Annotated in this window: 55 protein-coding genes (2 of these 55 running past the window's edge); 37 read left to right on the forward strand and 18 right to left on the reverse strand. The window is 52.8% G+C overall.

Going from position 1 to position 57,671, the window contains the following annotated elements; all coding sequences use genetic code 11:
- Both FRY98_RS12365 and FRY98_RS12370 read right to left on the reverse strand, forming a co-directional pair.
- Positions 1–96, reverse strand: partial view of a (Fe-S)-binding protein gene (locus FRY98_RS12365; RefSeq protein ID WP_148452124.1) — the start only. It extends 1,251 nt beyond the left edge of the window; the window shows 96 of its 1,347 coding nt (coding positions 1–96); it begins with the start codon at positions 94–96; its stop codon lies beyond the left edge, outside the window.
- A complete protein-coding gene (locus tag FRY98_RS12370; RefSeq protein WP_148452127.1) occupies positions 93–1,505 on the reverse strand; it encodes an FAD-binding oxidoreductase in 1,413 nt (470 codons plus the stop codon). The genes FRY98_RS12365 and FRY98_RS12370 overlap by 4 nt, the downstream gene beginning before the upstream one ends.
- 144 nt (positions 1,506–1,649) lie before the next feature.
- Here FRY98_RS12370 and FRY98_RS12375 point away from each other — a divergent pair, with 144 nt between their 5' ends.
- Together FRY98_RS12375 and FRY98_RS12380 are read left to right on the forward strand one after the other, a co-directional pair.
- Complete coding sequence (locus tag FRY98_RS12375) at positions 1,650–2,339, forward strand: FadR/GntR family transcriptional regulator (protein ID WP_148452129.1); 690 nt, start codon at positions 1,650–1,652, stop codon at positions 2,337–2,339.
- A 135-nt stretch (positions 2,340–2,474) separates the two neighbouring features.
- Positions 2,475–3,488, forward strand: a complete 1,014-nt coding sequence (locus FRY98_RS12380; RefSeq protein ID WP_148452131.1) for a phosphotransferase — start codon at positions 2,475–2,477, stop codon at positions 3,486–3,488.
- Positions 3,489–3,502: 14 nt separating this feature from the next.
- Here FRY98_RS12380 and FRY98_RS12385 read toward each other — a convergent pair whose 3' ends face one another.
- Positions 3,503–4,405, reverse strand: coding sequence for a M23 family metallopeptidase (locus FRY98_RS12385; protein WP_249043389.1), 903 nt, complete (start codon positions 4,403–4,405; stop codon positions 3,503–3,505).
- A gap of 142 nt (positions 4,406–4,547) precedes the next feature.
- Here FRY98_RS12385 and FRY98_RS12390 point away from each other — a divergent pair, with 142 nt between their 5' ends.
- From FRY98_RS12390 to FRY98_RS12420, 7 genes are all read left to right on the forward strand, one after another.
- On the forward strand, positions 4,548–5,138 hold the full coding sequence (locus FRY98_RS12390) for an RNA polymerase sigma factor (protein ID WP_148452133.1): 591 nt from the start codon (positions 4,548–4,550) through the stop codon (positions 5,136–5,138).
- On the forward strand, positions 5,104–6,285 hold the full coding sequence (locus tag FRY98_RS12395) for a DUF4179 domain-containing protein (RefSeq protein ID WP_148452135.1): 1,182 nt from the start codon (positions 5,104–5,106) through the stop codon (positions 6,283–6,285). Before FRY98_RS12390 ends, FRY98_RS12395 begins: the two co-directional genes overlap by 35 nt.
- A gap of 36 nt (positions 6,286–6,321) precedes the next feature.
- On the forward strand, positions 6,322–7,344 hold the full coding sequence (locus FRY98_RS12400; protein ID WP_225038353.1) for a DUF5643 domain-containing protein: 1,023 nt from the start codon (positions 6,322–6,324) through the stop codon (positions 7,342–7,344).
- 178 nt (positions 7,345–7,522) lie between these two features.
- Positions 7,523–8,071: a hypothetical protein gene (locus FRY98_RS12405; protein WP_148452137.1), complete on the forward strand. Its 549-nt coding sequence runs from the start codon at positions 7,523–7,525 to the stop codon at positions 8,069–8,071.
- A gap of 299 nt (positions 8,072–8,370) precedes the next feature.
- Positions 8,371–9,474, forward strand: a complete 1,104-nt coding sequence (locus tag FRY98_RS12410; protein WP_148452139.1) for a GIY-YIG nuclease family protein — start codon at positions 8,371–8,373, stop codon at positions 9,472–9,474.
- On the forward strand, positions 9,471–9,965 hold the full coding sequence (locus FRY98_RS12415) for a hypothetical protein (RefSeq protein ID WP_148452141.1): 495 nt from the start codon (positions 9,471–9,473) through the stop codon (positions 9,963–9,965). The genes FRY98_RS12410 and FRY98_RS12415 overlap by 4 nt, the downstream gene beginning before the upstream one ends.
- A gap of 18 nt (positions 9,966–9,983) precedes the next feature.
- A complete protein-coding gene (locus FRY98_RS12420) occupies positions 9,984–10,664 on the forward strand; it encodes an MOSC domain-containing protein (RefSeq protein WP_148452143.1) in 681 nt (226 codons plus the stop codon).
- 69 nt (positions 10,665–10,733) lie between these two features.
- Here FRY98_RS12420 and FRY98_RS12425 read toward each other — a convergent pair whose 3' ends face one another.
- Positions 10,734–11,663, reverse strand: a complete 930-nt coding sequence (locus tag FRY98_RS12425; RefSeq protein WP_148452145.1) for a serine hydrolase domain-containing protein — start codon at positions 11,661–11,663, stop codon at positions 10,734–10,736.
- Between the two features lie 184 nt (positions 11,664–11,847).
- Here FRY98_RS12425 and FRY98_RS12430 point away from each other — a divergent pair, with 184 nt between their 5' ends.
- From FRY98_RS12430 to FRY98_RS12460, 8 genes are all read left to right on the forward strand, one after another.
- The gene (locus tag FRY98_RS12430) at positions 11,848–12,651 is read left to right on the forward strand and encodes a CPBP family intramembrane glutamic endopeptidase (protein ID WP_148452147.1); all 804 of its coding nucleotides are present in this window, start codon (positions 11,848–11,850) and stop codon (positions 12,649–12,651) included.
- Between the two features lie 45 nt (positions 12,652–12,696).
- Entirely contained in the window at positions 12,697–15,015 is a 2,319-nt protein-coding gene (locus FRY98_RS12435; RefSeq protein WP_148452149.1) for a sensor histidine kinase, read from the forward strand.
- Positions 14,999–15,622 (forward strand): response regulator transcription factor, encoded by a 624-nt coding sequence (locus FRY98_RS12440; RefSeq protein WP_148452151.1) that lies wholly within the window; start codon positions 14,999–15,001, stop codon positions 15,620–15,622. Before FRY98_RS12435 ends, FRY98_RS12440 begins: the two co-directional genes overlap by 17 nt.
- A gap of 133 nt (positions 15,623–15,755) precedes the next feature.
- Positions 15,756–16,313: a polymer-forming cytoskeletal protein gene (locus FRY98_RS12445; RefSeq protein WP_148452153.1), complete on the forward strand. Its 558-nt coding sequence runs from the start codon at positions 15,756–15,758 to the stop codon at positions 16,311–16,313.
- A gap of 158 nt (positions 16,314–16,471) precedes the next feature.
- The gene (locus FRY98_RS12450) at positions 16,472–16,741 is read left to right on the forward strand and encodes a transcriptional regulator SplA domain-containing protein (protein WP_412066983.1); all 270 of its coding nucleotides are present in this window, start codon (positions 16,472–16,474) and stop codon (positions 16,739–16,741) included.
- Positions 16,738–17,766: a spore photoproduct lyase gene (gene splB, locus FRY98_RS12455; protein WP_148452157.1), complete on the forward strand. Its 1,029-nt coding sequence runs from the start codon at positions 16,738–16,740 to the stop codon at positions 17,764–17,766. The genes FRY98_RS12450 and splB overlap by 4 nt, the downstream gene beginning before the upstream one ends.
- A gap of 87 nt (positions 17,767–17,853) precedes the next feature.
- A complete protein-coding gene (locus FRY98_RS28435; RefSeq protein WP_170287079.1) occupies positions 17,854–18,030 on the forward strand; it encodes a hypothetical protein in 177 nt (58 codons plus the stop codon).
- A 109-nt stretch (positions 18,031–18,139) separates the two neighbouring features.
- Positions 18,140–19,372, forward strand: coding sequence for an MFS transporter (locus FRY98_RS12460; RefSeq protein ID WP_148452159.1), 1,233 nt, complete (start codon positions 18,140–18,142; stop codon positions 19,370–19,372).
- A 92-nt stretch (positions 19,373–19,464) separates the two neighbouring features.
- Here the strand turns inward: FRY98_RS12460 and FRY98_RS12465 are convergent, their stop codons facing one another.
- Positions 19,465–19,767, reverse strand: a complete 303-nt coding sequence (locus FRY98_RS12465; RefSeq protein ID WP_148452161.1) for a putative quinol monooxygenase — start codon at positions 19,765–19,767, stop codon at positions 19,465–19,467.
- Between the two features lie 109 nt (positions 19,768–19,876).
- Here FRY98_RS12465 and FRY98_RS12470 point away from each other — a divergent pair, with 109 nt between their 5' ends.
- Complete coding sequence (locus FRY98_RS12470; protein WP_148452163.1) at positions 19,877–20,191, forward strand: thioredoxin family protein; 315 nt, start codon at positions 19,877–19,879, stop codon at positions 20,189–20,191.
- An 872-nt stretch (positions 20,192–21,063) separates the two neighbouring features.
- Positions 21,064–23,190, forward strand: coding sequence for a MalT transcriptional regulator family protein (locus FRY98_RS12480; protein ID WP_148452165.1), 2,127 nt, complete (start codon positions 21,064–21,066; stop codon positions 23,188–23,190).
- An 18-nt stretch (positions 23,191–23,208) separates the two neighbouring features.
- On the opposite strand, the gene FRY98_RS12485 is transcribed toward FRY98_RS12480, so the two are convergent.
- Positions 23,209–23,388: a hypothetical protein gene (locus FRY98_RS12485; protein WP_148452167.1), complete on the reverse strand. Its 180-nt coding sequence runs from the start codon at positions 23,386–23,388 to the stop codon at positions 23,209–23,211.
- A gap of 180 nt (positions 23,389–23,568) precedes the next feature.
- Here FRY98_RS12485 and FRY98_RS12490 point away from each other — a divergent pair, with 180 nt between their 5' ends.
- Positions 23,569–24,018: a DMP19 family protein gene (locus tag FRY98_RS12490; protein WP_148452169.1), complete on the forward strand. Its 450-nt coding sequence runs from the start codon at positions 23,569–23,571 to the stop codon at positions 24,016–24,018.
- 365 nt (positions 24,019–24,383) lie between these two features.
- Here FRY98_RS12490 and FRY98_RS12495 read toward each other — a convergent pair whose 3' ends face one another.
- The 4 genes from FRY98_RS12495 to FRY98_RS12510 form a co-directional block, all read right to left on the reverse strand.
- On the reverse strand, positions 24,384–26,309 hold the full coding sequence (locus tag FRY98_RS12495; RefSeq protein ID WP_148452171.1) for a sucrose-specific PTS transporter subunit IIBC: 1,926 nt from the start codon (positions 26,307–26,309) through the stop codon (positions 24,384–24,386).
- Positions 26,302–27,288, reverse strand: coding sequence for a carbohydrate kinase family protein (locus FRY98_RS12500; RefSeq protein WP_148452173.1), 987 nt, complete (start codon positions 27,286–27,288; stop codon positions 26,302–26,304). Before FRY98_RS12500 ends, FRY98_RS12495 begins: the two co-directional genes overlap by 8 nt.
- Positions 27,289–27,316: 28 nt before the next feature.
- Entirely contained in the window at positions 27,317–28,792 is a 1,476-nt protein-coding gene (locus FRY98_RS12505) for a glycoside hydrolase family 32 protein (protein WP_249043390.1), read from the reverse strand.
- A gap of 156 nt (positions 28,793–28,948) precedes the next feature.
- Positions 28,949–29,932 (reverse strand): LacI family DNA-binding transcriptional regulator, encoded by a 984-nt coding sequence (locus FRY98_RS12510; RefSeq protein ID WP_148452175.1) that lies wholly within the window; start codon positions 29,930–29,932, stop codon positions 28,949–28,951.
- 179 nt (positions 29,933–30,111) lie between these two features.
- Between FRY98_RS12510 and FRY98_RS12515 the strand changes: the two genes are divergently transcribed.
- From FRY98_RS12515 to ybaK, 3 genes are all read left to right on the forward strand, one after another.
- Positions 30,112–30,936, forward strand: coding sequence for a MerR family transcriptional regulator (locus FRY98_RS12515; protein WP_148452177.1), 825 nt, complete (start codon positions 30,112–30,114; stop codon positions 30,934–30,936).
- Positions 30,937–30,964: 28 nt separating this feature from the next.
- The gene (locus tag FRY98_RS12520) at positions 30,965–31,981 is read left to right on the forward strand and encodes a serine hydrolase domain-containing protein (RefSeq protein WP_148452179.1); all 1,017 of its coding nucleotides are present in this window, start codon (positions 30,965–30,967) and stop codon (positions 31,979–31,981) included.
- Positions 31,982–32,672: 691 nt separating this feature from the next.
- A complete protein-coding gene (gene ybaK, locus FRY98_RS12525) occupies positions 32,673–33,170 on the forward strand; it encodes a Cys-tRNA(Pro) deacylase (RefSeq protein WP_148452181.1) in 498 nt (165 codons plus the stop codon).
- Between the two features lie 360 nt (positions 33,171–33,530).
- On the opposite strand, the gene FRY98_RS12530 is transcribed toward ybaK, so the two are convergent.
- A complete protein-coding gene (locus FRY98_RS12530) occupies positions 33,531–33,842 on the reverse strand; it encodes a YbjQ family protein (RefSeq protein ID WP_148452183.1) in 312 nt (103 codons plus the stop codon).
- A 262-nt stretch (positions 33,843–34,104) separates the two neighbouring features.
- Here FRY98_RS12530 and sstT point away from each other — a divergent pair, with 262 nt between their 5' ends.
- Positions 34,105–35,334 carry a serine/threonine transporter SstT gene (gene sstT / locus FRY98_RS12535; protein ID WP_148452185.1) on the forward strand — a complete coding sequence of 410 codons (1,230 nt, stop codon included), beginning with the start codon at positions 34,105–34,107 and terminating at the stop codon, positions 35,332–35,334.
- Between the two features lie 86 nt (positions 35,335–35,420).
- Here the strand turns inward: sstT and FRY98_RS12540 are convergent, their stop codons facing one another.
- Together FRY98_RS12540 and FRY98_RS12545 are read right to left on the reverse strand one after the other, a co-directional pair.
- A complete protein-coding gene (locus FRY98_RS12540; RefSeq protein WP_148452187.1) occupies positions 35,421–36,152 on the reverse strand; it encodes a type II toxin-antitoxin system prevent-host-death family antitoxin in 732 nt (243 codons plus the stop codon).
- Positions 36,153–36,222: 70 nt separating this feature from the next.
- Positions 36,223–37,173 carry a ketopantoate reductase family protein gene (locus FRY98_RS12545; RefSeq protein WP_148452189.1) on the reverse strand — a complete coding sequence of 317 codons (951 nt, stop codon included), beginning with the start codon at positions 37,171–37,173 and terminating at the stop codon, positions 36,223–36,225.
- A 173-nt stretch (positions 37,174–37,346) separates the two neighbouring features.
- On the opposite strand from FRY98_RS12545, the gene FRY98_RS12550 reads away from it, so the two are divergent.
- Both FRY98_RS12550 and FRY98_RS12555 read left to right on the forward strand, forming a co-directional pair.
- A complete protein-coding gene (locus tag FRY98_RS12550) occupies positions 37,347–37,922 on the forward strand; it encodes a TetR/AcrR family transcriptional regulator (RefSeq protein ID WP_148452192.1) in 576 nt (191 codons plus the stop codon).
- Positions 37,923–38,345: 423 nt separating this feature from the next.
- Entirely contained in the window at positions 38,346–39,332 is a 987-nt protein-coding gene (locus FRY98_RS12555; protein ID WP_148452193.1) for a patatin-like phospholipase family protein, read from the forward strand.
- Positions 39,333–39,474: 142 nt separating this feature from the next.
- Here the strand turns inward: FRY98_RS12555 and FRY98_RS12560 are convergent, their stop codons facing one another.
- A complete protein-coding gene (locus tag FRY98_RS12560) occupies positions 39,475–39,795 on the reverse strand; it encodes a cupin domain-containing protein (RefSeq protein WP_148452195.1) in 321 nt (106 codons plus the stop codon).
- A 49-nt stretch (positions 39,796–39,844) separates the two neighbouring features.
- Positions 39,845–42,430 carry a heparinase II/III domain-containing protein gene (locus FRY98_RS12565; protein ID WP_148452197.1) on the reverse strand — a complete coding sequence of 862 codons (2,586 nt, stop codon included), beginning with the start codon at positions 42,428–42,430 and terminating at the stop codon, positions 39,845–39,847.
- Between the two features lie 221 nt (positions 42,431–42,651).
- On the opposite strand from FRY98_RS12565, the gene FRY98_RS12570 reads away from it, so the two are divergent.
- From FRY98_RS12570 to FRY98_RS12600, 7 genes are all read left to right on the forward strand, one after another.
- Positions 42,652–43,548: a carbohydrate ABC transporter permease gene (locus FRY98_RS12570; RefSeq protein WP_148452199.1), complete on the forward strand. Its 897-nt coding sequence runs from the start codon at positions 42,652–42,654 to the stop codon at positions 43,546–43,548.
- A gap of 18 nt (positions 43,549–43,566) precedes the next feature.
- Entirely contained in the window at positions 43,567–44,448 is an 882-nt protein-coding gene (locus tag FRY98_RS12575) for a carbohydrate ABC transporter permease (protein WP_148452201.1), read from the forward strand.
- Positions 44,449–44,510: 62 nt separating this feature from the next.
- Positions 44,511–46,280, forward strand: a complete 1,770-nt coding sequence (locus FRY98_RS12580; protein ID WP_170287080.1) for a sensor histidine kinase — start codon at positions 44,511–44,513, stop codon at positions 46,278–46,280.
- Positions 46,259–47,884 (forward strand): response regulator transcription factor, encoded by a 1,626-nt coding sequence (locus FRY98_RS12585; RefSeq protein WP_148452205.1) that lies wholly within the window; start codon positions 46,259–46,261, stop codon positions 47,882–47,884. Before FRY98_RS12580 ends, FRY98_RS12585 begins: the two co-directional genes overlap by 22 nt.
- Positions 47,885–48,979: 1,095 nt before the next feature.
- Complete coding sequence (locus FRY98_RS12590) at positions 48,980–50,374, forward strand: ABC transporter substrate-binding protein (protein ID WP_148452207.1); 1,395 nt, start codon at positions 48,980–48,982, stop codon at positions 50,372–50,374.
- Positions 50,375–50,493: 119 nt separating this feature from the next.
- The gene (locus FRY98_RS12595) at positions 50,494–50,715 is read left to right on the forward strand and encodes a hypothetical protein (protein WP_148452209.1); all 222 of its coding nucleotides are present in this window, start codon (positions 50,494–50,496) and stop codon (positions 50,713–50,715) included.
- A 226-nt stretch (positions 50,716–50,941) separates the two neighbouring features.
- Complete coding sequence (locus FRY98_RS12600) at positions 50,942–51,994, forward strand: DUF1835 domain-containing protein (RefSeq protein WP_249043391.1); 1,053 nt, start codon at positions 50,942–50,944, stop codon at positions 51,992–51,994.
- A gap of 534 nt (positions 51,995–52,528) precedes the next feature.
- On the opposite strand, the gene FRY98_RS12605 is transcribed toward FRY98_RS12600, so the two are convergent.
- From FRY98_RS12605 to FRY98_RS12615, 3 genes are all read right to left on the reverse strand, one after another.
- On the reverse strand, positions 52,529–53,002 hold the full coding sequence (locus tag FRY98_RS12605; protein ID WP_249043392.1) for a hypothetical protein: 474 nt from the start codon (positions 53,000–53,002) through the stop codon (positions 52,529–52,531).
- Positions 53,003–53,084: 82 nt separating this feature from the next.
- Complete coding sequence (locus FRY98_RS12610; protein WP_148452211.1) at positions 53,085–53,591, reverse strand: flavodoxin family protein; 507 nt, start codon at positions 53,589–53,591, stop codon at positions 53,085–53,087.
- A complete protein-coding gene (locus tag FRY98_RS12615; RefSeq protein WP_148452213.1) occupies positions 53,572–54,177 on the reverse strand; it encodes a TetR/AcrR family transcriptional regulator in 606 nt (201 codons plus the stop codon). Before FRY98_RS12615 ends, FRY98_RS12610 begins: the two co-directional genes overlap by 20 nt.
- 148 nt (positions 54,178–54,325) lie before the next feature.
- Between FRY98_RS12615 and FRY98_RS12620 the strand changes: the two genes are divergently transcribed.
- The 4 genes from FRY98_RS12620 to FRY98_RS12635 form a co-directional block, all read left to right on the forward strand.
- Positions 54,326–55,039, forward strand: a complete 714-nt coding sequence (locus tag FRY98_RS12620) for a GntR family transcriptional regulator (RefSeq protein ID WP_148452215.1) — start codon at positions 54,326–54,328, stop codon at positions 55,037–55,039.
- A gap of 155 nt (positions 55,040–55,194) precedes the next feature.
- Positions 55,195–56,058: a carbohydrate ABC transporter permease gene (locus tag FRY98_RS12625; RefSeq protein ID WP_249043393.1), complete on the forward strand. Its 864-nt coding sequence runs from the start codon at positions 55,195–55,197 to the stop codon at positions 56,056–56,058.
- Between the two features lie 101 nt (positions 56,059–56,159).
- Positions 56,160–56,882 carry a carbohydrate ABC transporter permease gene (locus FRY98_RS12630; protein WP_249043394.1) on the forward strand — a complete coding sequence of 241 codons (723 nt, stop codon included), beginning with the start codon at positions 56,160–56,162 and terminating at the stop codon, positions 56,880–56,882.
- Positions 56,883–56,893: 11 nt separating this feature from the next.
- Positions 56,894–57,671 carry the 5' portion of an endonuclease/exonuclease/phosphatase family protein gene (locus tag FRY98_RS12635; RefSeq protein WP_148452221.1) on the forward strand. 23 nt of this gene lie beyond the right edge of the window, so only the first 778 of its 801 coding nucleotides appear in the window; it begins with the start codon at positions 56,894–56,896; the stop codon falls past the right edge of the window.

Below are 57,671 nucleotides of genomic sequence, written 5' to 3' on the forward strand. Positions count from 1 at the left end.
CATATCAAAAAGCTCCAGCAGCCCGTCGGTTCTTCCCGCAGAGCTGGGGGAAGCGCAGGCCGGCGAAATAGAGTCTTTTGGCGTAAATTCGCTCATCGTCTCACCACCATTCTACGGCGGGCGGAGCCGGCGAAAATTTTGCCGGGGTTCATTATGTGATTGGGATCAAACGCCGCTTTGATTCGCCGCATAAGCTCGATTCCGCCTTCCCCGACTTTTAGCGGCAAATAGTTCAGCTTGGCCAGCCCGACGCCGTGTTCTCCGGTAATCGTCCCGCCCAAAGCGATCGCCGCGGCAAAAATTTCCGCGAACGCCTGCTCCACGCGCTCGATCTCTTGTTTGTTTCTCTCATCCGTCATGCAGGTCGGATGCAGATTGCCGTCACCGGCATGGCCGAACGTACAAATTTGCAGGTCGTATTTGTCCGCGATCCTTTCCACCTCGGCCACCATATCAGCCAGCCGGGAACGCGGAACGGTGGCGTCCTCCATAATGGTTGTGGGTTTGATCCGCGACAGAGCGGACAGCGCCGAGCGTCTGGCGGTCAGGAGTTTGGCGCCTTCCTCCAGCGTTGCGGCGACTTCGACGCTGGCGGCGCCGTTGGCTCGGGCGATCTCGGCTATACTGGCGATGTCTTTGCTCACCAGCTCCTCGGGGCCGTCCTGTTCGATCAGCAGCATGGATTTCATCTCCAAAGGCAGTCCCAGCTTGGCGTATTCATCAACGACGCGCATCGTGCCTTGATCCATAAATTCCATGGTGGCGGGAATGATTTTAGCGGCGATTACCTGTTCCACGGTTTTGGCGGCGTCCACCAGACTGGTGAAAAAGGCGAGCAAAGTCCGTTTCGTCTCGGGCAGCGGCAGCAGCTTCAGCGTAATTTCCGTAATGACCGCCAAGGTTCCTTCCGATCCGACCAGGAGCCGGGTCATGTCGTAACCGGCCACATCCTTCACGTTTTTGCCGCCACAGCGGAATATTTCCCCGGAAGGGAGAACATATTCCAGACCCATGACGTAATCTTTGGTTACTCCGTATTTCAATCCGCGCATTCCCCCGGCACATTGGGATAGATTCCCGCCTAACGTGGATATCCGCATACTTCCGGGGTCGGGCGGGTAGAACAGGCCATAGGCTTCGACGGCTTGGTGCAGATCCGCCGTAATGACGCCGGGCCCGACGGTTGCCGTAAGGTTTTGGGTGTCGATTTCGTGAATCCGGTTCATGCGGTGCAATTGAAGCACCAAGCCGCCTTGAACCGGGATGGTGCTTGCCGCCAGATTCGTGCCCGAGCCCCGGGGAATCACGGGAATCCCATGTTCGTTCGCGAGCCGGAGCAGGGCGGACACTTCGCCGGAGGTAGCCGGCATGACTACGACGTCCGGCAGCGACTGAAACATCGGGGTAGCGTCATAAGAGTAGGCGTACAGTTCGTTCGGACTGTCTTTCACCCAATCGCTTCCAACAATTGAGATGAATTGCTGCTTGATCTCGGGGGTAATCATGAGGTTATCTCCTCCCGGTTTATAGAATAGTTATCAGGTCATCTGACGAATTTGAAAACAATCTACCATAATTTATTCAAATTGTATAGACTGTAAAGTAAGAATTTACGTTGATTTTAATTTGAACGGAAGGAACGTAACCGGATGGACTTAAGCAAAAAGAACGTGGATATCGTCAGTGAAGAATTGAAACGGATTATCGAATCTGGCCAGGTCAAGCCGGGGGACAAGCTCGATACGATCGAAGCGATGGCCGCCCGCTTTCGGGTGGGGCGGTCAACCGTTCGCGAGGCGATTAGCCACCTTAAGGCGCAGGGCCTGATCGAAACCAAACAGGGCGGCGGAACTTATGTCCGTGCCCAAGTTCCCGAGCTTATCGGCGTTCGCCGGATCACGAAAGAACGGGAACTGATCCACCTCCTGCAGGTTCGTAAAATCGTGGAAGTGGGAAGCATCGGATTGGCGGCGGAGTTTCGTACGGAACAGGACCTGATGGAACTGCATAAAATTGTCGACTTAATGGAGGAAGCGATCGGCAACGAGGAGATCAGCCAAGTATACGATGTGAATTTTCATCTGGCGGTGGCCAAAGCGACGCAAAATCCCATGCTTCAAGGCATGATGGAGAGCATTTCCGAAATGATGTTCCGGACTATGCGGGATACCCGCAGCCTCTGGCTGTTCAGCGAACAGGAGTCGGCTCACCGATTGTATCAAGAACACAAGCAGATGCTTCTAGCCATCGAGCGGCAAGCCAGCCGCGAAGCCAGCCGACTGATGGATCTTCATTTGATCAAGGCGGGGAAAGAGATAGCGGCAAGCATGAATCGATAGGATAAATAAACCCATGGGACCGCGTGAATTTGGGAGAACGCCCGGCGGTCCTTTTAGTTTTGTCATCCAGAGTGCTATACTGTTAAAATAAGAATATTTGTTCTATGTAAGTTGAAACGCCAGGAGAGGATTAACATGTCTGACGAGACGGTGAAGCAGTATTGGCCGGATTGGAACGGTACGGTAAAAGAAGGGGACAGCGGCTGGAACAACACGACCCGGTACGTGGAAAACAAGGGACTCAGCTGCGTGCTGCGCATTTATGAAACCCATCGCGATAGGGATAAAATCGAATTTGAGCATAACTTGCTGATGCATTTGCAAAAGTTTCCGCTAAACTTCAAGGTTCCCGTTCCGGTCCGGACACCGGAGGGGGAAACCATTATTGCGCTGGAAGACGGGACGGGGCGATACGCTTGTCTGTTTGAGTATATCGAGGGCGTCCGGCCGGAGGAAGGCAGGTTCCATGCGGCTTATTCCTTCGGGCAGGCGGCCGCCGAATTAACGCTGGCTCTGGCCGCGGTTCAAATGGAGCAGCCCCCGGCATACCGCCCTTATTACGAGCTTCGGCAAGCTTATCCTGCCTGCAGCTACGAGGCTGTCAGGGATTTTTGCGGGAGTCCTCCTAAGGCGTTCCGGGAGCTTAAGCCTTCGCTCCTCGTGCTTGGCGAGGCGTACGAAGAGCTTTGCGACCGGCTGCCGGAGCTGCGCAGACTGCCTCATCAGCTCGTTCACGGCGATTTGAACCCGTCCAATTTGCTGGTCGATGAAGAGCGGACCGAAAACGTGACGGCTTTGCTGGATTTCGAGTTTTGCACCCGGGACGTCCGGGCGATGGAGGCCGCGGTCGCCATTTCCGATTTGCTCGGTTATGACGGAAAGCGGATGAATATCCTGCGCTTTTGCGACGGCTATGGAGCCCGCTTAAGGCTGATCCCCGAGGAGATCTCGGCGATTCCGCTGCTCCTGCGATTGCGCAAGGTCGATGTCTTTTTACATTTCATGAGCAGGTTCCTTAAAGGAACGGATGGCCCGCAGGTGCTTCGGTCGCAAGTGCAGACTTTGTCCGCCGGATTGGAAGCACTCAAGCAGGACGAGATTTGGATTCGCGAAATTTTGCGAGAGCATCTGCTGGACCATCTGGCTTAGCTTAACACGTTGAGTCAATTTTGCTCTTTAAGTTTAAAATCGGGGGTAACCACCGTTCCTTTTATCGGCATGGGATCGGCATTCGTCCCCTCAAAATACAGCGGCAGCCCTTCGGCCAGGACGGGATGAAGGACGGTCAACGGGTTTTGCCGCTGATGATGAATGTGCAGATGGGGCTCCGAGGTCGATCCGCTGTTGCCGACCCGCCCGAGAACATCTCCCGGCTTCACGGTGTCTCCGGTTTTTACTTGTACGCTGCCTTGTTTTAAATGATTCAACAGCAAATAAGTTCCGGTCTCTTCGATTTGAATGTAAACATGATTCCCTTCCATGGAGAGAATCTCCTCGCTTCCCGGCTGGATATCGGGCTCGGCGTCATAAGCGGCGATTACCGTTCCGGCGACCGGAGAGAGCACCTCCTGGTTCCAAATCCCGTAATCCTCCGGGTTCGAACTCCCCGTGCCGTAAGGCTCCATGAGCAAATCGTAAGCCCAGCGTTCGGAAGGCCAAACCGCATGCGGCGAATTGTCGTTCACCGCGTCGCCGCCCCAGCCGACGGTCGCTTTCCCGGCAAACGGCCAGGATACGGTGATAGCGGGAGAGGTGCTTTGAATCCGCGCGGGATAGGCGAGCGGGATGACATTCATCATGAGCAGCAGATGCAGACACAGAACGGTACCTACGCCCAGCCCGGTCCAACCGCGGCTGCGGCTCTTTTTTTTGCGAAATCGGATAAGGAGCAGGACGGTACATATGAGAATATAGGCCAGTCCCAAGAGCGGGACGGCGAATTTCAGGACAAACCAGGCATAAGCCCCGGGCAGGCCATTCACGGCGTACACGGTTCCCCACAGTACAATGACGAGCAGGAGTAGGACTAAATTTGTCATCCCCGCTGTTTTTAGCAGTCTTTTCACAACCAAACATCCCCTTGATTCGAGTTAGAATTTCTATTCCTCCTATTAAGACGTAATAGACAAAAGTTCCCCCTGCAAAATTCATGTCACAAAATGCACGTTCGAAATTGTTATATAGGCAAACAGACAAGGAGGTGATCTTTTGCAGCCAATCCCCGGGGAAGCGGAAGAGAAGAAAGCGCAGATCGAAGCGGTGATCGAGAGGGTCCAGTCGGGAGACAAGGACGCCTACGGTCTCATCATCCGGCAGTTTGAACGGCAAATGTACACCTACTGCTACTATATTTTGAAAAATCATGCGGAAACGGAAGATGCGGTTCAGGAGATATTTATTCGCGCCTACCTGAACCTTCATAAATACAGCAGGCAGGTTTCTTTTTCAGCATGGCTCTACAAGGTTGCTTATCATCATTTGATCAATATGAAGAAGAAGCAGGGCCGTTGGGTGCAGTTAGTCGATAAGTGCATGGAGGAGCAGCCGGTTCAACAGATCACGCCGCATGATACGATGATTCAAGAGCTGTTGACCTATTTGACGGCCGAAGAACGTCACATCCTGCTGCTAAAATCCGTGGAGCAGTACAGCTTCGAGGAAATGGGCGAGGTTATGGGCGTGAAGTCGGCCACCCTGCGCAAGAAATATGAACGGTTGCGCCGGAAGTTGATGGACCGAGTTCTTGAAAAAGGAGAGATTGCTCATGGAAAAATTGCCGGATCCAGTGGAGTCCGCTGAAATGGAAGCGATCGAGCGAATGATTCGTCAGTCCTCGATGCAAAAGACAAGTTTGAGCGATAAAATTATGAATCGAATTGGAGAGATGGAAATGTCCAGAACGGAAAAATACGCTAAAAACAAGCCGAATATCATGAAACGGGCCGCCTTGACGGCCGCCGCCACGGCGATTCTCGGAGGAGGCCTCGTCGGATCGGGCTTTGTATCCCCGGTGATGGCGGATGCTCTGAAACAGATTCCGATGTTCAGCACGCTGTTTGAGGGGACCAGCGAAGCGGCGGTTAAGGCCGCTATGGATCAAGGATTGGTCATAGATCCCAACCTGAGCGTTACGCATGACGGCATCACGTTGAAACTCAGCGATCTGTTGTATGACGGAACGAGATTGTCCTTTATCCTGGACCGGGAAGGCGTGGATCTTCCGGGGACGGTTGCTCCTTTTAGCGAAAGGGAAAAGCCCGAAGACCAAATCCCAAAAGGTTATATTAAAGGGGCTGAAGCGGCAGGGACGACTTTACTTATTGACGGCAAAGACATTATGAAGGGGTTTGAGAACATTCAAACGGCCGGATTTGGAGATTTTTCCAAGCGGGAGAATGCTTACATGGCGGAGGTGCAGTTTAAAAAACCGGTTTGGGGCAATGAATTTGAGCTGACCATCCGCACCGAAGTGACGGGGGTTGATGAAGTCTTTGAATTCAAAGTTCCGGTGAAAATCGAGGACAATACCGTCCTGCTCAAGCCAAACGCTACCAAAACTTTGGAGGATTTCAGCTATAACGTAAAAGAGATGGTTATCACGCCGGTTACCACCCGTTTGGTTATCGACAGCAAAGGGAAGGTGCCGCGTTCCCCGGAACAGTCCGGCGATTATATCGCCAGCATGATGTATTACGATATCGTTGATGACCAAGGGAATTTACTGAAGCAACGCCAGGTCGGGTTATTTTATAGCGAGCCCAAAACCGAATATCATGTTGACGAACTGTACTCGCCGTTCAAAGAAACGCCGAAAACGATCACAATCAAGCCATACACCCTGACGGTCAACAAGAACACTTGGAAGGCCATTGGTGAAACCCAAGGCAGCCTAGGAACCAAAAATTATATTAAGGACCTGGAAATGACGATTCCCGTCGAAAAATAAGTTTAAATAAATTAATCAACCAGAATGGAGAAGATCATGAACAGAACAAAAAGAAATGTACCCGCTGTAGCCCAACTGTTGAAAAGATCCGCATTGACCGTAACCGCGGCAGCGGTGCTGGGGGCCCTGATCCCCGGCGCCGGCACGCTGCCGGCGGCCAAGGCCGCGGCCTTGAATGAGGCCTTAAAGCCGACTCTGCCGTATAGCTCGCTGCTGGCGGCGGCCAGCGGCGCGGCCGGGAACGCCGCCGCGGCCAATCCCAGCATAACGCATGACGGGGTCACGCTCCGGCTATCCCATCTGATTTACGACAAAACCCGGTTATCCTTCGTCATAGAGCGCCAGGGCGCAAATTTTCCGGCCGATGAATCGGTTGTTATCCTTAACGAAGAAAGAGAGAAAGACAAGAAGGGAAAAGGGTATATTAAAAGGCCCACCCTCTTGATCGACGGCCAGGAGCTAAAGGATTGGGGCAGCTTTGGCGACTCCGGGAAAATAAAAAATGCATGTATGTATGAAATCGGAAAAAAAGCCGATTGGCCCGACAAGTTTGAGCTGACGATCCAGGCCCAGGTGACCGGGATCGACGAGACCTTCGAATTCAAGGTCCCGGTAGAAATGGATAAAAAATCGATCGAGGTCAAGCCCAACGCCACGAAAAAGCACAAAGGGTTCAGCTACACCGTCAAGGAACTGTATTTCTCGTCGTCCTCAACCCAGTTGATTATCGACAGCACCGGCAAGGTGCCGGCGACGTCCAAGCAGACCGGCAAATATATCGCCAGCATGATGTATTACGATATCGTGGACGATCAAGGGAACCTGCTGCAGCAACAGAGATTCCCTTACTATAACAGCCTGCCGAAAACCAAGTACCACATCGACGAGCTGTACAGCCCGGTGAAAGGAACACCGAAGTACGTTACGATCAAACCGTTTACGCTGACGGTCGATAAAAATGACTGGAGCGTTGTCGGAGACACGGAGAAAAGTGTCGGAACCAAAACATACTGGAAGGAATTAGAAATGAAAATTCCTTTGGACAAAATCAAGAAGTAAGTTGACAGGCTGTCCATGGACCCAAAGGTCCTGGACAGCTTTTTTCTCGTTTGCCACGGACAAATTTCGACCATAATCTTCGAAAATCAGCAGGATACTGCCATGCCGATATCGAAATAAAAATAGATTTAACCGGAGTTGTGTGATCTGCAAATAATAGGAGGATTAATTTGAGGTTATGAAGGTTTTTAAATTTACCCTGGGCGTGATTTCATCCATTATTGCTTCTTTTCTTTTGTTGGTATTTCTTATAATTTTGTTGAATGAGAGAAATATACCGGCCCTGACGATCGTATTTGTACCGACCGCGCTGCTTATATGGCTCTCGATTTTCTTATTTAAAGGATCGACGACACCTTCGCAGCCCCTAGAGCAGCTGGCTCCCGGTGCCGAGTTCCCGACCGGGGAACTGCCGCAAGCCTTCGTCTATAACCCCATGGGGTATTTACGTATGGACGCAAGGTCCGTTAACGATTTTGTCCGGTCGCTTATTCATGAGAGAGACGCGGCGAAAAGGTCTCAAGTGAAGTTCTCCCTCGATCCGGCCGAATTGGGTGATTTGGGCGAGGCCTTCAACCTATTGTTCGGCCAAGCTCCCCAGAAGAGCGAGCCCCCGAAAGGACCGGTATCGGTGGATTGTCCGGGCTGCGGCGCAAAAACGGTTGTTTATCCCGATAAAGCGGTGAAATGCGAGTTTTGCGGCACGGGCATTACCTATAAGAACTAGCACTCCGTCAAATAACCTTGATCACATAGATCATTAGAATTCCTGCAAATATGCATGTTTTTTTCTGGTACGGAACAAAAATATCAAAATTCCTGCAAATCTGCAGGAATTTTCAACGAAACCGGCTCGTTTCTCTAAAATCGCTAAAAACACCTGCAGATTTGCATCTTTTGTCGAAACTCTTCGTAAATCAGCCTAAATACCTGCAGATTTGCATCTTTTTGGAGTTGGAAGGGTGGAGGTGCGCTTACTACGAAGTTTGATGGGGCACTGGCGGCAGGAAGAGGAGGCGGCACCTTTTGATAGACCAATTGCATAACCTTCCCGCTTCACCTGGCGTTTATATGATGAAGGACGGTCACGGAGGTATCCTGTATGTCGGCAAATCGAAAAATCTGAAGCAGCGGGTCAAATCGTACTTTGTCTCCTCCGCATCGCATTCCAGAAAAACGCAAAGACTGGTCAACAATGTGAAGGATTTGGAGATCAGGGTGACGGATACCGAATTTGAGGCTTTTATGCTGGAATGCCGTCTCATTCATGAGCTGCGGCCGCTTTACAACAAGAAGATGAAAAGTCCGCATGCTTACGTGAATGTCGTGGTCAAAACGGGGAAGAACGGCGGCCGCCGTCTGGAGCTGGGCCGCGGAGACGAGCCGGAAGGCGGACAGCCGAGTTTCGGACCGTATACGGCGAGCAGACATACGGTGGGGAAGGCGTTGACCAGGATCCAAGAAAGCCTGCGAATCGCTTGTGCCGGGTCAGACGGGGAGCGGGGGCCTTGCCTCAACGTGTCCCTCGGACTTTGTCTCGGCGGATGTATGGGGGGAGAGGCCGCCGGGGAGTACGATCGCGTTATGGATCGGCTGATAGCGCTCATGGAAGGGCGGGATTTCAGCCTTATGGATGACATGCGGCGGGAAATGGAGGAAGCGGCGAGCGAGTTCGATTTCGAACGGGCGGCCAAATGCCGTGACGGAATCGAAGCCTTAACCTTTCTGCTGCGGCAGGAAAAGGTAATCTCTTTCGCCGAGCAAAACCGGATCATCCTATTGTCGGAGCCGCTGAATGAACGCGAAAGCAAACTGTTTCTTGTTCAGCGCCATCAAATTCTTTATAGTGAGAAATATGATCGGCAGGCAACGGATCGGACCCGGACGGCGTTATCCTTGATGAAGCGGCTTCAAAACCGCGCCATGGAGGAGACGGCCGCCGGGCATGAGTTGACGCGCGACGAGATTGATGGAGCGCAAATCATACACAGCTACCTGCGCAACGGTACCTGTCGTCACCTGGTCTTACAGGAAGCATGGCTTGAAGCGGGAGGCGAGCATGACTTGCGGCAGGCGATTGAGTCATTTTTGGCGGCGGAAGCTGGAGAAAGAGAGAGTGGACCGGGATGAGTCACTATCCGAACGAAATTCAAGATTTTCACGCTGCGATCGTGAAGCTGCGGGGGATCACGGAAATCGAGAGCGGTGTGGACAATTTGGCGGCGGTGGATGCCGAGGTATTGCGCTTTCCCTCGTTTGCGCATCTGCCGCATGCCGCTTTATTGCGCACCGGAGGCGGATTGGATAACGAGGTGCTAATCCAGTTTGAGCTCGGCATCGATTACACGGCCGAGGGACTACAAGCGGTCGAGTTTCTGGCGTGGTTTGTCCGGGACGCGGCCAGGGGAGGCACGAAAATCCAAATGCGGCCGTTTGCTTTGCCCCCGGAATCGCCGTATGGCCGGCAATTGGGAACCAGCTTGAAATTCCATATCGATCTCTTTGTCGACGGGATCGAGGATACGTTGGAGCCGGCGTACAAGGATATCAGCCGGTTGACGGAATCGCTGGAGACGGCGATCCGGGTATACCGGATTCCGCTCAAGCCAACTTATATCTAAGGTACTGGAGGGGAAACCATGACTCACGCGGAAATCGTTTCGTTGAATGTCGGAAAGCCGCAGCCTTTATTGTATAAGAATAAAGAGGTAGAGAGCGGGATTCACAAGCAGCCGGCAGACCGGCCGTTATTTTTGTCACGCGTCAATCTGGACGGGGACGCTCAAGCCGACCTGGTCCATCACGGCGGCAAGGATAAGGCCGTTTGCGTTTATCCTTTCGAACATTATGCTTTCTGGGAGAAGGAATTGGAGACTTCGCTCGTTTTCGGTGCGTTCGGAGAAAACCTGACTACGCGGGGGCTGCTGGAAACCGAGGTTTGTATCGGGGATATTTTTCAACTTGGGGAAGCGGTCGTACAAATCACGCAGCCGCGCCAGCCTTGCTATAAATTAGCCGCGCGGTACCAGGTTCCCGATATGCCGATAAGAGTTCAGGACACCGGCTTCACCGGGTACTATTTCCGCGTGCTTGAAGAGGGGACGGTAGCCCCAACCTCGGAGCTTGCGCTAATGACCCGGCACCCCTTAGCCGTTACCGTGGACTTTGCCAACAGAATCATGCACCATGACAAGAAAAACGTTGATGGCATCAGGCGGCTTCTCGCTGTCGAGGAATTGTCGGATAGCTGGCGGGCCACGTTGACGAAGCGGCTGGAAGGGCAAGACGTAAATACTCGGGAGCGGCTGCAAGGGAACTAAACCTAGAGCGAATGTAGAGGAGGCGGTAATCGCCTCCTTTTTTCGTGTTCAGGTGGGGATCGCTGGGTTTTACCGTAGCAACAGAGGGGCGATATGGCGGCGGAAAACGTCGATCGGGCTCCGGTCTTTTTTGCGTTTGTCATCGGTCAAAACAACCACGGTATCCAGACTGGGCACGACATAAACAAACTGGCCGCCAAAGCCGCGCGCATAGAAGTAGTCGAAGCCTGCTTCCGCCGTTTCTTCGTAGGTGTCGGTCCACCAGTGCCAGGCGTACCGGCCGCGGTTCGGCGGGGCCGCGGGGAGAACGGGCTGCACGGACCGTTTAGCCAACTCTCGGGAGATCAGCCGCTGCTGCTCCCAACAGCCTTCCTGCAAATAAAGAAGGCCGAATTTGAGCAGATCGGCGGGACGCAGCCAGAGTCCGAAGCCCCCGGTGCGAAGCCCTTGAGGGTCTTGTTCCCACTTGTAGTCCTGAATGCCGAGGGGGGTGAACAAGAAGCGTTCCGCAAAGGCGGCCGCATCCTCGCCTGTCGCCTGCGCCAGAATGGCGGACAGGAGCTGGGAAGCTCCGGAATTGTACTCCATCCGGCTGCCAGGAGGATGGGCCAAAGGCTGCTCCAGCACAAAATCCACCCAGTTGGAAGTCCGGGTCATCCGCGGGAACGAGTTGCGCCCTCCGAATTCCGTCCATTCGAAGCCCGCCGACATGGTCAGGAGGTGCTCCAGCGTCATGTCCCGTTTTCGATGATCCGGATCTTTGGTCAACTGAGGGAAAAAAGCACGGATCGGCGTTCCGGCTTCCGGCAGCTTCCCTTGATCCATCGCGATGCAGATCAAGGCGGAAAGGATGCTTTTCGTGCAGGAGTTGATCTTCGCGAGCTCCGCGTCGCATCGCTCATCCCGGTAATGCCGAAACACGAGCTGTCCGCGGGAACTGATCAAACAGCTTCGAAGGTCAAACGGTTGTAATGTCTGCTGCAATGTAGTCAAGTCCATAACCTATTCATCCTTTAACTCTGTCGTTACCGTGTTTCCATTACTATATCAGCGGTTGCGCGATCACGCAAAAAAGTTGGCGGACTCCGCCTGAAAAACGACCGTACGCTACGGATTCGCCGAAACGATTCTTCCGGTATGCTGGAAACATACCTAGTGAGAAGATAGAGGAGTGGAATTTCGTATGAGTCCGACCTGGAAAATGCGCTTCACCGACTTTTTTGTCCGCAAAGACCCGGAGTACGACCTTTTTCTAAAGCAACATCAAGCCGCCACCCGGAAACAGATCTCGTTGTACCTGTTGCTCGGGGTCGTTCCGGGCATCATTACTTACTTGCTGATCTTCCCGTTTCGCGAACCGCTGATGGAACTGACGGGGTTGTCCAGCCATACCTATCAGTTTATGATTCTCGCTTTGATGGCCAGCGGATGGCATATTCTTTTCCCTTTTTTCATGCTAAGATTTGTGGATAAGCTTACTTTTAAACAATCCTTGATTTACCTGGGATTTACCAAACCGGATCTCAAAGGGCTCTTATTCGTGCTGCCTGTCATCACGGTCCTGTTCACATTATTGTCTCTTCCCTATATGAAGTATATTTTTCCTCCCTTGTCGGGGATGCTGGATCGTCTTCCCGCGCTGCATATGGGAGAATGGCATATCTTCAACCAAGGATATTACGATTTTCCCTGGCCGCTGCTGGTGGTCGGTCTGATCGGCAATTTCATCGGGGAAGAAATTTACTTCCGGGGGTATCTTTTGCGCAAAGTCGGAGCCCTCAGATGGAACTGGCTCATCGTCAGCGTGCTGTTCCAGTTCTATCATATGTGGCAGGCTCCCGTAAACTGGGCGTTCATTCCCCTGGCCGTCATCATTCCTTGCGAAATTCTGGTTCGTCTGCGAAAAAGCATTTACGGAGCCATTCTTTTTCACATTTATATCAATACGCTATGGGGGCTTGTGACGTTGTATCTCGTAGGTGTGTGACCCCCTCCCGATTTTATCGGACCCGTTTGAAGGAGCCTGGATTCTATGCCGTTGTTCAATAACAAATATCATATCCGAATGGTTCTCGCCGTTCTGGCTTTTCTTTGTCTGGCAGGGTACATTCACGCGGAATCCTTCCGGCACCCTTATATCGGGGCGCTGCTGGAGAAGACGAATTCCATGTGGATCGTGAAGGAAGTGAACCCCTCGGGAAAAGCGGCCGCCTGGCGCATGAAACCGGGAGACCGTGTCCTGACCCTGGACGGGGAAGCGGCGGAAACGCGGCTGGGGGAGAAACGAAGCCCCGTATCCCTTGTTGAGATTTCCGCAATCGGCTTTAAGGGAGTGGACGGATCCGTCACCCTTAAGAGCGTCGCGACAGATGCCGGCGATGCTCTGAAAAATGGGTTTGCGATAGGGATGGAGCTTGCCCTTTTGGCCATCGGTTTATCGGCCTACCGCAAAAACCCCAACTCCCGGCTGGTCCGGCAGTTCACGGCAATCAATTTCGTGATGGCCCTGACGATATTGACGCTGTATTCAACGGAGCTGCGGCTGTCGGATTTTATTTTATCCTTGAGCGCGATTTGGCTGCCTTACATGCTGCTTTCGTTTTGCGTGTCGTTCGTTATCCGGTCCGTATCGGGCCGGCTCCGCAACCTGCTGCGCACGTTCCGCCTGTTCTGCGTTCTGTTCTCCGGGTATGCGGTATACGCGGTTGCCGGCGAACAGATTCCGGGTTGGATCCGCGAGGCGGTGCATGTGGTTTTTCTGCTTGCGCTGCTGCTCGTTGTGATCGCGGTGGGGGTATATTGGAGGGTCATTGACCGGATTGAAAAAAATCAGGCCCTGGTGCTTGTGACCGGGTTGTATTTCAGCTTGCTGCCGTATGTGTTCCTGTATGCCCTGCCCGATTTAATCCGGGGCGATGCTCTGGTTTCGCCGGAATATGCGCTGACGGGGCTCGTACCGCTTTCGTCGACGATGTTGTATGTCCTGCGCAAGCGCAGTCTGATCGATATGAAGTTGTATATGCCGCGGGTCTTGATTCACAGCCTGTACTTCGGCGCGGTTTTTATTTTATTCCTGCTGGCCTCGCGCCTGCCGCAGCCGTTTTGGCCGGCGCTGCTGTTCTTGGCGTTTCTCGCCGTGACCCTCATTTACCGGACAAGTCTTCGCTGGTCGGGGAGAAACGCCGGAAAGCGGAAGGAGTGGCTGGACAGACAGACGCTCAAGCTGTCGATTCAAACGGCGGAAGCCCGGAATATCCGGGATATTCTCCGTATGATCGGGGAAGTCATGGACCGTGTGATGGACGTAACGGGGAGCTGCCTCATATGGCGGGACGGGAGCCGGTTGATTGTCCACGGGACGGGGGCTTACGCCTCCTTAACTCCGGAGGAGGGGGAGTGGTTGGATCCCGGGTTTTTACAGGCCAGGTTTGATTTTATCCATATCGAACCGTTAAGGATGGACGGGGAGAATGAGTTCGAGGGTTACCTGTGCGTCGGTCCCAAGCGGAATTCCTCGCTTATGGGAGCGGAGGAGAAAGAGCTGATCGTCAGCATGCGCAACGAAGCGATCCGCCTTCTGATCAATGTCCGAAGTTTGTCCGGGCTGCAGCAGGAATATCAACGCGCGAAGGAGCAGAACGCGGCGTTTGAAAGGCGGGTAAGCGATATGCGGCTGGAGCGGCGCATGCTGATGGAGGCCCAGCACGCGGAACGGCTGCGGACGACGTATTTTCTTCATGATCAGCTGCTCCAAAACCTGATATTTCTGTCCCGGGATTTGGAAGAGTTGGCCGATCGGGGGAAAGCGGAGCCCAAGCGGGTGGAGACCTGGCTGAAATGCGTTTATGACTCTCAGCGGGACATCCGGCTGCTCTGCGATGATCTGCATCCGGCAATCGCGGACAAAGCCGGTTTGGAGGAGGCTTTGCATTGGCTGCTTCGGTCCGTCGAAGAGACGGGGATCCATACGACGCTAAGCTACGAGTGGGGACTGGCGGAGCCGCCGGATCGGCTGCTTCGGAGCAATCTATTCCGCATGATTCGCGAATTGACCAATAACGCGCTAAAGCATGCCGATGCCACCTCCCTTGAGGTACGGGTTCGAAGCCATCCGGAGGAAGGAATCCACTGTCTGGTCAGCGATAACGGAAGAGGATTCGATCCGGTTACGCTGTACCGCGACAGCCGTTTTTTGCAAGAAAAACATATCGGGCTTATTTCGGTAAACGCACAGATCGAGTATTTGGGCGGGGAAATGGAAATTCAGGCGGCTCCCGGAAAAGGGACCCGGGTGATGCTGAAACTTTCGGCTTACGAAAGGGAGGAGAAGCACGATGGAAAGCTTGGTTAAAATTATTCTGCTGGACGATCACCCGCTCGTTATGGAGGGACTTAAAACTCGGCTCGAAGAAGAGCCGAATTTCTCGGTTCAGGCGACGTTTACGGATCCCCTGGTGTTATTGGAGCAGATCCACCTTTATGAACCGGACGTGGTGGTTATGGATGTTTCGATGCCGAAACTGGACGGTTTCGAGCTTGCGTCTATCCTTAAGGGAAAATACGGATCTTCGCTGAAGTTGATCATGCTGTCCGGGTACGGGTATGACGAGTTTTACCGGAAAGCCTATGAGCTTGGAGTCAACGCCTATTTATCCAAGCAGGCGACGTATCCGCAAATCATCAATGCGATCAGACAGAGCATATCCGGCCATGTGCTGATGCTCGAACGGCTGTTTAACAAGTCCCCGGTGGAGCCCTTAACGCCTGCGGAGCAAAGAGTTTTGGCTCTCGTGGCCAGGGAGCTCACAAACAAGGATATCGCCAAGGAGCTGGCGGTCAGCCAGCGGACCGTGGAATACCATATCACTTCGATTATTCAAAAGCTGGAAGTCAAAACTCGCATCGGCGCCGTGGCCAAAGGGTATGAACTTGGGATTCTCGGACCGATGCAGATGTAACCGGGAAGGCTAAACGGACGGTTATAAAACAGCAAAGTGAGTAATGTCACAACCTTGTGAATATTGTCACATTCTTTCCTGCAACTTTTAATTATAATCAACTTGTAATTAAAAAGAGTAGGGGGAAACCACTGTGAAGATTTTTAAAGGCTTATTGGTTGCAGGCGTCGCCATCGCATTGCTGTCCGGCTGCGGCGCCAAGGAGGAGAAAGCGGCTGAACCGAATAAACCCGCCGAACAAACCGCTGCCGGCGAGCAGCCCGATGCGGTAACGACCGCTTCCATCGTAAATGATGCGGATGCGTTCATTAACGCGGTAAGTGAGCAAGGAACATGGATCATCGCCACTTTGGGCGATCTCACGGTCGACAAGGACGTCGTCGTGGCGGGGGAATTCCATGACAAGAACAAGCCGGACGGCGACATTTACCGTAAAATCGCGCTCTACACGCAGGATGAGAACCATAACATTACCGCTTCTTTCACGCTCACGGTGCCTAAACTGACGGTACAAAGCGAAAACTTGAGAATTCAAGGCGGCACGGTAAAAGGTGACGTTTACGTGGAAGCGAACGGATTTAATTTGCACGAGTCGGCAACCGTAGACGGAAACATTTACTTTGCCAACGAGGACGTCAAAGCGTCCGCCAAAATCGACGGTAAGGTGACGGGAACGACCGAAGTGAAATAAACAGGGATCAGCATTCGAAAGGGAGCCAAGTCGGCTCCCTTTTTTATGCCTGAAATAGGTTGTACGGCCCGGATAACATAAATATTTTTCGGCCCGAAGGGAAATACATAAATTACTTGAAACGGATTTTTTGCGAAAAGGAAGGGCAGGAGATGGGAATGTACGATGAACAACAGTATGGGGCTCAAACCTTTAAAGCGGGGGATATCGTCTACGTTTTTTATCGGAATCCGCATACTCAGGATGTGGCCAATATCCAGGAGGCCGCGGTCGTCAATCATCCGGAGAAGCCGGGCGAGTTGGCGGTTTTTCTGTATGAGACTTACTATCCATTGACGAACGAGATGGCCGTCTATTCGACGGCGCAGGAAGCGGAGCAAGCTTACAACGACGTTTATGGACCCGCCGCCGAGGGGATTTGGGAATGAATCCTCCGTTTACGCCGCGGCTGGTCTATTTCGAGCCGGATGCCCTGGATTATCCGCTGGGCAGAGAGCTTATGGAGAAGTTTGAACGTATGAAGCTGGATATTCGCTATACGACCTCGCATAATCAGATCCGAAACTTGCCGGGCGACAGCGATCTGCAAAAATACCGCGTAGCCAAATCGACCCTTGTCGTCGGCATCCGCAAAACCCTGAAATTCGATACGTCCAAGCCTTCCGCCGAATATGCGATTCCGTTTGCGACGGGATGTATGGGCCACTGCCATTACTGCTACCTGCAGACGACGATGGGGACCAAGCCCTATATCCGGACCTACGTCAACGTGGAGGAAATTCTGGAGGCGGCGGATCGCTATATGGCCGAGAGAGCGCCGGAGATAACCCGGTTCGAAGCCTCTTGTACTTCGGATATCGTCGGGATCGATCATCTGACGCACACCCTGAAACGGGCGATCGAACACTTCGGGACATCGGAGTTGGGGAAACTCCGGTTCGTGACGAAATTCCATCATGTCGATCATTTACTGGACGCCCGGCATAACGGAAAAACCCGATTTCGGTTTAGCGTGAACGCGGACTATGTAATCAAAAACTTCGAACCCGGGACATCGCCTCTGGACAAGAGGATCGAGGCCGCGGGCAAGGTGGCCCGGGCCGGTTATCCGCTCGGCTTCATCGTGGCTCCGATCTATCTACATGAGGGATGGGAAGAAGGCTACCGCCATATGTTCGAACGTCTCGACGCCGAGCTGCCCGCGGATGCGAGGGACGACATTACCTTTGAATTTATCCAGCACCGGTTCACCAAGCCGGCCAAGCGCATTATCGAGAAAAATTATCCCATGACCAAGCTGGAGCTGGACGAAGAGAAGCGGAGGTACAAATGGGGTAAGTACGGGATCGGCAAATACATCTATCAAAAGGACGAAGAGGAGGATATCAAGTCCCATCTTTTTTCGTATATGGAGAAGTTTTTTCCGCGGGCGAAATTGGAGTATTTTACGTAAGGCGGCGCGTGGGGTAAGTTGATGTGATTTTTGTTACTGTACAAGCCGGGCTTTTGTTGTAATCCTACCTTAGGAGGTGGGTAACCGATGAAAGTTCAATACTCTTTACAGTCCAGCCCTGAGATTGGTGAAATCAAGGCGATCCTTAAACCGTTCGGAGGGCGCTGCGCGAAGGTGATCGACGGAACCCTGGAATATCAGATCAAAGAAGAGCAGGAAAGCGCCGCATATGAGGCGTTGAAGGAGAAGGGTTTTGTAAGCTAAAAGAGTCGGGGGAATTTTCCCGGCTCTTTGTTTGGCTTAGCCGTTTGCAACCTATAGCGGTCATGTTACAATATGGGCGACAAAAACCAATTTTTAAGGAAAAAAGGAGATGACCGTGAACAACTGGAAAAGAAATATCGTGCTGTTTTTGAGCAGTCAGACCATTTCGCTGTTCGGCTCGTCCTTGGTCCAATACGCCATCATGTGGCATATTACGCTGACCACCCAATCCGGAATTATGATGACGTTGTTCATTCTTTGCGGGTTCATTCCCACCTTTATTCTGTCTCCTTTTGCCGGGGTGTGGGCGGACCGCTTTAACCGGAAATGGCTGATCGTTTTGTCGGACGGTATGATCGCTACCGCGACGCTGATTCTTGCCGTTGTCTATTTGCTCGGCTACGAGGCGATCTGGCTTCTGTTCGCGATGGCGGCGATCCGCGCTTTGGGAACAGGGGTGCAGACACCGGCGGTCGGCGCGATCCTGCCGCAGATCGTACCGCAAGACAAGCTGACGAAGGTCAATGGAATTAACGGCACGCTGCAAGCCGTCATCATGTTTGTTTCCCCGATGGTCAGCGCGGCTTTGCTGACGAAAGCATCGATCGTAAGCATTTTCTTCATCGATGTCATCACCGCGGCCATCGCGATTCTCACTTTGCTGCTGTTCTTTAATATCCCCGCACACGAGAAGGCTTCCGAAAAGCAAGCGACAGGCTATTTCAGCGACTTGAAAGAAGGGCTTCTCTACATAAAGAACCATCGCTTCCTAAAAATCTTCTTTCTGTTTTTCGCGGTCCTGTTCGTCCTGATGGCACCGGCCGCATTTTTGACGCCGCTGCAAGTGACACGCAGCTTCGGCGACGATGTCTGGCGGTTGACCGCCATCGAGATCGCGTTCTCCATCGGCATGATGGCGGGTGGGGGGCTGATTGCGTCCTGGGGCGGTTTCGCCAATAAAATCCGTACGATCATGCTCGCCGGTTTGGTGATGGGGGGCTGTACGCTGGCGCTCGGAGTCGTTCCGGTATTCTGGAGCTATCTGGTGTTTATGGCTATCTTCGGCATCGCCATGCCGATGTTCAATACGCCGTCCACGGTGCTGCTCCAGGAAAAAGTCGACGAAAACTTCATGGGAAGGGTATTCGGGGTCCTCGGCATGATTTCGACCTCCATGATGCCGGTCGGGATGCTGATTTTCGGTCCGCTGGCGGACGCCGTCCGAATTGAATGGCTTCTTGCGGGTACAGGGTTCTTGCTGATGCTTCTCGCCGTCCTTCTGGGGCGCAATCGGGTGCTGCTTGAAGCGGGCAGGACGGAGGGGCAGGAAGCTATCGACTAAAAAGGGGCAATAGGGCGGGAGCAGCCGATGGCCAGGAACAAACCGAATCGGAATGTACATCCATTCGGCTGCCGCCCGCCTGAATTCAGGCGTTAGACACCCAATCCGCCGACAACCCTTAATCGGGTTCCCTCCATTTTTGCAATAAAGGGTCTTCCCTTGGAGATGACGGCCTGCGTTGCCTCCAGGTTGAGCGAGGCCGCGTGGGCGTCCGCATCCCGCCAAATTTCCATGATCCAGATCGAGTCGGGATCGCCATCGTCTACATTTATCGCATAAAGTTCGCATCCGTCCACCGTTTTCATCGCTTGAGCGGCTTCCAGTAAAATACCCAGCAGCGCGTCGCGCCGACCCTCATGGGCGACGAGTTTGGCGGTCATTCCGAATTTATTCATTTGAACTCCTCCTTGTTTCAGAGTATCATACCTTACAAGCGACTTGCATTTCAATGGCTTGAATATTTAATATGTAGATATAAAGATTTGAATAAGGGAGAGAGCCAACATGGATAAAATTCAATCGGAAGAGCAATATCGGCAGGCGATTCAAAGCGACAAATATACCGTAATCAAATTCGAGACAAACTGGTGCCCGGACTGCAAAAACCTGGACCGCTTTATCGGGGATATCGTAGCCGAGCATGCGGACAAAGATTTTTATTCGATGGACGCGGAGCAGTTCCAGCCGATCGCGGAGGCCAATGAGGTGCGCGGCATTCCAAGCCTGCTCGTGTACAAAAACGGGGAAAAAGTCGCTCACCTGCACAGTAAATTTGCCAAGACCCCGGGCCAGGTCAGAGAGTATTTGGCGGGTTTGTAAGAAAGAAAAGCAGGCGTTTTTTGTCAGAAGACAAGATGTAAATGCATTAAAGACCGCATGAATTTGCGGTTTTTTTGTTTATTTGTTTATCGGATATTAAGCTAGTACCCCGTCAGACAATCTTGATAACCTAGAATTCCTGCATATGTGCATGTTTTTTTCTAGTTTGTGACCAAAATTTCAAAATTCCTGCAAATCTGCAGGAATTTTCGACGAAACCGGCCCGTTTCTCTAAAATCGCTAGAAATACCTGCAGATTTGCATCTTTTTTCGAATCCCCTCAGAGAACGGAATGAAATACCTGCAGATTTGCATCTTTTTGGAGTTGGAAGTAATGGAAGTACGCTAGGCGCCCTTTAGTTACCGTGGGCTAAATACGATTTCGACGGCCTTTTCGTGGTAAGATAATGCGGACGAGGCTTGGCAAGCTGCAGCTGCAAGAAGCAGTCAAAAGGATCTTTCAAAGTTAGGTCAGGAAAATCATTGTCTCCACGAATGATGACCTAATCGCTGCTCAACGAATGTATGAGAGTGTCGGTTTCACCCTCTATCAGAAGAGGAAGAATACGAATACCGCCGACTTTGTCCAGGAACACATCGATTACGTGTATTTTTTAGAAAGCATCTGATTTATTTTCAGACGATTAGTGTATGACACCAATAAATTAAATCTTTCCTCAAAAATAAGGGGCGCAACACCATGTTGTGCCCCTTATTTTTTTCATAGAGAAAGAGGACTTTCGGTACCTAAAATGTCTCACCGACCAATAAATCTATGATTTATTTAAATTTAATAGATAGTGTAGTATAGAACATATCGAAGAGCATTCCGTTTTTGATTCAATTCAGCGTAGAGAGTGGAGGGTGAAAGGGTGGATCGAAGTGAGACCGAAAGTTTCGTCTCCCTGGACCGGATCATCGGTCTTGCCGAAGAACTGGGGTTTCTGGAACGGTGGCTCGCCGAGCCGAAGCCGCGTACGGAGCTGTTTTTCGTGTCGGGGATCGGGGGGATCGGCAAAACGACGCTGCTGACGGAGATGTCCAGACGGGCGCGGGACAGCCAGGCGCAAGTGTTATGGCTGGACGGTCCCGGGGAGCTGGGGACATCGGCGGCTTTTTTGTCCGGGATGGAAGCGTGTCTGGAGAACGAATACGGAAGGAAACGGGAACAAGACGCGCCGACGTTTGCCTTTATTACTTCCGAGCTGTCGAGCCGCCGTTCGGTTATATTTTTGGATAACTGTGAAAATATCGAACGTATCGAAGGCTGGTTCTTTTCCAGCTTCCTGCCCAAACTCGAGGCGGCGGGCGTGCTGTTCGTGCTGGCTTCGCGTAACGGACTCCCGGCCAAATGGCGGACGAACCCCTATTGGGGCAGCCGGGTACGCGATTTGCCACTGCGGGTGTTTACCCGCAAGGAAGTGCGCGAATATTTGCGCGAGAGCGGACTCGACCCGGCGCTGCAGGCGGAGGTTGCCAGGCATTCGGACGGCCATCCGCTCCTGCTGGCCCTGACCGTGGACCTGCTGAAGTCCTCGCCGGAAAGTACAGCGGGCAGGGGACTAAGCGATATTCCGGCGATGCTGAGCGCCGAATTGCTTAAGGAAGTCACATCTCCGCGGTTATATGCCGCTTTGATCGGGCTTTCGCTGCTGCCGGAGGCGGATTTGCTGGTCTTGCGGCAGTTTTTGGACACTCCGCTGGAGTTGTCCGATTATGAAGAGCTCGGCCGTCTCTCCTTTGTCGGCAGAAATCCGCGGGGGTTGGCCCTGCACCATGTCGCCTCCCGGCTAATCCGCGAAGATTATGCGGAGCGAAGCCCGCAACCGTTCCGGCTTGAGCGCCAGCGGGCCTTTCGCCTGTTAGCCGAGCGGTTTCCGTATGCGGATCGGCGGGCGCAAACGCGCATCGCGGCTCATGTACTCAAGTTGTATCGCGAATTTTTGCCTTCGGCCCATGCTTATGCCCATTTTTCGACGCGCTTGCAAGCCGCCGAGGACAGGCCGTATCAACCCGAGGATCTCCCGGACCTGCAGCGGATGGTGGCCGACTCCGTCCGAGGTGCCGACTGGCAAACGGAACTGGTTAAGGCGGAAGATTACGCCGGTTTGCTGGTACGGATCGCCGGCATGAGCCCGGAAGGCATTTGCGTGGTCCGGAGCGACATGGGGACTCCGCTGGCGTTTTGCGCCGGCGTTTCCCTCCATCCTTCGACTTTATCGCTTCTTGAAAAATACGCTCCCAGGTTGCTTCAAATGCTGGGCGAGGAGCTCGAGCCGCTTTATTCCGCGTCTCAGGAAGGGGCGGACACGTTTTGCATTTTGCTGGCGGCGGTTGATGTAAGACAGCCGCATTACCGTCCGGAGGAACTTGGGGGCCTGCTGATGCAGCAGTGGCTGATCCGCATGACGGGAGGATTCAGGGGAATCGTGGTGACCGGAGATCCGAATCTGAATACCCTGCTGCCGATGATGGGGTTTCAGAAGACGGGCCAGTTCGCCCTTTCCGAGAATGGAACCTTGCTATTAACCCGTTGGGATCTCGATTTCCGGTTCACCTCGTTCGAGCACTGGGTAAAACGAGTCATTCGCCAGACCGAGACCGAGGGGGAGCTCTCCGAATTCCCGCAAGTGGCGGCGGCACTAGAGCCCGAGCGGTACCGGGCTGACGCGATTCACATCGACGACCACGAGATGAAGCAAATCTTGAAGGAGTTGTATCGTCCCGACAAGCTGGAGGAGCTGGCTGTGATACGGCGCTTGGGGAGACCGGGCTCGGAGATAAGAAGACACGTGGAGCAGATTTTGACGGGGCAGGATACGGCATATCCTCTCACAGCGCTGGAGCAGCGGATTTTGCGTGAAATCTACATCTTGAAAGAACTGAACAAAAGCCAACTGGCCGAAGATTTCCATATGAGCAGAACGACCTTTTACCGTCATGCGCAGTCGGCCACCGGTCACTTGGCGATGGTGCTGTCTAAAGCTTTGGAACGGTAAAGGCGCGGGATATTCAGCTTATCCGAACAGCAGATCTTCCGCCGCCGTCGTTCCCTGACAAAGCTCCGCAAAAGTTCGGGCGATCTCCACGGCTTCCTCGAAGCCAAGATTTCCCGAACTGACAACCAGGATGGGGAACTCCCGATTCTTAGGGTCAGAGCGCATATCCCAGACATAATGGTTCCCGCTGCCGTCCATGGCAAAAGGAACCGCGCCGGGCCGTTTGATATGGCAAACTTCAAAGATCGACTCCCAATTTATTCGTTATTCCTCCTAAATTCCAGGGTCGTCTGCCGAGTCGGCATGTGATAGTTTAAGATTAAGCGATCGGTGGAGAACTGCGCAAATCATCCAACGAAAGAGAGAGGGCGAGAAGAAATGAGCGAACCGGATTTAAACGACGCTTGGTACGATTATGCCGGGGCATTTGTGGATAAAAAGAACGCGTCAACCTTGCGCTGGCAAGCATTGACTTCGGACGAACAAGAAATCGCCGCGCTATGGCTACTAGAAGCCGATATGTACAACGGCGGATTTATCCAGTTTTTTTGCAACTGGGGCGAAGAGGCGTATCTCCACGCGCGCCGGGCGCTTCAAACGATTGGAGCGGAACGGGCGTTGGAGCTTATCGCTTCGGGGTATGCCTGCATCGCGCGTCTCGAACATGATGATCGTCTTACGGAGCTGTGGGACATCCCGAAGTTTTTGACAGAAGAAGAGGGAGCCCGGCTCGACGAGCTCGACCAGCGGTTTTGGGAGGATCCGGATCGGATCGCGGAAACCGCCCATCGGTATTACGCGGTGAAATTGGGGATTCCCGCCCCGTAACTCCGCTGTGGATAGGCTGGTTATAAGCAATGAACGGGAATTGTTCCCGGTCATTGGCTCATGTACAGCCGCTGAGGCTAAATAGCTGGAGAAGTTCACGTTAATTCGTCTGAAATTGCGTCATTCAGCGGGTGGAGCCGCGAATTAGGTGGAGCTTTTCCCGCTAAATCGGATATTAGAGGGTAGCTGTGAAAATTACCGGGAAGTTCTCCCGTTAATGAGTGTCAGGTCTAGCTGCAAGGGTCTCACCCTCAACTTCCGCGCCAGCGTCGAAGTGGTCCGCCGCCCTTACAGCGGGTAGACGCGTAAAAAAAACAGGCAGCCTTAAAGAACCACAAGTTCTTCAGGTTGCCTGTTTGCTTTTTTTACAACTGGACGGTAATCACCGTTTGTTCATTCGCCGTAACCTCGCCTTCGCGTGAAGGGACGACCTCCCGGACGGCATCCAGGCCGGACGGGATCAGCACGGGTGTAACCAGGGGAAGTCCCGCCTGCCGGATCAAATCCATATCGAACTCAATGAGGAGTTGGCCCTTGGTCACCTTGTCCCCGGTGCTGACATGCGTGGTAAATCCGTTCCCTTTGAGCCCCACCGTATTGATGCCGATATGAATCAGCAGCTGCACTCCGCTCTCATGCTCCAAGATGACGGCGTGTTTACTCTTGTCCATCACATGGGCCACGGTTCCGTCAAACGGGGCGAAAGCCTTGCCTTCCGTCGGTTCGACCGCAATCCCTTCACCCATGTGTTTCTCCGCAAAGGCCGGATCCGGCACTTCGGAGAGGGGAACCGCTTTTCCCGTGATCGGGGAAGGAATCTCGAGCTTGCCCGATCTTCCCTCGGAAGGCTGAGTTACCGCCTTGACTTCCGCTTCAGCGGGTTTCGCCGATGCATTGTCCGCCGGAACCGCTTCGTTCTTGTATCCGAAGAACCAGGTTAATACGAACGCGATAATCATGGCAACCACATTCGTCAAGATGTACAAAGGCAGTTGACTGTTCAAATACAGCAGGGTACCCGGAATGACCGTAATCGACATGCCCGTACCGGCCAATTGGAAGAGGGAGGCAAGGAAGCCGCCCACAGCGCCGCCGATGAGACCCATAATAAAAGGCTTCACATATCTTAAGTTGACCCCGAAGATCGCGGGTTCCGTGATGCCGAGGAATGCCGACAGGGAGGAAGGGAGAGCCAGCGCTCTCAGCTTCATGTTTTTCGTCTTCATGCCTACCGCGAGACAAGCGGCGGCTTGAGCCGCCATGGCGGTGGTGATAATCGCGTTGAACGGATTGCTGCCTTTCTGTTCAAGCAGTTGAATTTCCAAGAAATTAAAAATATGATGGACGCCCGAAACCACGATAATCTGATGAAAAAAGCCGATAACCAGACCGGCGATGCCGAACGGCAGCTCCAGTACGGCGACTGTTCCGTGAAGCACCCACTCTTCCAGAGAGTGAAAGATCGGGCCGATCGCAAACAAGCCGAGCGTGATCATAATCAACAAAGTAATAAACGGAGTCAAAATCAGATCCAGGGCTTCAGGGATGCGTTTACGCAAAAATTTCTCCAGCTTCGCGCCGATCAAGCCGACAAAGAAGGCCGGAAGGACGGAGCCTTGATAACCCACCACCGGAATGAAGCCGAACATGGTCAGCGCCTCCGCGGAACCGTCCGCAACGCTGTAAGCGTTGGGGAGAGCGGGATTGACCAGCATCAAGCCGAGCACAATCCCCAGCACCGGACTTCCTCCAAACACTCTGAACGCGGACCAGGCCACTAAAGCGGGGAGGAACGCAAAGGCCGTGTCCGTCAATACCTGGGTAAACAGCAGGAAATTCGATGAAATATCTTCAGGCGCGGCTCCGAACCAGGAAAGAACCAACTCCTGGGTTAACAAGCCCCGAAGGCCCATAAAAAGACCGGTGGCTACCAGTACGGGAATGATCGGAACGAACACGTCACCGAACGTGCGGATCGCGCGCTGGAACGGGTTGCCCTGTTTTTTGCCCTGCTTCTTCAATTCATCGGTTGACGTACTTTCTATGCCCAGCTTCTCGACTTCTTCAAAAATGCGGTTCACCGTACCCGTGCCGAATATGATTTGATATTGGCCGGAGTTGAAGAACGCCCCTTTGACTTTATCGATTTGTTCGACTTGCTGCTGATTGATTTTGTCTTTATCCAGCACCATGATGCGGAGGCGTGTCGCACAATGGGCGAAAGAAGCGATATTATCCTTTCCTCCGACAGCTTCGATAACCGCTTTGGCGATTTGTTGGTTTTCAGACATGACTTTCGTTCTCCTTCGCTATAAGTTCATCGACTTGCTCCAAGGACGGCAGAGCGGGAATAGCTCCCTTGCCGGTCGCGGTGATGGCTCCGCAGGCATTGGCAAACCGAAGCAGAGCGGCATGCTCTTCCGTTAAAATAGAGCTTAAATTATGCGGCGTGGCTTGGCGCTCCAGCAGTTGATGCAGGAACCCGCCGATAAAGGCATCGCCGGCGCCGGTCGTATCCTGTGCTTTTACTTTGAAACCGGCCGACCCGTATCTTTCCTGCGGCAGAATCAAATCGGCGCCCCGAGAGCCTTTTGTATAGACCACGGCTTGCACATCTCCGGTAAATAATGAAGCGAGCGCTTGGTCCACGTCTTGAATTCCCGTGATAAAAGAGAGTTCGTCCTCCGAGATTTTCAAAAGATGAGCTCTCGGGATAAAAGACCGGATCGTTCGGCGATAGGCGTCATGATCGTTCCACAGAGGCAAGCGCACGTTCGGATCAAAGCTTACTAAGCCGCCCCGGTTTTTGACGGCATCAATCGCTTTGACGTGGGCCCGCTTCATCGGGCTTTCCACCAAATCCACGGATCCGAAATGCAAAAGGTCGCCCGCTTGAAAAACGTCCGGGTCGATCTCGTCCTCGGCCAAAAGCAGGTCGGAAGAGGGATTCCGGTAAAACGAGAAGTCGCGCTCCCCGTTGTCGCGCAAGGAGACGAAGGCCAAACCGGTATTGGCCTCGTCGGTCCTTTTGACCAGATCGGTACTTACCCCGGCTTCGGACAACTGCTCCAGCAGAAAATCGCCGAAGGCGTCTTTGCCCAGTTTGGTAATCATCGAGGCGTTACCGCCCAATTTGGCCGCCGCCGCGGCCACGTTGGCCGGCGCGCCTCCCGCGGCGCGCTCGAAGGCAACCACATCTTTCAGCGCTTGACCCGCCTGCCGGGGGATAAAGTCGATCAATACTTCGCCAATGGCATATAATGTTCCCACGTACTCACCTTCAAACATAAATTTGGTATTAAATGTCCCATTTGCAGACGCGAAACTCCGCGGATCCGCCGGAACAAAACAGTCGAATTTCCTTGCTCGCGGGATCCGGGAAGATCCGGCCGGTAAACACTTCTTCTCCGTCATTGACAAAGATCTCCACGGAGGAGGCGTCCACGAACAGATGAAATTTGAGGTTATCCGCGACCAAACCGCAGCGGCGGACGTTACCGTTGACTTCATCCATAGCCCGTCCCGAAAGCGTGCGGTCGAGAATGACTTTCTTCAGGACACGGTCGTATTTAAGCACCGTTTTCTCATGATCGCTCGCCCGGAATTCGAGACCCAATTGCTCCGCATCGAACTTGGAAATTTCGCAAATCAGCTCGTAGCTGGTTCCGTCAAACCCGTTTAAACGGACGACTTCGTCGGTTACAGTAAGCTCGGCGCTGCTTCGGGTCTTGCGGAGTTTGGCCAGCTCGGGGACCGGCTGCTGAATCAGCTTATTGCCGCCCCGGATCGTGAGCTGACGGGGAATCGTCAAGCAGCCGGACCAGCCTTGGGTATCCGTCGGGTAGGCGACATCCGGCAGCCCCATCCAGGCGACCAAAATCCGGCGTCCATCCGGACCGAGCGTGGTCTGAGCCGCATAGAAATCAAAACCCCGGTCCAGCTCTTGGAAAGCTCTGTGACGGAACTCCCTTGTTGCCAGATCCAGCGGTTTGCCAATCACATAACCCGTTTGATAAATGTTGTTATACAGATCCTCATCCGCCTCAAGACCCTGCGGCGAGAACACCAGCACGCCTGATCCGTTCAGTTCAAAATAATCCGGGCATTCCCACATATAGCCGAAAGGGGATAAGCCGGTCTTCATTTCACCCATAAACGTCCAGTCCAACAGATCTTTGGACCGGAACAGCACGGCGCAGCCGGTTAAATCGGTTCTTTGCGCGCCGATGACACAGTAATACGCCTCTCCGGATTTCCATACTTTCGGATCCCTGAAATGGTCGGTGTATCCCGGAGGAACCGAGGAGATCACCGGGCGGTCGAGCTTGGCGATCCGGCCGCCGGCATCCATGATGGCCAGGCATTGATACGGATGTCTTGTCCAGGTTTCGTCCCGCGTATTGCCGGTATACAACAGATTCAGTTTGCCGTCTTTCTCAATCGCACTGCCGGAATAAGCTCCGTGCGAATCATAAGGCCCGCCGGGGGTAATGCCGATGCCTAAATCTTCCCATGCCGCCAAATCGGACGACTTCATATGGTACCAATATTTCATGCCGTGCTCGGTCCCCAAGGGGAACCATTGGTAGAACAAATGGTACTCGCCTTGATAATAAGCAAAGCCGTTCGGATCATTGAGCAGCCCGGTCGGCGCCTGGATATGATAGCTTTGCCTCCAGGGCGAAAGCCCGACTTGAGCCCGGAGCTTCTCCAGCTCGCCGGGGCGCGCTTGCTCGATCAGCCTATATTTTTCTTCTCGCGTCATCCTATTCATGTTGTTCTCCATCCTGAAACGATTTATATTCAGGAACCGGTTCCATCCAGGTGAAAAAAATATACCGGAACCGGTTCCAGCGACAAAGAAATATATCCGGTTCAACCTCGATTGGAGGTGGAACCGGTTCCTATACCATCATCATAATCGATTCTTTTACAAATTGTCAACGCTTTCTCGCCGGATCAGTTCCACATCCAAGACGGACAGCCGGTCCACGGGCTGTTCCAATACAAGCTGGATAATATGACGGGCCGCTTGCTCACCCGCCTGAAAGTAGTGATATTTCACCGTTGTGAGGGCAGGGTGGATCATCTCCGTAATATCGTAGCCTCCGAACCCGGTTACCGATAAATCTTCGGGGATGCGGACGCCTTTTAAATGAGCCGCCTTAATGACGCCGAGAGCGATATTGTCGGTAGCGCAGACGATAACGGAAGGTTTGGCATCTTCCAGAATCCGCGTCGCCGCCGCCATGGCGTCGGTCATTTTAAAGCTCGTCTCGAAATAACGCACGCGGCAATCGGGACAAGTCTCGAGAGCTTGTTTGACGCCCTCTTTCCGGTAGACGCCGACAGCCCTGTCTTTTTCCGTAACGCCGAGATACACGATGTCGCGATGTCCCTGGTCCAGAATATGACGACCCATCAGCCATCCGGCGCGCTTGTCGTCGTGCACCAGACTGTGCACTTGATCATGCTGCTGGCCCACCAGAATGACGGGGATCCGGATGTCGTGGATGGCCGTTAAATGGGCTTCCGTTACCTGGGCAGCCAGCAGAATAATGCCGGAAATTTTCTGCCGCGCAAAATCATAGATCGCCTCGATCTCCCGATCCAAGTCCTGGCTCGTATTGGCGATCAGCATTTGATAGTGGTTCTTCCGAAGCTCCTCGTCGATGCCGATCAAAGTTTGCGAGGTCGCGTAGGAATCCAGGCGGGGAACCACCGTGCCGATGAAGTTGGTCCGTTTGGCTTTTAGGCTTTGGGCAAAGGTGTTGGGGACATAATTTTGCTCCTTAATGATCCGCTCGATGTTTTCCCGGGTCCGGTCGCTGACCGAACCGCCGTTCAGGTAACGGGAAACCGTGCTTTTGGCCACGCCGGCCAGCTTGGCGATGTCCGCGATTGTTTTCGTCATAAGTACTCCTCGGTTAAGTCTATATATTATTTAAATTAAGTTAGAATAGGAGATGCCGTTAACTTACCTTCTAATTATACTCATTTCTGCAGCACAGGGCACATGCCCTTTTATAATTTGGGGTTGACCTTGCCCTTAGGGGAAGGTACACACTGGGAAACAACGGGAGGAGGCGACCCATGCTATCGATTGGAGAATTCTCGAAAATTTGCAAAGTTTCGACCAAGACGCTGCGGTATTATGACGAGATCGGTCTGATTCATCCGGATCAGATCCACCCTGAAAACGGGTACAGATATTACTCGATCACTCAGTTGGAAAAGATGCTCCTGATTCAACGCCTGAAAGCCTATCATTTTTCCCTGGATGAGATCAAAGAGATACTTGCATGGGAAGAGGATCAGGCGGAGGAACATCTGCATGTCCGTTTGCATCGTAAAAAAAGAGAGATCGAAGAACATATCCAGGCCTACGTATCGACCTTGGAGCAAATCCATCGCGATATCGGCAGACTGGAGCAAGGGATGCCCGTCATGTCCTTCGTTGACCATATCCAGGTGGAGTTGGTGGAGACGCGTCCGCGGAATGTCCTTTTCATCCGCCAAAAACTAAGTGCGGACGATTATGCGGCAGGTTATGGAACGTATTTCGCGAAACTCTACGAACGAATCGCCACGGAAACACTCACCTTGCAAGGAACGCCGATGACGATCTATCACAGCCCGGAGTATGATCCGGCCGGCAATGATACGGAATTTGCCATCCCGGTCGCGGAAGCGGTGAAGGGGACGCGGAATTTTCCCGGCGGTCTCTGCGCAAGGTCGGTACTTAAAGGAGCTTACCCGGAGCTCACGGCGGTTTATGCCAGGTTAAGGAGTTGGGTGGAGGAGGAAGGGTACGCTCTAACGGGTGCGCCTTACGAAGTCTATGTGACCGATCCGATAAAAACCGGGGATGCCGGGGATCTGGTTACCGAAGTGTATTTTCCCGTTAAGAAAAAATAGCAGATGAGTTAAGAGGAGGAATGCAAATATGCCAGAGAACGTGTGGCCCAGTGAAGCCTGGCCGGCAGCCGATCCCGAAAGTGTGGGGCTGAATGCGGAGAGACTTATGGGGCTGGAACCCGAAATAACGGAGAATTACGGCAACATCAACGGCATTGTGATCGTGAAAAACGGAGCTGCAGCGTATGAAAAATACTTCAACGGTTACGGACCGTACGAGGCGCATCATGTGGCGTCGGTGACCAAATCCATCGTATCCGTTCTTGTGGGGATGGCGATCGATTCCGGATTTATACAAAATGCGGATCAAAAGATACTGGACTTTTTTCCGGAATATTCTACCGAACGCGACCATCCCGTGAAAAAAGAAATCACGCTGCGCCACCTGCTGACGATGACGGCTCCTTATCCTTTTGAAGACTGGCAGGAACCGCTCGACAAGTTGTGCACGCAGCCCGACTGGGTCGAATATACGCTGAATATGCTGGGACATCAGGGGGAGCCGGGGAGGTTCAAATATTCCACCTCGGGAGCGCATTTGCTGTCGGCGATCCTCACCCGCGCCACAGGTCAAAGCGCCCGGGCATTCGCCAATGAACGGTTGTTCGGACCACTAGGGATGAAGGTGATTCCGGATTATGGGATGGAAGGGTACGGGTTTGAGGACCTGTTCGGCGCAAAGGTGAAAGGGTGGGTCACGGATCCGCAAGGAAACTCCACGGGGGGATGGGGGCTGACGCTAACGCCGCGCGACATGGCGCGTTTTGGTTTGCTGTGTTTAAACCGCGGCACCTGGAACGGACGCAGCCTGGTTTCCGAGCACTGGATGCTGGAGTCCACGGCGATGACCCCCCATCATTACGGCTACCTGTGGTGGCTGCGGGAAGAGGATGGCGTTGTTGCTTACATGGCTATGGGCGACGGCGGGAATATCATCTGCTGCGTCCCTGAACATGAGTTGGTTGTCGCCATCGCTTCCGGGTTTATGATGAACCCTCGGGATCGATGGACCTTGATCAAAGAATGGATACTGCCGGCGAAGTGAGAAGGCGGCCCGATTGCTATAAAGCCTGGCTTCACGACCCCTTCGGGTTGGAGAAGACAGGCTTTTTTTGCGCTGCGCTGGACGCCGGATCATAGTGAATCGGGTATTTTATTAGATCCCCCGGACGTTCTCCACTCTATTGCTCCTGCGGCAGATTTGCTATACTTTCAATGAGAGAACTTGTGGACTGGAAAAATAGAGAGGTTCCTTGCTTCGATTTAACGTGTTTAGCGTTGCACTAACCCGAAGGATCTAGTGGCCGTAACCGCCTCCCTTTGAAGCAGGTCGGGTGGATAAGGGCTTTTTGAGACGTTATTTTGTCGAAATCGTCCCATCGGTGAGAAATAGCGGTCTTTTGGGGCCTTATTTTAGGGAAAAGCGGGCCGAAAACCGATTTTTGGACTCCCATCAGTGAAATAAGTCCCTTTTTGGCCGCTATTTTTCACGTAAAAGCGAATTTGGGCGAAATAGCAGCCTAAAACGCCGCTATTATAACGGGCGGCAAGTGAGATTACGGGGTCGGCAACACCATGTCAGGTTTAATGCAACGCCAGTGCGCTATTATAAGTTTTTCCAGTTAATTATGCGAATACATGGTCCGAGATTAGAAATAACGGGAGGATATTCCGTTATCACTCGAAAGCTAAGGCGATGTATCGGTTATTTGATACGAGAAAGAGAGGACCCTGAAATGGCCGAAGTCAACAAAACGAATGCGATGCGCTTGCTCGATAAAACGAAAACGCCGTACGAAATACACGCCTACGATCCGGAGGACGGCCAGATCCACGGCACCGCCGTCGCGGAGAAGATCGGCAAACCGCCGGAAAAGGTGTTCAAAACCCTGGTCGCTCATCAAGGAGCGGCCGTCTTCGTGTTCGTCATCCCCGTTGCCGCGGAACTGGATCTGAAGCTGGCGGCCAAAGCCGCGGGCGTCAAAAAGGTGGAAATGCTGCCGCTGAAGGATTTACTGAACCGGACGGGCTATATTCGCGGCGGATGCTCGCCGGTAGGGATGAAAAAGCTGTATCCTACGTTTCTGGACAGCAGCGCGGAGGACTTGGACAGGATCCTGGTCAGCGCCGGAAAAATCGGGCTGCAAATGGAACTCGCACCCTTGGCTTTGGCCGAGCAGGTGAAGGGAAAGTTCGTTCCGTTGGTCCGTTTGGAGGGAATAGAGGGGGAATGACGGTGGGCCGGCGACGTTTACGCCGAGTTGACAGCAGGCCGACCGATAGGACTATTAAAAGGGGCAATACCATGAGCATGAGCGAAAACCTGCAAATCTGCAACTTTTTCTCCGGGATTTTCTGATCCAGCCGAAATTCCTGCGAAAATGCAGGAATTTCGACGGTTTTGAGCGATATGGGGAGTATCGAGTTTTAGAAGATGTATATTTGCAGGAATTTCGCGATTTCTCAAGCAAGACGCGATAAAAGATGCATATTTGCAGGTTTTTTATCGCGTCATGAGCTAACCGATGGTGCTGCATCAAACCTCGTTAGTTATGCGGGTGTACCACAAGCAGTTTACGGATCGTGGTGGCGGACTAAACCACCACCGCCGTTCCGCTGACGGAGACCATCAGCATGCCTTCGCGCACGACTTCATAATCGATGTCGACGCCGATGATGGCTGTTGCCCCCATGCGGGAAGCCTGCTGCCTCATTTCCGCGAACGCGGTGTCCCTCGCTTCCTGCAGCTTGTCTTCATAGGCGCCGGAACGTCCTCCGACAACGTCGGTGATCGAAGCGAGAAAGTCACGGAACACATTGGCGCCCATGATTACCTCGCCGGTAACGATACCCAGATACTGTATCACAGGATGTCCCTCAATCGTAGAAGTCGTGGTCATTAACATAATCAATATCCTCCTTGGGAAACTTCGGTTTTGGTTTGTTACGCAGGAAGGGCGGGTTGGTTTCAAAAAAGGATTTGAGCCTTCCGACCTTTATGGGAACTGCCTGTGGCGGGTGGAATCCACATGAACATCTGTGAAAAAAAGCGCACAAATCTTTCCACCAGTACACAGCTTGCCGCTTCCATGGTAAACTAGCGCTATGCCTCACTACAGCGTCGAGGCGGTGCTTGATTATAATTACATCATAACCCGGAGGGCAAACATGAAAACACTACTGCACAGGTGGAGCCGGTTAAGTCTAGTCACACGCATTTTTCTGGGAATTATCGTGGGTGTCATCCTGGCTTTGGCTTTCCCTAAGGCGACCGGCATCGCACTATTCGGCTCCTTATTCGTATCCGCGTTAAAAGCGGTTGCTCCCGTACTGGTTCTGCTCCTTGTAATGGCAGCGATCTCGAATCATAAAAAGGGCGGCCGGACGAACATGAAATCGATACTCGCGCTATACGGACTAAGCACTTTCTCGGCGGGGTTGATCGCGGTGATCGTCAGTTTTATTTTTCCGGTGAAGTTGTCTCTCACGACAGGGGACAGTGACCTGACTCCGCCCGGCGATATTGTTGAAGTACTGCAAACTTTGCTGTTCAACGTTGTGGATAATCCGGTGAGAGCTTTGCTTGAAGCCAATTATATCGGTATTCTGGCCTGGGCCATTCTACTCGGGGTTGCCTTAAAAGGGGCCAGTGATCAGACCAAAAGCATGCTCACCCAGTTCTCGGACGCGGTCTCGCAAATCGTCAAATGGGTGATCCAGTTTGCGCCTTTCGGCATCATGGGACTGGTGTTTAGTACGATTACCGCAAACGGGCTCGCTTCCTTGCTCGATTACGGAAAATTGCTGCTCGTTCTCGTCGGCTGCATGTTATTCATGGCGCTGGTGATCAATCCGTTGATCGTATATGTGAATATTCGGTCGAACCCCTATCCTTTGGTGCTCAGCTGTTTGAAAGAAAGCGGGATCACGGCGTTCTTCACGCGCAGTTCCGCCGCCAACATTCCGGTCAATATGCGGCTGTGCGAAAAATTGAAGCTGGACAAGGATACGTATTCCGTATCCATTCCTTTGGGCGCGACGATCAATATGGCGGGTGCGGCGGTGACCATTTCCGTCTTGACCCTCGCCGCCGTCCATACGCTGGGGATTTCCGTCGATTTTGGAACGGCGCTGATTCTGAGCGTGGTTTCCGCGATCGCCGCCGCGGGGGCTTCCGGCGTGGCCGGAGGGTCGCTGCTGCTTATCCCGCTCGCCTGCAGCTTGTTCGGCATTTCGAATGACATTGCCATGCAAGTCGTCGGCGTCGGCTTTATCATCGGCGTTTTGCAGGATTCCTTCGAGACGGCTCTCAATTCCTCCTCCGACGTGCTGTTTACCGCAACCGCGGAATATGCGAAGAAGCGGAAAGAGGGCTCGAAAACAACGGTGAATGCCTAAATAAGAAAACAAAGATCGCCTGTCCCGCAGCCTTTCGGCTCAGGATATGGCGATCTTCTTGTTTTGTTCGGCGGCATGTTATTTGTTTAAAATTCGGCGAACAGATCCCGCATGGAAACGCGCAGCCCCTGAAACCGCTCCGATTCCACGTACAGGTCTTTGCCGTTGGAATAGTAAGTGTTGTCCGCGATCTCGCCATCGGCCAAAACGTAAACCGCCGCCTGCTCCTTCATTGGATCAACGATCCAGTACTCCATGACACCGCATGCCCGGTACAGTTCGAGTTTGCGGATCAAATCCTTGCTTCGCGTGGCTGGGGACAGCACCTCAACGACCAATGTCGGCGTTCCCGTGTATTTGCCGTTTGCGTCGATTTGATCCTTGTCACAAATGACCACCACGTCCGGCTGAACGACGCAAATATTCGTTTCTTCCTTCTTCAGCGTAATGTCGAATGGGGAGGTCAGCGGCTTACAGGGTCTCCCTTTGAACCAATTGTAAAACGTACCGATCAGTTCCTGCACGGCATGTTGGTGTTTGTACGTAGGTGAGGCCAGGTTATACACGATGCCGTCAATCAGCTCAAAGCGCTGTTCCGACGTTTTCGCCAGCTCAAGGAATTCTTCATAGGTCACAGAGCCGCAGCTTAGTTCATAGTTCGCCGCGGCCTCCCTAATTAAGATGTCATCGCCGCCGGAGAGAGCGGTCAATTTGGCCACATCCTTGCCGTTCCTCGTTACGATGATCTCTTCGCTGGACTCCGCAAACTTTAAGTACTTCCCGAAATTGTTCTGCATATCGGTGGAAGAAACTCGCATCGGATTCACCTCGGATTAGCTATTATATTATATTTTAGCTAATATATTGGTGAATTTCAATTGAAATTAGCTAATTCTGAATAGTAAGCCGATCTCCGTAGGTGACGCTAAATCGCTCTTCCAGCAGGTCCCAGGCAGGCGTAGGAATACCGGCGCGATGACTCCATTCACGAAATACGCGGCCCAAAGCGGCCAATTCGTGGGGAGAACCGTCGACCATCCGGCTGACGGGGAGAAGGTGGTAAATTTTCAGGAAAAACCGAAGCAGTGCAGGGTGGTTCCGGATCAATTTCGCCTGTTTCGCCGGCACCAGAGGAATTCCGAGCGCCTCCAGCACGCGGAACCCTTCGTCCATGGCCGCGACCATTTGCCGAAGCAGCCCGCTGTCCCCGGCGATTTTTTTCATTTGGCCGTTATAAATGAAAGTGCCGTAGTTGATCGCCAGAATCGGAACGATATGATTTTTCAACCAAGCGTCGATATTGTCGTGGTAGATCAGTTTGTATTTGGTTCTGGCAAAAGCCTGATCCAGCAGCGCATGAAAGGGAATAGGACCGTCCAATCCGCCGATCACCATCCCCACGCCGGCCCGAACGCTGACAATGCGGCCGCCGGGTTGCCTGCGACCGGCGCTGAGCTGGAATCCGAAGGCGATATTCTTCCGGGTGGAGACATTCTCCTGAAGATAAGCCTGCATGTCCCGGGCGTCGGTATTATTGCCGACGATCACGATGTTGCTGCTGCGGTTCTCCGCCAGAATCGGCAGGACGCTCGGAAAGTCGGTAAATTTCATGACCACAAAGATGAGGTCATAGATATCTTCCGGCTCCAGCCGCCGGATCACCCGAACCGGATCGACTGAGGTTTTAAGCTGGAAATAGTGGCGGATGACGAGGCCGTGCCTCTCCAGTTCCTCCGCGCGCTCGCCTCGCGCCAGCATGGTAACCTCATTGCCCCCGCGGATCAATGCATGGGCCAGGTAACTGCCCAATACCCCCGCGCCATAAATCAAAACTTTCATGTGTGATCCCTCACTTTTTTATATACTGAACATTTGTTGTATAAATGACGTTTGTTAATTACAATTACCTTAGCACTATACGGAAAGCCGGGGCAATCGCTAAAACGGCCGCCTTTGTTGCATATTCAACAGGGAGGCCCGAAATGTTCAGAAAAAAAGCGCGGAGGAGAGTTATGGACAGAAGGATCATCAGAACGCGGCAGGCGATCATGGAAGCTTTTGTCGGACTGCTGGAGGAAAAAGGGTTTGAAAAGGTGACGGTTCAAGATATCGCGGACCGGGCGAACGTCAACCGGGGAACCGTCTATTTGCATTTTACGGATAAATATGACCTGATGGAGCAGTGCGTCGAAACTTATTTGCAGCTCCTGTACGAGAGTTGTATGCCGGATGGGGAGGCGAGCAGGATGTCGGCGAAAGCGCTGCTGCTCCGCACCTTTGAGTTTATAGAACGGCATGCCTCGATCTATACCACTTTGCTAACGAACCAAGGTGTACCGACGTTTCGGAACCGGATGACGGCGATGGTGGAGCAGGGAATCGGGGAGCATATTCAAAGCTGTGAGATAACCACTGCGGGCGTGCGGCCCGAGATTCTCGGCCTCTTTTTGTCCAGCGCGGTGGCCGGTTTGGTGGAGTGGTGGATCATCCACTCGATGCCTTACGCTCCGGAGGCAATGGTAGAGCAATTGCTGGTGCTGCTGGAGCGGAATTTGCTGCCACCCCGGGAGACACTAAAGGGAGGATGAAGGGGGAGCGCCGAATTAACAGGAATTCCTCCCGTTAATTCGGTGCCTATGCGGCTGCGGAAGTGAATTAGCTGGAAAACCTCCCGCTAATTTACCTGATAATATGCATATCGGCGGGTAGGCCGCGAAATAGATGGAGCTTTTCCAGCTAAATCTGATTGAAAAGCCAAAAGCGGTACATTAACAGGATATTTTCCCGTTAATGATATAGACTCCCGACGGAGACGATCGGCGGCGTATCCCCCGCCAACCCGCTGATCGCCACCACGACTGGGCGGATTTGAGCTTGAATGCGGCGAATCTCCAGAGGCGGTTGGTGGAGAAGTAGAGGGAGGTTCAGAGGTTTTACATATATTCCGTAAGAAGCAGCACATTAACTGTATTAGCAACCCGAGGTAAATAAAATACAAAGAAGGTGCTGCAATGGAAGCGGACGCCGTGTTTGAAGGCGGAGGAGTCAAAGGAATCGCTTTTGTAGGTGGAATAGAGGTGATGGAATCCAAAGGATACGTATGGAAAAGGCTTGCGGGCACATCCGCGGGATCTATCGTGGCGGCGCTACTGGCCTGCGATTACAGAAGTTCGGAAATCAAGGCGCTCATGGAATCGCTGGACTACAATCAACTCCTTGGACGAACCTGGATGAACCAACTTCCGATTTTAAATAAAACGGTTCCTCTGATGATGAAATCGGGAATTTACAGCAATGATGTTCTGGAGCGGATTGTGGAAAAATGGCTTGAAAATAAGGGAATCAGATGCTTTGGAGACTTACCCGAAGGAAAGCTGTCCATCATTGCCTCCAACATCAGCAACGGTAAAATGGTGGTGTTCCCGGACGATCTGCGCGATTACGGACTGTCGCCATCCCGATTTTCCATTGCGGCTGCCGTTCGGATGAGCACCACGTTACCTTACTTTTTTCAGCCCTATTTATGGAAGACGCCTTTGGATAAACAGCCGTATTACATGCTGGATGGCGGCCTGCTTAGCAATTATCCGATCTGGTTGTTTGACGTGGCAGGGATGCCCAGATGGCCAACATTCGGATTTCGGTTGTCGGCAAGACGCACGCTTGCGCATGCCAGGGATATAAACGGACCTTTCAGCCTGTTTAAAGGCGTCTTTAAAACGATGCTCCAGGCTCACGATCAACGTCACGTCGACAAACATTCGGAGGAGCGAAGCGTATTCATCCCGACGGAATCGGTGGCGACTACGAAATTCGATCTCACGGAAGAAGATAAACAGACCTTGCTCCAATCCGGCAGGATCGCGGCGGAACAATTTTTGCGGAAATGGGACTTTGAAGAGTACAAGCGCAAATTTAGGGAAAAAGAGGCGAAGGAGCCTGTTCATGATTACTTTGGCCTGGAAGAACGGGAACAGGAGCCGACCGTTTATCATTGACTAGGTAGATAAAAAAGCATGCCCGTAAGACAGTTTGTTTCTTGCTTACGGGCTGTTTGGTTTGCCGAGGAGACCTTAGGTTTTCGATTAATTAAGTAAGGCAATAGCATCCCGCCATTATGCTGTTCAATCTCAATCCAGTCTAACGCTTCACCAAGTCTTCGCGAATCGGCGTAAAGACGTCGAGCAGGGCGGAGTTATCCTCCAAAGCGGTAACTCCATGTACCGCATCCCGGGGGATATGGATGGTTTCTCCCGCCTTGAGCGGGTATTCCCGGCCATCGATCCGGAAGATAAAGCTTCCGCGCAGACAGTAGCTCATTTGTTGATGGGGATGGCTGTGCTCGTATCCTTCCGCGCCTTTGGCAAAATGAACCTCCATCATCATCAGGCTGTCCGCGGCGTTTAGAATGCAGCGTTTGACTCCCGGTTCGGCCTGTTCCCATACTCCGATATTGCTCATAAATAAACCTCCTTTTATTTTACGTAAGGCAAGCAAACTGATTTTACAGTTAAGCTTGCGGCAGCAGGATGCAAAAAGTTTCAGCTTCCATCTCCAGCAAAGATCCGTCCAGCTTGCCGCCGATCGGTTGAGTCTGCCCGTCGGGTAACCTCATCGGTCCCAAAGCCAAGGTATCCAGATTTAATGTGAATGAACACGGGGCACCGTTCACCACAACCGCGCACCACGCGCCGTCGGCATGGACGATTTTATAGCAGCGTACTTCCGGCGACGGATGCTCCAATGGAACGGCCTCGACGTGCACCGGCGGCTCCGCGTCCCGATGAGGATGCAGCACAATCAGAAAGTCGCCGGTGGAGCGGCCGTGCACCCTGAAATACTGCTGCGCCGGCAGGGGATAGTTCCCGGCCAGGGCGCCCTGATCGGTCTCGATCCAAGGCAGTCGAGGCTCGGCGATCACGGCGCTCAACCGCATGCCGCCCAGGCAGCGCGCCGCAATATGCTGCGCTCCGATCTCCGCATCCGTGCTGAGCGTATGCAGGTTCCACACCCGCGCGGCGTCCCCCCGAATGTGATCCCAGATCACATAAACCTCCAGTCCGGCCTTGATGAAGGCGAAATGTCTCCGATACGACTCCACGGTCGGATCGGGAATGCGGCTCACCACCCTATCCAGCTCGGCGGAAAATAGCACCTGCTCGCATTGACTCCGAAGCGGGGTTTCCCGCCACGTCCCCGGTGCATCCGCGAATTGCACGACATTATGGGCGGCGCTGGACAGATACCAGTGGCGGTCGCCGTTGTAGTAACCGCCGGTGCCCGAATCGAGCGCCAGCGGCACCTGGTCGCACCAAATCGAGAAATGGCCTTCGTCATGATGGGCATGGTAGGTGAGCGACGAGGCCTCGTAGATGGCGTAATGCTCAAACCGGATCGGACCCTCCGGGTTGCGGAAGATCACATAGCCCATCCCCGGATACTGCACCGAACGCAATTCGGGCGCTTCTTCCGGCAAATCCGGATCGGCAAACCACAACGGCGCCAAAGGATAAGGGAAAGCGCCGCTGTCCCGAACCGGCGACCCGCCGCGCCGCCATGCCCACATCATTTCCCCGGCCAGTTTCGGAGCGGTTTCCCGGTAGAAGGGAGCCGCGTACACCAGCAGCCGGAACCAGTGTTCCTGTACATTGGCGTCTCCCACGGCGGGCGTCAGCATGACCGGGGCCCCGTCCGTCCCGGCCTGAATCCGATCCGGTGAAACCGCGGTGCCGATGAGGAAGCGGTACATGCTTTTGACCTTGGGATGCCGGAAATAGTCCGACCCCTTAAACCTCTTAAGCAGGGCAAAAAATAAAAAATAGCGATGGAGCACCGCCCCATGGTACCTGATGTTTTCCGGCCAGGCCCCCGTCTCGTCCACGACATGTTCGAGCTGCCAGTCCACGACCGATAGGGCATGTTTCAGGTAAGCCTCCGATTTCCGTTCCTCCGGGAACAGGAGGGCATAGACCCCCAGACCCGTGGCCCGGTCCGCGTTCCAGTTGCTGCGCATCCCGCCCTTTTCGTCAGGGAACTCCTCCAGATCGAAGCGGTAGTACCCCGTATCCATCATCAGCTTGGCGATATAACGGAAGTACGCAAGCAGCATCGCGGTCTCCTCCTCGTCAAAAACCCCGGAAGGCGCGATTTGACGGTAAATGACCGAGAGAACGGCCAGCCCCCGGCCGATATGGACCGCCCCGTAAATATCGTCGTCATGCCAGCCCGTTTCTTTAAAAATCCCCATCCCCGGGATGATATCGTACAGCATATACAGCAATTTTTGCTTGCAGCGTTCCGCGCTCGCGACATCGCCTTCCAGCATAAACCGATTGGCATCCGCACCGGCCGCTTCGAGAAAATAGACCCAGGGCGTCGGCGTCGCCCGGTTGAAGGGAGGCGAAGAGAGGAAGGCATCGCCCAGCGGGTTGCCTTGATCATCGCTAAAATGAACTTCCGAATAAACCCCTATGGTGAGAGGAGCCTCCAGACCCAGCGTGACCTGGACGCTGTAGTGGTCTCCCTCCCGGACGGGAATCGGCGTCTCGTAATGAAGCACCGTGTCGGCTTCTTCGTGCGTGTTGACGATGCGGACCATTTGGGCTTGCGCCGCCGAATGATTAGCATCCGTTCCGCTTGCCGGTGTGACGCCCGATGGCTGCAGGGCCGCGGCGTTCGCGGGAACGGGCTGAAGCTCGAGCCGGCCGCCCTCCTTCACGTCCGCCCGCCAACAGGCCAGGCCCTGCGCGAAATTCGCGTTGCCGAGCTGCACCGGCAGGCCCCGCTGGGAATGCGTCACCCGCAGTTCCCGGATTCGGGCTGACCCTTGTCCCGCGACATGGATCGAGATCTTAAGATAGCGGGCCCCCTCCGGTACCCGAAAAACAAACGGCTGCGTCCGCTCGTTCGCTTGTTCCGCCAGCGGAGCCTTCATCGCCTCCGCGGCAAACCGCTCCGAAAGCTCCTTTTGCCGCTCATACTCCTGCCGCAGTGCCGGATGACGACCGACACGCTGCCGCATCGCCTCCACTTCCTCCGCGGAAATCCATCCGCCATGCCATCCCCATCCCGGGTCCTCGCCGCTCTGAAGCTTCATCGATCTCGTGCACCTCCTAACGATTTCTTTCCTTATTTTAGCAAGTATCAAGCCCTCTTCGGGATGGAGAATCAAGCGATGGAGAGGGGACAAATCGACTGAATCGGCCGAAAAGTGATTTTCCCCCCTGCACACAGTGGGTTTTTCCCTAACCGCTTCGGTCCGCGGACTTTTATCTTAGGATTAAGAAAGGCAACGCTTCATGACGGGAGGAAAAACTTGTGAATCGTACAAAACGCCAAATCCATGCCTGGACGTTCGTCGCGCCGAGTCTCTTTTTAACGCTGGTGTTTGGGGTGTACCCGATAGTTTGGGCGCTCAAGTACATGTTTTACGATTACCAGGGATATGGAGAACCTTTATTCATCGGATTGGATAACTTTGCGAGGCTGTTTCGGGATACGGAGTTCTGGCAGTCGGTTCTGAACACGCTGGTGTATGCCGGCGGGAAACTGCTGGTGACGATTCCTTTGTCGTTCGTGCTGGCGGTTATCCTGAACCGGGCTTTCAAGGGGCGGCACCTGCTGCGGGCGGTGTACTTCCTGCCGACCATCGTCAGCGCCTCCGTGATGGCGATCGTGTTCTATGTCCTGTTCAACTCTTATAACGGGATGATCAATCAGCTGCTGATGAAATCGGGCATCGTGTCGGCTCCGATCGATTGGCTGGGCCCCGAATACGCCCTGCTGACTTCGATCATCATCGCGATCTGGGGGGCGGTGGGCAACTACATGCTGCTGTTCATCGCCGGTCTGCAAAATATCCCCGAAGATCTGTACGAGGCGGCCTCCCTGGACGGGGCCGGACCTGTCCGCAAAATGTGGAGCATTACCGTACCGATGCTGGGGCCGGTTCTGCAAATGATCATCATGCTGGCGATCACCGTTTCGCTCAAAGGGTACGAGAGCATTATGGTGTTGACGGAAGGCGGGCCTTACGGCAAGACGAATGTCATGTACCTTTACCTATACAAGTTGTTCTTCCCGGTATCGAGCGGGGGAATGAGCGCGCAGCAGTTCGGCTACGGCAGTGCGGTCGGGTTTGCGACGGCGGTGATCGTCGGGGTGATCACGCTGATCTATTTCCGGATGTCCAAAAAACTGAACGAACTCTATTAAACGAAAGGAGATCAACCGATGAATACACTATATCCGTCCATCACGGCATCCCGAAGAAAAACGCTTCCCTGGCGCAAGCTGGCATCGAATATATTGTTGTGGGCGTTTCTGCTGATCGTCGCCGTGTTTACGCTATTTCCGATCCTGCTGGCTTTCTTCGGCTCGCTGAAGTCCAATCTGGAGATCACGACGGGCTCCGGCCTGCTGCCGCAGGAATGGAAATTCAGCAATTACGCGCAGGCGTGGGAAGTGGCCAATTTTGCCCGCTTTACCTGGAACAGCCTGTTTATCAGTTTCTTTACGACCGTAGGCACGCTGCTGATCGGTACGATGGCCGCTTATGCCGTGGCACGGATTGATTTTATCGGTAAAAAGTTCTACGTGTTTCTGCAATCCAGCACCTTGTTTATCTCGATCGGCGCCGTCGTCTTAAGACCCCAATTCGATTTGATGGTGGCGCTGAATCTGCAAAAATCGCTGTGGGGCGTGATCCTGCTGTTGATCAGCGCGCATGCCACGGTGTTCTTCATGCTGATCGGCTTTGTCCGCGCCATCCCGAAGGAGTTGGACGAGGCCGCTTATATTGACGGTTGTAATTTTTACAGCACCTATACTAGAATTATTCTGCCTTTGCTGGCCCCGGCGCTGGGCGTGGCCGGACTCTGGTCCTTCCGCGGCGCTTGGAACGAATATATCCTGCCCCTGGTCTTTACGATGACCCAGCCCGATCTGCAGACGCTGACCGTCGGACTGGCCAGTTTGAAATACGGCGTGGGCGATGCCGCGCAGCCGCAGCTCATGTTGGCCGGCGCGTGTCTGTCCATTTTGCCGATGCTGCTGGTGTATGTGTTCGCCAATAAATCTTTCATGCAGATGACGGCGGGTTCGGTCAAAGGGTAGACGACGGGCGCTCTCGACAGGAAAGGGCGGCGGGCAGGGATGACGAAGGAGCGTGAATGCATTTGAAGACATGGATTTACCGGACTTCCTTGCGAAAAAGAATGTGGGTCTCCTTTGCCGGCCTTACGGTACTTTGCATCGCTGTCACCGGCCTATGTTCCTATGTGATCGCGGCCCGCGCCATGGAGCGCAATTCCACCCAGCTGAACCACAGCGTGCTCAACCAATCCGTCAACGTGCTGGACCAGAAGCTGAAGCAGATCGTGGTGGCCTCCTCCACCATGACGTTAAGCGAAACTTACAAACAGACGATTCGCGATATTCAGGCCGACAATCGGGGCCGGTATTTCGCGAATTTTTCGCTGCTTCAAGGGCTGTTTACGCAGGCTGAGCTGACAGAAAATTCGATTGACTCGATCCTGATCAGCACGCCGAGCGGCGATTTCTATTCCAGCGGCAAGACGCGAAAAACCGACGTCCCTTTTAACTCCACGGCCATTTATCAGCGGATTAAGGACGAGCCCGAAACGCGATGGATTGAAAGCCATGAGGATGAGCTGTTTGCCGGAAAAGAGGAGGTCGTCACGCTAGTTTTGCAATCGCTTACAGAGACGTATGTACCCGATGTGTTCCTCATCGTCAATGTCGATGCTCGGATGCTGGGGGAGGTCGTCAGTGAAGGGCTTAACCCGGGATCGGCCCACTTTTTGCTCATGAACACCTCGGGGGCGAGCGTGCTCGGAGATCAGGGGCGGCCGGCATGGACGAAGTCCCCGGAATTCATCCGGAAGCTGGCGGCGAGCGGCAGCGGGAATTTCGAGTATAAAAGCCCGGACGGCACCATGCTGGTGAGCTACGCCATCTCCGCGTTCGCCACCGATTGGATGCTGGTCAGTTATCTGTCGAAATCGGATCTGCTCGCGCCCGTTCACCAGATTCAATGGCTGGTGCTGGCGATTATGGCGTTCTGCACGCTGACTGCGCTGCTGCTCGCCCGGTATTTGTCGGGTTTGCTGCTCTCCCCGCTGCTCCGGCTGCAAAAGACGATGAAACGGGTCGAGCACGAGGATTTAGGAGCGCGCTTCGTAAGTCCCTTCCAGGACGAAATCGGGGAAGCCGGACGGAAGTTCAATCAGATGCTGGACCGGATCGGGCAACTGATCGCCGAGGTGAAGGCGTCGGAGAACGAGAAACGGAAAGCGGAAATCAAGGCGCTGCAGGCGCAGATCGATCCGCATTTTTTATACAACACGTTAAATACGATTTACTGGAAATGCGAGATGGACGAGTACGAGGATGTCAAAGCGATGGTCCTGTCCTTGTCGGCGTTATTCCGCCTGGGACTGAATCAGGGCAAAGAGATCACGACACTAGGCAAGGAACTGGAACATGCCCGCCAGTATTTAAACCTGCAGCAGCAATGCTATGAGGGCCTGTTCGAGTTTTCGATCCATGCGCCGCCCGAACTGCTGGAGCTGCCCGTCCTGAAAATCATCATCCAGCCTCTGGTGGAGAACTCCATCCTTCACGGCTTGAAGGATAAGCGGGAGGCGGGAATGATTCGGATCGAGGCCGAGTCCGCGGGCGGCAGCCTGGTCATTTCGGTGACGGACAACGGGGTCGGCCTGGATGCGGAGCGGATGGATGAAAAGCTGCGGCTGCCCGCCGACTGCAAAGGGTATGCCTTATCCAACATCTGCAACCGCCTGGCTTTGTACTACGGCAAGGGGGCGGGTTTGCGCTTTCTCAGCCGTCCCGGTGAAACGGTTGCGGTTCTTACCATGACAATGGAAAGCGAGAGGGATGAACCATGGAACATTATGACCCGATAAAAATTTGTATTATCGACGATATTCCGGCGGTGGTGCGCGGACTGTCGCAACGGATTGCCTGGGAGGATCACGGGATGACGGTCGCGGCCACGGCCTCCAACGGGCATGAGGGGCTCGAATGCCTGCGCCGCGTCCGCCCCGATATCGTGCTGACGGATATTCGCATGCCGCTGATGGACGGGCTGGAGATGATGCGGACGATTTTGCCGGAGCAGCCGGGGGTCAAGGTGATCTTTTTCACGGCGTATACCGACTTCTCGTATGCCCAGGAGGCGGTCAAATTGGGGGCGTTCGATTTCATCGTCAAGCCCTTCACCCCCGCCCAGGTGCTGGAGGTGGCGCTGAAAGCGAAGGCGTCGATCGAGCGGGAGCGCAGCAAAGCCGCTTATATGCAGGGAATGGAGCGGAAGCTGCGGGAAAGCCTGCCCTATCTGAGACAGGAATTTATGCGCCTGCTCATCCGGTACGGCACCCGGCAGCAGAGCCAGAGCCGGCAGTGGGATTTCTACGGCATCACGATGGAGAAGAACGACTTCTGGGTCATGGTCGCGGAGATGGATCATTTCCCGGAGAGGACGGCGGATTTGCCGGTCGGTGAGGTGGAGCTGATCCGCTTTGCCGTGCAGAATATTTTGGAGGAGACCGTCTCGTCCCATACCAGCGGCATTGTGTTTCGCGAAAATATCAACCAGTTCGTGATCGTCGCCAATCCGGCCGCCGCGATGGACGCGGGGCAGCTCGCGGAGAAATGCCGCGAACATGTGTGCAGGCACACGTACCAAACCGTATCGATCGGCGTGGGCCATGAGGTGAAGGATACGTCGCAATTGGCGGCTTCGTACGCGCAGGCGCTGGCCGCGTTGGCCAATACGTTTTTGTCGGGCGGAAATAGCGTTTATCTGTACAAAGACGGGGAATTCCGGGGGGCGGACGAGCCGCAATACTCTTACGAGCAGGAGAAAGAGCTGTTGTTCTGCCTGCGTTCCGCGAACCTCGACAAGGCGGAGGAGCAGCTGCAAGGGATCTGGGACGGGTGGATTTCCGCCGGGAAGAATCCGCATCCTTCGGTTCTGAAGACGCTATGCCTGGAGCTGGCCCATGCGATCCATCGAACGTTTGCGGAAAAAGGCACGGTCGAGGAGATCCAGGAGCTGGAGGGCAAGCTGGCGGATATGAACAAAGCGGCCACGTTTGAGGAGCTGTGCGGCTTGATCCGGGAATTTTGCCGGCAGGGCTGCGGCTATTTGCGGAAGCGCCAGGTCAGCGAGTCCAGGGTGCTGGTCGAGCGGGGCATTGCGCATATCCAGCGGCATCTGCACGAGAATTTGTCCGTGGCGGACTGCGCCAAGGCGGTGCACTTGAGTCCGAGCTATTTTTCCAACTTGTTCAAAAAAGAAATGGGTGTCACTTTGGCCCAATACATCACCCACTGCCGGATGGAGAAGGCGAAGGAACTGGTGCTCGAAGGGATGCAGGTGCAGGATATTGCCGGATCGCTCGGGTACGAGGACCGTCCGTATTTTACCGAACTATTCAAGAAGCATACCGGCGTGACGCCGACGGAGTTCCGGACGAAGTATGCGGCGAATATTGAAAAGATATGAACATAGCTGAAGTTCAAAAATTTAATTTATGCCAACTTGTCGCAAGACATTTTGCAAGCTGCAAGAGTGGGGGGGGAGTATTGGTAAAAGCGAAAAGGGTGTCAACTATTTTTCAAAAATATAGAAGATAGGACTTTGCGGAATTTCCAAGTATTGTATAATAATTTTGGACTGTTGTTCAATTCCTCGAATTAAAGGGAATTCTTCCCGTTAATTGGGTACGTATGCGGCTGCAGAGGCAAATTAGCTGGAAAACCTCCCGTTAATTCGCCTGAAATGGTGAATTTCGGCAATAGGGCAGCGAAATAGATGGAGTTTTTCCAGCTAAATCTGAATAAAGAGCCAAGAGCGGTACATTAACGGGATATTTTCCCGTTAATCATGTAGACTCCGACGGGGGGCTTTTAGTTATTATCAGGTCAAACAAAAAGAAGCTTATAATAGGGGACATATCGCGATATCTTTCAAGTGAATTATTTGAAGTGGCACAAGGTATAACTCAAACGATTCTTTATATGAAAGAATTGTGACTACCAAAAAATTCAGCTGTAATGGAACCATGACGGAAGCTGACTTTTTAGCTGATAAAAACAGTGCCTTTTTAGAATTTGTTTTAGAATATCGAGATTTAGCTAATCATCTCAAATGCATAGATACAGGCCATTTCCATGTATTTTGAAAGACGGGATTCTTCTATAGTTGATATAGACTCGTCCGAACAGGCTATAATTATTCATTTTAGGAATTGAACTCAAGGTGGATGCGTGTATTAGAAAAGAGTCCCTTTATTTACTTTTGATGATGAAGGAAGTATGGATTATAGGTATCACGGAGAAACCCCCGGCAGTTCGAGTAACTGAAGCTCCATTACATGATGGATGGCATATTTATCCGCATCGCTTTTGATTTTCTTATAAAGCAGATCTATGGCCTGATCTTCGGTGTATTTAAATTTTGGCTGCTTTCCTATGTAATTAAAGAGTGGTTTCCTCTCCCCTGAAAAGTTGTTTTTTCCTTCACGCGCGGAAGGACGGATGATTTATATTTTTAGTGAAAAATGAATGCGATTACATCATCCTAAGGGGGCAAGGTTCAATGAAGTTTAACAAGTGGGGCTTGGCGGGACTGGCGCTGCTGTTGGCGGGCTCTTTGGCGGCCTGTTCATCCGGCGGCGACAAGACGGAACCCGACACGGCGGCGGCTAGCGCCGAAGGAAGCAAGACGAAGCTGACCTACTGGACGATCGACCGACACGATAGCGATTTTATTGAGCAGAAAGTGAAGGAGTACGAGGAAAAGAACCCCAATATCGATATCGAAATGAAGGTGATGGCCGATAACTACGCGCAGTCCGTGGAAATCGCGTTCGCCAGCAACCAGGCGCCGGATATTTTTCGGGTGGATACGGGAAATGTGCCGACCTGGGTGAAGCGCGGCTATTTGGAGCCGTTCGACGACTACATCTCGCCCGAGCTGAAAGAGAACTTCAAAAACGTGCTGATCGAAGAAAAGAACATGGTTGGCGGAAAAATCTACACGCTGCCGAATATCGGCCAGTTCTGGAGGCTGATCTACAACGTCGATCTGTTTGAAAAAGCAGGGATCGACGGGCCGCCGACGACGATTGCCGAAATGGTCGAGGACGCCAAGAAGATCACGGCTGCAGGCAAGAACAGCGGAGCCTACGGTTTTGCCGGCAACTTCAAGAGCGCCAGCGGCTTTGAGCGGATCGCCTATCCGATCGTCTCACTGAGCACGAACACGGGAAACGAGGGCTTTAACTTCCAAACGGGACAGTTCGATTTTACCGTGTACAAAGAAGTGCTGCAGGCGCTGCATCAGATCCGTGCGGACGGCAGCATGCTGCCCGGCTCGGAATCGCTCGACATCGACCCGCTGCGCGCCCAGTTCGCGCAAGGGAAGATCGGCATGTACTTCAACCACTCGGTGGAGCCGAGCGTGTATAAGACGCAGTTCCCGACGGACATTAATTGGGCCGTAGCCATGCCGCCGACGATCGACGGCAAACAAAACGGAGCCGACCAAGTCATCGCGGGCAGCTACCTGGCCATGAGCAAAAATTCCGAGCATAAAGAAGAGGCCTGGAAGTTCATCGAGTGGATGTACAGCGACGACGTGCAGGTCGCTTACCAGGAAGGCGGCTACGGCGTATCCGTCATCCCGTCCGTGGCGGCCAAAGCCAAAGCCCCGGACATCGCCGGCATCGAGAATTTCCTGCCGACCGCGATGGACGGCATCTATCCCGCCACCCCGCTGGTCGCCACCGAAGGCCGCGTCGAAGGCACGAAGAAAGTGGACGTCTTCAACAAGTTTATTTTTGACGGCCAGGATTTGGACAAGGTGTTAAGCGATCTGAACGCGCGGTACAACGCCGCGCTGGAGAAAGCGAAAGCCGCGGGGGACACCACGATTGGAGCGGATCCGAGCTTTAACGCGGCGAATCTGCAGGGGTCGTTGGTGGAGAAGTAGGGAAGAATCACTCGAACAAAAGGAAAACAGCAAAAGAGGCGGGAATCCCCTGGGATGGGGTGTTCCTGCCTCGAAAAACAACAAAAGCTGCCACTGCTGCGCTTTTAAGATCGAAAGCAATGTCAACTCAAATAGATCAAAAGAATATTCGCCCGGTACACGGTGCTAAAAGATTACTTTCAGATTCGGGTATTATGATCGTTCCCCCACCCGAGAATCTACGCCCTCTTATCGACCAAGAAATGAGAAAAATACGTTTGGATCTCATGGAGAAAATGGGTCAGGAAGCTTATGGTGAACGTATAAGACAAGCGAATGAAGAATTTGAACTTCTTCGCTGAGATATAAAGAACTACGGTTTAGACAAGACGCATTAGTGTATCCGATCGTCTTTTTTTATTGCCGGGATATCCTTCAGACACAGCCCCTCCACACTTGGAAGCACCGGTATTTGGCTAAATACATCGGACCGTAGCCGCCGTCATTCTCGTGTCCTGCATGGCTCCCGTTCCTTTCTTTTGCTATGATTATGATAGGTTATAGCGCGGTAAAATGGAGGGAGAACCGATGGACGAGATGACGGCCATTAGGAAAGCGGTCGAAGGTTTGCGGGGAGACGAGTTAAAGGCGTATCTGAGGTTTCTGCTGGCTCAAATCAGCTTGCTGGATAAGAAAGAGTCGCAGCCTGCGGCGATTGCTGAGTTGATCGAACTTTACGACAATGTAGTGAGCGCCTCTAACCGGCGGGAGGCCGGGAAAATTTCGCCGGATGATACCCACGTCCATATCGTGGTCGGTCATTCTTTTGCGGGCAGTATGAAACAGGCATTGAGGCAAATCGGCTGGTCGGAAACACACAAAGTGATTGTTCTGGAGGAAGATTACGCGATCGGTCCGCTCGGTGATCTGGACTTGCCGAAAGGGCGTCAGGCGCGGATCGATTGGTTTCGCGACCATATTTCGGGCGGAGCCGAAGCCTACTCCTCGTTTGAGGAAGAGTATGAGGAGCTCTTGCGTCAAGTAGCGCAAATTCCCGAGCGGGCCGAAGTGGTGATCTGGGCCGCCGGCAACGCTTGCGAACAGATGGGCATGCGGCATGCGCTCCATCTGCTCAGCAATAAATCGAATGCCATTGCCGTATACAATGCTTGCGCCATTTGCGAGGAAATGTACAATCGACCGGATGCGTGGATTAAATACCGCCACTCGGGCGAAATTGTGCCGGACAAGCTTTGCGACGCGCTCGCCCGAATGGACGGCAGCGGGATGCTGGTCCCCCCTGACATCGAACGGCTGAGACAGGAGTGGCAAGCCCTCTCGGAACAAGCAAAAGTGTTGCGTATTTGGCGTGCCGGCACGGTGGTCGAGGTGCCTGCCGATAGCTACGATCAATATCTGCTGGAAAAGCTGGACCTTCTTCAGTCGCGTGCCGGCAATGACAGCTTTCTGAGAGCCGCCCGCCTGATCGGCGAGGCGATGGGCCATTGCGACCAAACTATCGGGGATGATTATTTTGAATATCGGCTGCGCACCTTGATTTATGACGGGGTGCTGGAAATCAAGGGCGTTCCCGCGGCAATGAGATATTACAGTGTCAGACGTAAAACGTCACTCGGATAACGACCACTCCTTCACAGGCAAGCACGTTCACTTCGTCGCAGGACGAACCACATTAAGTGACGGTCATACGCGTCGGCATGGCGATAAATGTCATGAAGAGAGGTTTGATTTGAATTAAAGGGAATTCTTCCCGGTAATTTGGTACGTACGCGGCTGCAGAGGCGAATTAGCTGGAAAACCTCCCGCTAATTCGCCTGAAATGGCGTATATTGGCAATAGGGCCGCGAAATAGCTGGAGCTTTTCCAGCTAAATCTGATCGAAATGCCAAGAGCGGTACATTAACGGGAGGTTTTCCCGTTAATGATGTAGACTCCGACGACGGGACTCTATATCTACAACCCTATCACATCCTTGCCCAACGCCAATTCTTTAGTTCAACCTATAGAGATTCTTAAGGTAGGCGCCGGAGGGGCTGCGCATTCCGCCTTTCCTGCATTTAATTGCTTTGTCCGTCAGCGAGGGGCATGCCGTGGATCTGGGACAAGTAGCATCTTCGTATCATTGAAACGCATGATCTATCTACGTTACCGGCTTTACTGAAACGGCTGCTTCCTCAGATCCTTCGGCCGGAGTCCATTCTGCTTTGCTTTGCGGTGCCAGAAGAAATGGGTAGCGGACAAACGCCACAGCATACGCGGGAAGTTTGGCTGAATGAACAGCGATTCTGCACTGCTGCGGGTGAGGATAGCCGTGGAGAGCCGGGTCATCGCCTTGCCGAGATTCTTCAGGGGGCCTTTACCCAGCGGCACCTGTTTTAAGTTGTGGAACATCTCTCCTGCTCCGTGGCCAACTGCCATTCCAAAACGGAAGCCGCAGCGTATGCACCAGTTACTCACCATATCTGCTGCAAGGGTGCACTGACGCCCTTCGAAAAATCCATTATTAATTAGCGCATAAACGATGAGGTTCGGGTTTCCTGGCTCACTCTGCCGGTAATTCTCCAATTCGACCATCATCCGCAGCAGATGCGAAGGGATGGCGTCAAAATAGAGCGGAAATGCCAGCACGATGACATCGGCTTGAGCTTTTCCAGCAGAAATCCGGAGTTGCTTGGTCCACCCTTGGGACTGCCGTTAATCAGAGCAATTTTCATGGCTGCACCTCCGTCAACTCGTGAAGCGTGTTGTGAAAAGAAACACTATATTGGGACGCATCCAAATTTTTTGCATTGGCCTGGGTCAATGCTTGTGCCGTGCGACGTTCCGCCTCCGTTATTCCTTCTCCATAGAAATGGACCGAGAACTTGAATCGCTGCTTGTAGCGTTGCTGGTGATGGGTCTCACCGTCTTGGATTACAAAATAGGGCAGGATATAGGGTAATGACCTGTTCAACACATTGCTGACGAATGGGCTGTAACCTCCATACACGTTGCGGCTGATTAGCACAAATTCATCGCAGGCGGCGAGCCGTTCGCCCATGTGCTTATAGGGGTCTTTAAGCACACAGGTTCCCGGAGTGCGGACCCAACAACCAAAGCAGCCTACACAATGACGAATGGTACCGGACTCTCCAATGACTTCATCCGTATCCCTGCTGAAGCCGCTTAGCCAAGCATCATAATCATCGTTCGCCAGATCATGGACAATCAGTCTCATTTGCTGTTCCTCCCGATTGAAGAATGATTTGCCATACCTTTTGCCAATTGCCTGAATATCGAATGCCGCTACTGGATAGTAGGGATGCCACGCCGTGTACAAGCGACCAGTAAGCCATCAGCATTGTGCCGTCCAGTTCAGGTGGAAGACCCAAACTGCGGAACAGCCGGTAGCCGGTTTGCCGGAATACCGCAAACGGCGGATAAGGGGGAACATCTTCCGCTCCTTCGTCTACCTGAATGATAATGCCCGATTGAAAAAATAAGAACGGAAGGTAGGTAGGATGCTGCTCGAAAAAAGCAATATAGGCGGTTCCAAGCTTTTCCATGGCCGACATGGGGTCGCTTTGCCCTTCAATGGACTCTTGTAGGGAAGCCGTGAACTGCTCGGTGACATGATCTGCCATGGCCGCCAACAGCTCCTGCATATCCTTGAAATGACTGTAAGGAGCAGCGTGACTGACACCGCATTTGGCTGCAATCTTACGCAAGGAGAAACCTCCTAACCCTTCCTTGCTAATTAGCTCAATGCCGGTTTCGATTAAGGTGTTACGTAAATCTCCATGATGATAGGGTTTAGGCTTCAAAAATATCGCTCCTTGCCTTAACTTTACAATGTAAAGATAACTTTAAATCTTGACGCTGTCAAGATTGGTGGCTGTCACGTCCGACTTGACAACGGATACGGATATCCAGCAGAATTGAATAAAGATGTCTAGAGGAGTATACGTAGTTATGCAGGCAAAACACTATCAAGTCAAGCAGCGGTTAGCGGAAATGATTGATAACGGGGAACTGCGAATCGGCGAACGGATGCCTTCGGAGCTGGTGATGGCCAAGGAGTTCGGCGTCAGCCGCGAAACCTTCCGTTCGGCTGTTCGCGCGCTGGAGCAGGAAGGAAGGCTGCTCATCAAGCACGGAGTGGGAACGTTCGTAATCCAGCCGCTGCCGCTCATCCCAAGTTCGCTTGAGAAGCTGTCGAGCATCGGCTCGATGATTCAGGCTGCCCGGTTGGATGAGGGCGAGGAACGCATTCGGCTCAAGACGGAGCGGTGCGCGCCGGAAGCTGCCCAAGTGCTGGGCATTCAGCCGGATGATCCGGTTATTACGCTGGAGCGGTTTCGTTCGGCCAACGGAGAGCCGGTTGCTTATTCAATCAACGTCATCCCCCGGCAGATCGCGGGGGATCGTTTCGATAACGGTCAGTTCGAAGGTTCGCTGCTGGAATTTTTCGAGAACCAGCTTGGCCGCAAGATCGTGACGGCCGATTCGGAAATCAGCGTACCGCTGCATATCGACCGCAATTGCCAGCGGCTTCTGCTGCACCCGCAAACGACCGTGCTGCTGCTGAAGCAGACTCATTATGACGAAGTCAATCAGCCTGTCCTGTACTCGCTGGATTATTTGCGCAACGATGTCTTCACGTTCCGCATAAGACGCACGATCTAGCCGATTTGACCGCGAAGAGCCCGTTCTGTTTCTACAGAGCGGGTTCTTTTGCTTTTACAAAACATATAAATCGATTTGACAGTCGGCGAATACTTTTACGTTACGATATTGGCAAAGATGTCTATACCTCTTGAAAAATGGGAAGGGAGTCCTGTATGGGCTGGATAAAAAAAATAATCAAACCTTATTTGTTTATGTTGCCATGTTTGCTGTTTGTTATTTTGTTTACCTATTATCCGTTCGCCAAGACGGTCTACTTGGGATTTACTTTGGTTGATCTGAATGGAAACCCGGTTGAGTTTGTTGGGTTCGAAAACTTTATTAATCTTTTCAAAGATAAGATGTTGATCAATACCTTGTTAAATACGTTGGAATATACGGCGATAACGATTCCCGCTACATTTTTTATCAGTTTGGCTTTGGCGCTTTTGGCGGAAAAGAAGAGAAAAGGAAATCACATTTATCAAATTATGTTCGCACTGCCCATGGCGGTATCCATGTCTTCGGCAGTCATGATATTCCAACTGCTTATGAATCCGACAATCGGTATGTTTAACTATTTGACGGGTTTAGGCATCGACTGGTTTGGCGATGAAAAATATGCGATGGTAGGCATTTCGATCCTTAGCGTGTGGATGGGACTCGGATTCAGCTTTTTGTTTTTGCTTGCGGCGCTCCGTAATGTGCCGTCAGAGTTGCTGGAGGCGGCGGATATGGAAGGCTGCAACTATTTTCAGAAGCTGGTAAGCATAAAAATGCCCTTAATCTCTCCCACGATTTTTTTCTTGATTTGTACGGATTTGATCGGTTCATTGATGGTTTTCGGTCCCGTATGGATTATCACGAAAGGGGGTCCTATGGGATCTACGGAGACGATGATGTACTGGATGTATATCGAGGCGTTTGAGAATGCGAAATACGGATACGGATCCGCCGTAGCGGTCTTAATCTTCGTCATTGTTATGCTGGTTACTTTGCTGAGCTTTGTATATGAGAAAAAAGGAGTTCATTACACATGATGAGATCCAGGTATGTACACAAGCTGTTCATGAACATTCTTTGTCTTCTTGTAGGATTGATTGTCTCCTTTCCGGTTATTTATTGCGTGGGAGTAAGCTTCATGAGCGCGTCTGACCTAAGCTCCTATCCTCCCAAGTTATTTCCAAGCACCTTATATTGGGAGAATTACAAGACGGTGTTTACGTCCACGCCTATTCTTCTATTTATGTGGAACTCCTTTTTGATCGCGTCGATCGGAACGATCGGAAGATTGATTACAAGCAGCTTAGCGGCGTACGCCTTTGCTTTCTTCGATTTTAAAGGCAAACATTTTTGGTTTCTGATTATTCTGGGAACGATGATGATTCCGGGCGATATGCTCATTATTACCAATTACATCACCGTAGCGAATATGAAATTAATCAACACCTATGCAGGCATTATGATTGTCATGATCGCCTCGGCCACGTTTATGTTTATGCTGCGGCAGCATTTCAAAACGATGCCTCGGGATTTCAGGGATGCCGCGTTTGTCGATGGCTGCGGGGACCTGCGTTTTTTTCTGAATATCCTGCTGCCGATGTCCAGATCCGTATTGTCGTCCATATTTATCGCTTCTTTTATCGGGCTGTGGAATGCTTACTTGTGGCCTTTATTGGTTACCAACACCGAGCATATGAGAACCGTGCAGGTTGGAATTACTATGCTCCAGTTCGAAGAAAGCATGGTGTACGGTCCGGTAATGGCGGGGGTTACGGTCATTCTGATTCCATCGGTATTTATTTTCCTCGCATTCCAGAGGCAGTTGGTACAAGGGATTACATTTTCCGCAATTAAAGGATAGGAGGCGTTGAAGTGAGCAGAACTTTTACAGTGATGACATTCAATTTGCGTACGGCAGTAGCTACAGACCCTTATGTATGGGAAAAAAGAAAGCATTGGGTAGCCAAAATCATCGAGGACCGCAAGCCGGATTTGATCGGTACGCAAGAAGCGACTGTTCCTATGCTGGATTGGCTAAAAGATCGATTCCACGGAACCTATGACGTATATGGGGTTAACCGGACCCGTTCGGATGAGGCGGGGGAATTCAGCGCTATTTTTGTTAAAAGGGACAGCTTTTCCATCTTGCGAAGCGGTTCGTTTATGTTGTCGGAAACTCCGGATGTGATCGGCAGTTTTGGCTGGGATGCCCAATGCGAAAGAATTTGTTCATGGGTAGAGCTTGCTTTTCATGGCGAGACAAAGCCCGCGATAAGGTTTTTTAATACTCATCTGGATCATATAGGCAAGGTGGCTAGAATAGAAGGGTTGAGACTGATTTTGAAAAACATGCGGGAACAGAATCTGGGCATCCCCTTACCGGTCATACTAACCGGCGATTTCAACGATACTCCGGAGAGCGGATTGCTCGATGTGATCCATGAATTCGAGCCTATGACAAGTTGCTTCGACCTTATGTCCGAGGAGGAGAAGAAACATAGCAGAACGTTTCATGGCTATCAGGGGGGCACGGAAGGCAGCCCTATCGATTACATTATGAGCAGTCAAGGGATTGACTTTAAATCCAGTGCGATTGTGAGAGACAAGGTCGAAGATGGGTACCCTTCGGATCATTATCCGATCGTGGCCC

Origin of the sequence: Paenibacillus faecis, from assembly GCF_008084145.1 — a bacterium.
Taxonomy (GTDB): domain Bacteria; phylum Bacillota; class Bacilli; order Paenibacillales; family Paenibacillaceae; genus Fontibacillus; species Fontibacillus faecis.

Excerpts from the sequence above, each read along its gene's own strand:
- sstT (WP_148452185.1), top strand. The coding sequence starts at position 34,105 with ATGAAAACACTACTGCACAGGTGGAGCCGGTTAAGTCTAGTCACACGC.
- FRY98_RS12405 (WP_148452137.1), top strand. The coding sequence starts at position 7,523 with ATGAAGGTTTTTAAATTTACCCTGGGCGTGATTTCATCCATTATTGCT.
- FRY98_RS12590 (WP_148452207.1), top strand. The coding sequence starts at position 48,980 with ATGAAGTTTAACAAGTGGGGCTTGGCGGGACTGGCGCTGCTGTTGGCG.
- FRY98_RS12370 (WP_148452127.1), bottom strand. The coding sequence starts at position 1,505 with ATGATTACCCCCGAGATCAAGCAGCAATTCATCTCAATTGTTGGAAGC.
- FRY98_RS12485 (WP_148452167.1), bottom strand. The coding sequence starts at position 23,388 with ATGGACGGCAGCGGGAACCATTATGTCTGGGATATGCGCTCTGACCCT.
- FRY98_RS12420 (WP_148452143.1), top strand. The coding sequence starts at position 9,984 with ATGACTCACGCGGAAATCGTTTCGTTGAATGTCGGAAAGCCGCAGCCT.
- FRY98_RS12435 (WP_148452149.1), top strand. The coding sequence starts at position 12,697 with ATGCCGTTGTTCAATAACAAATATCATATCCGAATGGTTCTCGCCGTT.
- FRY98_RS12470 (WP_148452163.1), top strand. The coding sequence starts at position 19,877 with ATGGATAAAATTCAATCGGAAGAGCAATATCGGCAGGCGATTCAAAGC.
- FRY98_RS12540 (WP_148452187.1), bottom strand. The coding sequence starts at position 36,152 with ATGCGAGTTTCTTCCACCGATATGCAGAACAATTTCGGGAAGTACTTA.
- FRY98_RS12375 (WP_148452129.1), top strand. The coding sequence starts at position 1,650 with ATGGACTTAAGCAAAAAGAACGTGGATATCGTCAGTGAAGAATTGAAA.
- FRY98_RS12585 (WP_148452205.1), top strand. The coding sequence starts at position 46,259 with ATGGAACATTATGACCCGATAAAAATTTGTATTATCGACGATATTCCG.
- FRY98_RS12465 (WP_148452161.1), bottom strand. The coding sequence starts at position 19,767 with ATGAATAAATTCGGAATGACCGCCAAACTCGTCGCCCATGAGGGTCGG.
- FRY98_RS12530 (WP_148452183.1), bottom strand. The coding sequence starts at position 33,842 with ATGTTAATGACCACGACTTCTACGATTGAGGGACATCCTGTGATACAG.
- FRY98_RS12620 (WP_148452215.1), top strand. The coding sequence starts at position 54,326 with ATGCAGGCAAAACACTATCAAGTCAAGCAGCGGTTAGCGGAAATGATT.
- FRY98_RS12415 (WP_148452141.1), top strand. The coding sequence starts at position 9,471 with ATGAGTCACTATCCGAACGAAATTCAAGATTTTCACGCTGCGATCGTG.
- FRY98_RS12425 (WP_148452145.1), bottom strand. The coding sequence starts at position 11,663 with ATGGACTTGACTACATTGCAGCAGACATTACAACCGTTTGACCTTCGA.
- FRY98_RS12610 (WP_148452211.1), bottom strand. The coding sequence starts at position 53,591 with ATGAGACTGATTGTCCATGATCTGGCGAACGATGATTATGATGCTTGG.
- FRY98_RS12555 (WP_148452193.1), top strand. The coding sequence starts at position 38,346 with ATGGAAGCGGACGCCGTGTTTGAAGGCGGAGGAGTCAAAGGAATCGCT.
- splB (WP_148452157.1), top strand. The coding sequence starts at position 16,738 with ATGAATCCTCCGTTTACGCCGCGGCTGGTCTATTTCGAGCCGGATGCC.
- FRY98_RS12380 (WP_148452131.1), top strand. The coding sequence starts at position 2,475 with ATGTCTGACGAGACGGTGAAGCAGTATTGGCCGGATTGGAACGGTACG.
- FRY98_RS12450 (WP_412066983.1), top strand. The coding sequence starts at position 16,472 with ATGTACGATGAACAACAGTATGGGGCTCAAACCTTTAAAGCGGGGGAT.
- ybaK (WP_148452181.1), top strand. The coding sequence starts at position 32,673 with ATGGCCGAAGTCAACAAAACGAATGCGATGCGCTTGCTCGATAAAACG.
- FRY98_RS12460 (WP_148452159.1), top strand. The coding sequence starts at position 18,140 with ATGACCGTGAACAACTGGAAAAGAAATATCGTGCTGTTTTTGAGCAGT.
- FRY98_RS12630 (WP_249043394.1), top strand. The coding sequence starts at position 56,160 with ATGAGCGCGTCTGACCTAAGCTCCTATCCTCCCAAGTTATTTCCAAGC.
- FRY98_RS12430 (WP_148452147.1), top strand. The coding sequence starts at position 11,848 with ATGAGTCCGACCTGGAAAATGCGCTTCACCGACTTTTTTGTCCGCAAA.
- FRY98_RS12625 (WP_249043393.1), top strand. The coding sequence starts at position 55,195 with ATGGGCTGGATAAAAAAAATAATCAAACCTTATTTGTTTATGTTGCCA.
- FRY98_RS28435 (WP_170287079.1), top strand. The coding sequence starts at position 17,854 with ATGAAAGTTCAATACTCTTTACAGTCCAGCCCTGAGATTGGTGAAATC.
- FRY98_RS12520 (WP_148452179.1), top strand. The coding sequence starts at position 30,965 with ATGCCAGAGAACGTGTGGCCCAGTGAAGCCTGGCCGGCAGCCGATCCC.
- FRY98_RS12595 (WP_148452209.1), top strand. The coding sequence starts at position 50,494 with ATGTCAACTCAAATAGATCAAAAGAATATTCGCCCGGTACACGGTGCT.
- FRY98_RS12495 (WP_148452171.1), bottom strand. The coding sequence starts at position 26,309 with ATGTCTGAAAACCAACAAATCGCCAAAGCGGTTATCGAAGCTGTCGGA.
- FRY98_RS12560 (WP_148452195.1), bottom strand. The coding sequence starts at position 39,795 with ATGAGCAATATCGGAGTATGGGAACAGGCCGAACCGGGAGTCAAACGC.
- FRY98_RS12440 (WP_148452151.1), top strand. The coding sequence starts at position 14,999 with ATGGAAAGCTTGGTTAAAATTATTCTGCTGGACGATCACCCGCTCGTT.
- FRY98_RS12550 (WP_148452192.1), top strand. The coding sequence starts at position 37,347 with ATGGACAGAAGGATCATCAGAACGCGGCAGGCGATCATGGAAGCTTTT.
- FRY98_RS12510 (WP_148452175.1), bottom strand. The coding sequence starts at position 29,932 with ATGACGAAAACAATCGCGGACATCGCCAAGCTGGCCGGCGTGGCCAAA.
- FRY98_RS12505 (WP_249043390.1), bottom strand. The coding sequence starts at position 28,792 with ATGAATAGGATGACGCGAGAAGAAAAATATAGGCTGATCGAGCAAGCG.
- FRY98_RS12600 (WP_249043391.1), top strand. The coding sequence starts at position 50,942 with ATGGACGAGATGACGGCCATTAGGAAAGCGGTCGAAGGTTTGCGGGGA.
- FRY98_RS12545 (WP_148452189.1), bottom strand. The coding sequence starts at position 37,173 with ATGAAAGTTTTGATTTATGGCGCGGGGGTATTGGGCAGTTACCTGGCC.
- FRY98_RS12515 (WP_148452177.1), top strand. The coding sequence starts at position 30,112 with ATGCTATCGATTGGAGAATTCTCGAAAATTTGCAAAGTTTCGACCAAG.
- FRY98_RS12490 (WP_148452169.1), top strand. The coding sequence starts at position 23,569 with ATGAGCGAACCGGATTTAAACGACGCTTGGTACGATTATGCCGGGGCA.
- FRY98_RS12400 (WP_225038353.1), top strand. The coding sequence starts at position 6,322 with ATGAACAGAACAAAAAGAAATGTACCCGCTGTAGCCCAACTGTTGAAA.
- FRY98_RS12395 (WP_148452135.1), top strand. The coding sequence starts at position 5,104 with ATGGAAAAATTGCCGGATCCAGTGGAGTCCGCTGAAATGGAAGCGATC.
- FRY98_RS12565 (WP_148452197.1), bottom strand. The coding sequence starts at position 42,430 with ATGAAGCTTCAGAGCGGCGAGGACCCGGGATGGGGATGGCATGGCGGA.
- FRY98_RS12575 (WP_148452201.1), top strand. The coding sequence starts at position 43,567 with ATGAATACACTATATCCGTCCATCACGGCATCCCGAAGAAAAACGCTT.